The following is a 53,631-nucleotide window of genomic DNA, read 5'->3' as shown; positions in this document are numbered from 1 at the left end:
TGGGTAAGATGTGTGTATGTCATTTCGGGCAACTTTGACTTGGAGGTCTGGAAGGCCGGATGCTACTGCATCTTCCCACCTTTAACCATTTATCTTCAGTTGCACTTCATAGTTGAACTCGCGAATCTCTAAGAAAACATTTTTGACAAAAATGGTGGAACGTCTTGTAAGAAGAACGGCATAATCGCACTCAAGTTATTTCTTTTTGGAAATTAAATGAATCATATTTTTGTAAATTTGTTGCCATGGGAAAATAAAGAAAGCTGACTTTATGAAGTACAGCTACACTTTGCTTTATCGATTGATGCCACATCTGTTGATCTATTTTGGGACGGAAGAAACGCGTGTTTTCTATTCAATTCCTGGGACGAGTCTTTACTTGCCTGATACTGGTCCTCGTATTGCAGTCCAATAAGGATGCAAATGCAGCCCCGTTACCTGAATCGACGAAGACCATCCTGGTTTTAAGTCCTGATATGGGGAATACCTCCTATCTTCAAGATTTCTACTCAACGCTGAATACATCATTGGCAAGTAGTTTTAATCAGAATACACATCTCGTGATGTTTCATGAGAATTTGGATTTGTCGCGCTTTCCGCAGGAGTCTTACCGCGCATCGGTGGCCAGATGGCTTAAAGAAAAGTACAGAGGTAAAAAAATTGATGTGATCGTCGTTGTTGGAAATGGCGCCTTAAAATTTTTGCTTACCTATAACAGAGGCCTGTGGCCTACTGTCCCAGTGCTATTTACATTAGCGAATGACATTGAGGTTGTGCATATGCCCTTGCCGCCGTTGGTGAACGGTAAAGTGATACGTGCCAATTTTTCAAATATCGTCAATGCCGCAAAGACTTTATTGCCAGCGAGTCGACAAATCGTTTTAGTCGGGAATATACCGTTTGGTGAAATGAATAAAACATTTTTGCCATCTCAATTGGGGCGTATGGCTGATGGTCTCAGCGTATTGGATTTACGCGGGCGCCCCATTGAGCAAGTGAAACGAGAAGTCGAAAATTTATCACCAGATAGCGTGATCTACTTTGGGATGTTGACCGAAGATTTGGCGACAGGTAAATCATATGGAGAAGACTTACTGGAGCAAATAAGCAAATATGCCGTTTGTCCGATTCTGGTAGATGATCCGAGAATGCTTGGGACAGGCGCTTTGGCCACCTTGAGTTTTAATTTTCGTGAGTTGGGAAAAGAAACCGCGGAACTCGCTGAAAAACTACTCAATGGTGAAAAAATAGAAGGGCAAGAATTTCCAAGTACCGGCTTTGCACCACTATTGGATCATTATCAGGTAGTGCGATGGAAAGTCGCTGCCTCAGACTTTCCTAGCGGTAGTGAACAGCGTTTTTTTACACCGACCACATGGCAGATGTATCGATGGCAAATTACCTTCGCACTATCACTGATAATTCTTTTGAGCATAGGTCTCACCTATTTAATCTTTGAGCGCAAGATGCGTGGATTAGCACTGAACGCCTCACGTCAGGTGTTAGGGCAGATCACGCAAATGAATCGAAAAATGACCGCATCGATCTACAACGAAGCAATAGGCCATGAACTTGTACAACCATTGGCAGCGATTTTGAGTAATGTGGAAGCTGCACAGATTTTTCTTAAGCGAGAACCACCTCCTTTAGATTTGGTTCACGAAACGCTAGCAAATATCAGGCGAGATAATTTGAGAGCCGATGCCTTAATAAAAAATATGCAGGGCTTGCTGACGAAATCGGATGCAGAATTAGGGCCTGTTGATATCAATTGGTTAGTGCGCAAAGTCATCAATTTTTTATCTATTGAAGCAAAAGTACGCCGTATTCAGATCAAACTTGAACTCGCTCCAGACGGCATGATCGTCTCGATGAATATCGTACAAATGCAACAAGTCATGGTGAATCTTTTACTCAATAGCATGGATGCGATTGACAGACGTGCTGGCAAGGACCGGAGAATCACGATCGCGACGATGTTATATGGAAACGATAACGTACGGGTCTCAATCGCGGACACAGGAACTGGCTTTGATGAAGGAGTGGAACGCGTTTTTGACTCATTTTTTACAACTAAACCCGAAGGTGTTGGCTTGGGGTTATGGATCACTGCATCGATAGTACAAGCCCATGGTGGGCATATCTGGGCAGAAAATCGGCTAGGTGGAGGCATTATGCTGTTCAAATTACCTTTGTCTCGGAGCGAATGAAAATGCGTGAGGAACTAACACCCATTGTCTACGTGATCGATGATGATTCTTCAGTACGCTCAGGCTTAGGTTTGTTGTTGATGGCCTGTGGCTACCGCGTCCATACGTTTGAGTCTGGTTCGCATTTTTTTCAAACAGAATTTCAAGATCAACCCAGCTGTATTCTGTTGGATGTCAATATGCCCGGTCTAAGTGGACTCGAAGTGCAGGAACATCTCAATAAACGTGATTGCAAAATTCCGATTATTTTTTTGACGGCTTACGGTGATATTTCGATGAGCGTACGAGCGATGAAAGCTGGCGCTGACGACTTTTTAAGTAAGCCAGTGCAAAAAGAAGATTTGCTACGCGCGATCACTAGTGCACATCAGCGTGATAGTGATGCACGTAAATCGCGAACCTTGATTGATGAGCTACGCTTCCGCTATGCATCGCTGTCTGAACGCGAGCTAGAAGTATTTCACCTGGTGGTTCGAGGCAAACTTAACAAACAGATTGCCTTTGAATTAGGAAATTCCGAACGAACGATTAAAGCGCAACGCAGTAATGTCATGGAAAAAATGCAGGTTAACACTTTGGCGGAACTCGTTTTGCGCGCGACACAACTTGGTGTGTTTGATCAGGATAATCGGCCAGACTAATTTTTTGTAGAGACAAAAAAATCATCGATGTTTGCGGCTATGGTCTGTACTTTTGTCCCGACACGCAGTGACGGCACCCGCAGGGCACAGTCTCAGCGTCGCCTTTCTTTTGCTTACTTTACTTTGGCGTAGCAAAGAAAAGTAAGTGGTCGCCGGGCCACACCCGGCTTGGCTCTACGAAGTGCGATCGTTTCAGTAATGAAGTTGACGCAAAAATGACGCAAAAATGACGCAACAACGAAAACATTAGGATATCTTTGGATAACCGTCTCTACATTGGCAGACTAAAGATCTCAATCAAACGACCCAGTGCCCATCGCGATAAACTTCTTCGTCACCAAATATGACTGACTTCGTGACGGCAAAAACATCCACATGGTGGCGGCCTTCGCCTCGTTTAATGTGTGGTTTAGCGTAGCTGCCATGCTTGGAGCCTAAGGATAAATGGATGCCACACATGCGTTCGTAGGTGCCAATATCGCGTACCGTACGATCTTTACTGAATGCGCGATTCATTCCTAAGCCTAATTCACGGACCCAGACAACCCCATCGTCGGCGCGGATATTGGTTAATACTTGATCAAATTCTGGTGTGGAATCTTCCGTGCCGATAACCTGACCTTTTTCAACAATGAGGGTAATCGGTTTCTCAGGTTGATTAATACTGAAGGTTGTGTCGCCAAAAATGAAGACGCGCACCTTTCCGTGCACGTCTTCAAGATTGACGGATTCAGTAAATACTTCACCGATAGGAAACTGGCCACCAACGTTTTTCATTTCACTGTAGTCACCGACATTCAGTTTGGCGGATTCAAATTTTCCGCTAAAAATGAGTTGTGCACCGTCACTGTCAACGACACCGTGGCTCGCCTGATCAATTTTTTCTTTGAGTTTTCGCCCGACCACACGATAGTAATTAGGGTCATAGGCAAGCGCATCGATGTAGTAGTCGATCTCTGCACCTTCCATCCGACCCAGATGCGGGTGTTCAATCACCTTCAAACCTTGTTTGAATAATTCAACACGTAACCGGTAAGCCTCTAAACGAAAATTCGTCGATTGCACCAGTACCGCCAGATCGCTACTTTGCAAGGTAGCGAGGGTTTGCAAAATATCGTATGGTGACGTGAGATCAAAGTCGATGCAAAGTGCATTTGGCAAGCACAAACGGTAGGCGGCGCTCAATACTCTGGACAATTCACATTGCTGGTCATACACCAACACCGCCTTGTGTCCCTCTGTATGCTGGAACGCGTGTTCCAGAATGCATTGCAGATGGCTGTGGCTAATATTAACGCGGGATTCAAACTCAGAACTGGCGAGTGACATGACTTGTTTCATAAATAATAAGAGGTATTCGCAAATATCTGTCAACGTGCTAACGGCGATTTGTAGTCGCTGATTGACGACGAGACGTCATTTTGCTAAGTCGTCATTTTAACAGACGTCCGCAAGTTGACTGGCGGCTTGCATTTTACGATTTGCGCGGTATTGATGTAACATTGAATCGGAGCAACGAACATTTTCTTGATTTTAGTCATAGCAATGTCATATTTTTTCGATATGATTCTCCCTACCTGCTGTACATACAACTGATATGTATGACGGCAGCGAGGTGTGCTTTGTCTGCGTATAGCGGACAAGCCGCCGATCTAATACAAATGCGGAACTGGGCAACCAGCTTCCGCATTTATCTTTTTTGCGCCTGATCCCGAAAGGATTTTGGTGTCATGCCTGTCCACTCTTTAAACGCATGCTGAAACGCGCTTTGCTCTTGAAAGCCAAGCAAAAATGCAATATCCGCCAGACTAAAATGGGCTTGCTGTAAATATTCTTTAGCAATTGAACGCCGCGTTTCGTCGAGTAACTGCTGGAAGCTCATGCCCGCTTCGGAAAGCTTTCGTTGCAAAGTCCTTTGACTCACGCCTAACTCGGTTGCAATGGCAGGCAATCTTGCCAGATCCTGTGATAAATTTTTACGAATTGCAGCACGAACCAAGGCCACTACACTACCGTCATTTTCGGCAACTTGTTTTTGCTTTAAAAGTTGTTCCGCGTGTTGTTGTAGTAGTGGATACATGCTGACGTCAGCGTTTGGTACCCTCCAGTCCAGCAATGCAGTCGGGAATTTTGCACAATTAATAGCAGCGTCAAAAACTACCTCTGGACCAAAAATGCGCTGATATTCTCTGAGATCTGCTGGCGCGCTATGTTGAAAAAAAACCGGTGTAAAGGGTAACGTCGAGCCTGCAAACCAATTGCCAAAAACGCGAATTCCGGCGAACACGCTGTCGGCAAGATGGCAGCTTGCGTGTGGAAAGTGGCTGTGCCATTGATATTCGGTAATAGTGGCTGATTCGAGCAGCGCGGAGCGCCCCAGATCGTGCGCCAGTCCTTCATAACGCATTGTTTGTTGAAATGCTTGTCGAAAATCCTTGCAACTCATCAAAATCATGCCATACACATTGTAGGTCCCGAGCTTGACACGTTCACCTACATGAAGACCAAAATGCTCGTCGCTACTGAGCAATGCGCCTGCATCGAGTAAGCGCACATAACTACTGGCGCTCATGCTATCGACAATCGGCGTCAAGCCATTTTCTGGAAGCCCCGCCTTTGCTGCCAGGCTGGATAAAGACAAGCCACGTTCAATCACTAATTCGAGCAAAGGTTGCACATAGGCAGCAGCGACCCTTGCCTCAGCAGGATGATGTTGTGATGGACTGCCGTAGGGGTTTGGCATATTTCAGCAAATTCCTTGTCATAAAAGCGCAATACAGGTATTGCCAGGCTCGATAAGCTAGCGGTCAAGTATATCAAGGGAATTTACTGTGAGTTGAGTAAATTCTCACCACAACAGAGAGAGAGACATGTATGCGACGTTGGAATGGCTGGGGTGACGATAGTGTCGAATTCGCGGTGAATCCTGAAGCACTGGCATTTTTGCAAGAGCGTTTGGGTGAAGGTGTTCTGCAACAAGATGCCAGTAAAAGTAGTGTGATCGCTACGGTAGCCGCATCTCGTTTGCCGCCACATCCATTGATTGATATTGATCCGGAAACGCGTCTCCTGCATAGCCTGGGGCAGAGTTTGCCCGACTGGCTGAAGTTGCGGTTTGGCCACATCGAACACTTTCCAGATGGTGTCGCGTTCCCGCAAAGCAGTACCGATGTGCGCGAATTATTGGACTACGTTAATCTGCATCAGATCGTGTTAATCCCTTACGGCGGTGGTACGAGTGTCGTTGGTCACCTGACGATGACTGATCATACAAGGCCAGTGCTTGTTGTCAGTATGCGGCGTATGTCACAACTCTTAAACTTGGATAAGGACGCACAATTAGCGACCTTTGGTGCCGGGGTGTTTGGCCCTGATCTGGAAGCACAGTTGCGGGCGCATGGCTTTACTTTGGGACATTTTCCGCAATCATTCGAGTATTCAACCTTAGGTGGTTGGGTGGTAACGCGATCATCCGGTCAGCAATCTTTGCGTTATGGACGCATAGAACAATTGTTTGCGGGTGGACGGATAGAAACACCGGCCGGACGCTTGGATATTCCGACCTTTCCTGCGTCCGCAGCAGGCACCGATTTACGTGAAATTGTCATGGGGTCGGAAGGGCGGATTGGTATTTTAACCGAGGTCACGGTGCGCATCAGCCGCTTGCCTGCCAGTGAAGAATTTCATGCGGTTTTTTTCCCGGATTGGGACAGTGCGCAAGATGCCGTGCGGACGCTGGCGCAATCAAAATTGCCTTTGTCGATGTTGCGCTTATCTAATGCTACAGAAACCTTGACGAGCCTGAAGTTGGCAGGGCATAAAAAACTGATTGCATTGCTAGAAGCATACCTGCGCATTCGTCATTGTGACGATCAGAAATGTCTGTTATTACTTGGTGCCAGCGGCGATAAAAAAAATGTGCGACACGCTATTCGCCAGGCGTTAAAGATAAGCAGACTACATGGCGGCGTTGCCGTCGGTCAAATGATGGGAAAAAAGTGGAAGCAGAGCCGATTTAAAAACGTTTATCTACGAAATACCTTATGGCAACAAGGTTACGCCATTGATACCGTAGAAACCGCCTGCGATTGGCCGAAAGTGAAGGGCATGATGCGAGCGATCGAGTATGTTGCCACCAATGCGCTGGCTAGCGACGGCGAGAAATTGCATACCTATACGCATTTGTCACATCTTTATGCGCAAGGTGCCAGCGTCTACACCACATTTGTTTACCGCTTGACGGGTGATTATGACCAAGACCTCATGCGCTGGAAGAAACTCAAAGCGTCTGCTTCACAAGCCATTGTCGATAATGGCGGCACGATCAGCCATCAACATGGCGTGGGGCGTGATCATGCACCCTATTTGTTGGCTGAAAAAGGTGATTTAGGCATCTCAGTATTGCGTCATTTGTACCAAAAATTTGATCCGCAAGGCTTGATGAATCCGGGTGTCTTACTACCAACACATCTGCCAACACATCTGCCAACAACATCTGCCAATCTGGAGCAATGAAATGAGCTCATCGTTGTGGGATACGGCTTTCAGGGATAATCTCGATCAGGTATTGTCGAACCATGATCAAGCATGGGATATTGTTGTCATTGGCGGTGGCATTACCGGCGCAGGCATTTTGTTGGAAGCGGCGCGGCGCAGTTTGAAAGTACTATTGATCGAACAACGTGATTTTGCCTGGGGGACATCCAGCCGATCTTCCAAACTGGTTCACGGCGGTCTGCGTTATTTAAAAGAAGGCAAGTTCAATTTAACGCGCGATGCGGTCCAAGAGCGCCAGGCATTGATGAAGGATGCTGGTGGATTAGTTGATACCCAGAGTTTTGCATTCGCCGATTATCAAGGCCGTAAGCCAGGTCGATGGATGTTTTCTCTGGGACTGGCAATCTATGACAAGATGGCCGGACAAACTGCGCGGCATTACTTTGCAAAAGATGAATTTTTGATGATGGCACCGCACATTGATCATCATGATTTAAAAGGCGGTCTCAGCTATCACGATGCGAAAACCGACGATGCGCGTCTGGTGTTGAGAGTCCTGCAAGAGGCACAGTCTTTTGGTGCAACAGCGATTAATTATCTCGCTGCTACACGGATTAATTATGCCAACGATGTGGCGCGGGGTCTGCAAGTTACCGATGCAATCAGCGGGCGTCAGTATCAGATTCAAGCGCGCACTATCATCAATGCTACGGGTGCCTGGGTTGATCGCTTACGGCAATTCCAGGGCACGAATGGCAAAATTCGGCCATTGCGAGGAAGTCATCTTTTGTTACCTTTGTGGCGTTTGCCTGTCGCGCAAGCCGTGAGCCTGATGCATCCGCGTGACGGACGTCCAGTATTTGTCTATCCGTGGGAAGGCGTGGCGCTGGTCGGCACGACGGATGTTGATCACGATACCGATTTGCAATCGGAGGCAGCAATTACGCCGGATGAAGTAAGCTATTTGATGGAGGCGTTGGCTTTTCAGTTTCCGTCGTTGGCATTAAATTTGGATGACATTATCGCCACCTATGCGGGGGTGCGGCCAGTGATCGATACAGGCAAAGCTGATCCTTCAAAGGAAGGCCGTGACCATGCGGTCTGGTTAGAAAAAGGTCTGTTGACAGTCACGGGTGGCAAGTTGACTACATTTCGGTTGATTGCACTGGATGCGTTAAAGCATATTGCCTCCCATTTGCCTGAATGGCAGCCAAATTGGCGCGTTACGCCGCTTTTTGAGCGAGATGACACAAGCACCATGCAAGTTCAGATACCGAATTCACAACGCGTTCGTTTGTCAGGACATTACGGCAAACTGGCGACGGCCGTGGTTGCTTGCGCGCAAGCGGGTGAGTTGGAATTGATTCCTGGTACTGAAACCATGTGGGTGGAGCTACGTTGGGCGGCGCGCAAGGAAGCGGTATTGCACCTTGAAGACTTGCTTTTACGCCGTACGCGGTTAGGATTGTTGTTGCGTCACGGTGGCGAAGCACATTTTCCGCGCTTTCGCGCCATCTGTCAGGCAGAATTGGCGTGGGATGAACCTCGTTGGAACCAGGAACAAACAGCCTATCTGGCGTTATGGAAAAAAAATTATGCATTACCTGATAAAAACTTGATCGCCAACTGGCGAATTAGCTGACCGTCTGACGTCGCCATCGAGCAATGTTTCTTTGTCAAAAATACGAGACGAAACAAAAAAATAATATGGATAAGAAATATATTTTAGCGATCGATAATGGCACTCAAAGTGTCCGTGCGATTCTGTTTGATCTTAACGGCAACATCGTCGCGAAATCACAGGTACATCTGGAGGCTTATTTTTCAGTTCAACCTGGATGGGCGGAACATCATCCTGAAGATTATTGGCAAGCCGTCTGCACCGCATGCCAACGCTTATGGGGCGAAAGTGGCATTTCACCAGACACTTTGCATGGCGTGGCAGTGACTACGCAACGTGGCACGATGATTAATCTCGATCAACACGGTCAGCCGCTACGTCCGGCGATAACCTGGTTGGATCAGCGACGAACGGACGTGGTTCCGCCAGTGAATCCATTATGGTTGACTGCCTTCAAAATTGCTGGTGTCAGCGATACGATTAATTTCTTTCGTGGTGAAGCAGAGACCAACTGGATTAAACAACATCAACCGGAGATTTGGGATAAAACGGCGCATTACCTGATGCTGTCCGGTTATCTGAACTATCGTTTGTGCGGCAAATTTATTGATTCCATTGGTTCACAAGTCGGCTATTTGCCTTTTGATTATAAACGTCTGAAATGGGCCAGTAAGTTTGATTGGAAATGGCAAGCACTGGCAATAAAAGCGGAAACCCTGTCTGAACTTGTTCGTCCCGGTACGATCATGGGCAGCATTTCACCGGAGGCCGCTGCACAAACCGGCATCTTAGCTGGCACGCCACTTGTGGCCGCCGCTGCGGATAAGGCCTGCGAAGTCATTGGCGCTGGCTGCCAGCAGCCGCATATCGGCTGCCTTAGTTATGGCACGACCGCGACGATCAATATGACCAGCAAAAAATATCTGGAGGTGACGCCCTTTATCCCGCCTTATCCAGCCGCTATTCCCGGTTCGTATAGTACGGAAGTGCAAATTTTCCGCGGCTATTGGATGGTAAATTGGTTTAAAGAGCAATTTGGTCATCACGAACAATCGCAAGCGGTAGCGCAGGGTGTGGTTGCTGAGGCGTTGTTTGACGAGCTGGTAAATGAAGTGCCGCCAGGCTCTATGGGATTGATGTTGCAACCGTATTGGACGCCCGGCATTAAGGTACCTGGACCAGAGGCTAAAGGCGCCATGATAGGTTTTGGCGACGTGCATACGCGTGCTCATATGTATCGCGCGATCCTTGAGGGCCTGGCCTATGCGCTGCGTGAAGGTAAAGAACGAATCGAAAAGAGAAGCGGTGTCGCGATCACTGAATTGCGAATTTCTGGTGGTGGCTCACAAAGTGATGCTGCAATGCAATTGACAGCAGATATTTTTGGTTTGCCCACGTCTCGTCCGCATATTTATGAGACATCAGGCCTGGGAGCGTCGATAGATGCTGCAGTCGGGTTAGGTTTGCATCCTGATTTTGATACAGCAGTGCGTGCGATGACACGGATAGGAAAAACGTTCGAGCCGATTGCGCATCATCACCAGATTTACAACGAGCTTTACCATCGCGTCTATCAAAAGATGTATGCGCGCTTACAACCTTTGTATAAAGAAATTCAGCAGATTACCGGTTATCCGAAAATGCACTAACGTTTAATATGATCGGCCAGAATTATTTAATGGCGTAGTGTTCACTTCAACATCTTGCATGCTACCGACGGTACCGTTGTTATTTAAATATAGGCCGGATGATTCTAATTCTCCTGAAGTTGCGCTATTGCCGCCAATCGCTGTTTGCGTGCTGGCGTTGCCGAGATAGAGGGCACCTATGCCGGCTTGCTGCAGACTGATAAATTGTGGTTTGCCATTGCTACCTTCAATTAAAACACCCAACTGGCTATAGGCTGGATTGCTTTCATCCAGCCAACCATTATTCATATTATGATTTTCAAAGTGGTTTGCCAGTGACTGAAGTTGGGCAAAACCGTTGCCTGTAGCAGGACCGAATAATTGTGTTTTGTCGGTGATTTTTCCGCTGCTGTCAGGATTAAATACCAGATAGCCACCGCCCTGAATGAATGGCATAGAAACTTGCTTGCCGTCGTTATTCAGATCGAACGAAAAATTCTGTTGACTCAACTGAACCGAGTTGCTTGAAAAATTGATCACCAAAGGATCTTTCAAAGCACTGCCAGATTTGATCGTGACGGAGTTGGTTTCTTGTCGTGTCGTTTGTAACGACTGGTTCATATCAAAGTGAATTATTTTATGGTCACTGGTTTCAATCTCACCCTCGGCACTAAAATTGGTGCTGGTCGTTTGTAGTGAGGTGGTTTGCGCATTGTAGATAGCGCCGGCCTCCTGTGACGTCGATGCTTGCATTGAGGCGGTATTCGTTGGCTGATCAGCGTGCGAAAAATTGGCTGGATTGATGAGGTGTATGGTCAGCCTAAAAATTTCTTGCAATATCTCGATCAGCGATTGCATTTTGGGATCCAGGCTGGCGTAGGCATCATTATTGTTTGTTGCATTGGCTGCAGAGGGTGAGGCTTGTCGGGCATTTGATGCCGAATTGGCGTTCGCTAAATCAAAAGTCGCCAGTGCGGCCTTCCCGACATCGGATATCTGCACCAACGTTGAATTATCCGGCATACTGCTTAATTTGTCCGGCGTATCATCAGCCGCCCCCGCAAATAGTCTTAGTTCTTGTTTAGAACTGAACTGAGTACTGACACTTTGCCACGATTGCATTGCAACCTGAGATGAACTGATGATCATTTCAGTCTCCAAGATGTTGGGTAACTCTGCTAATTATCGACAGACCTTGGCAAAGCTTGAGCTCATTTTTTATTCGCCACGATCTCCGCACGGTGATTCATCGTACGTTCCTTAAAGTAAGTTTTTTTTGGGGTAACTTTGGTGCGTTTTTTTTTGATCTTTGTAAATAGTTGCAAACAAATAAGGTGGATGCACCGTAAAGGTCATTTGCGCTCACCGAATTTGTGCGATGTACGAGATTGTTTGATTTGAGTGCAATTTTGATGCGAGACGTTGAACGATAAAATGCCACGGAATTATCTTGATATCGACAATAAATCGTATTTTAAATTCGGTATCAAATCTGTGATTTTCATAGGGAGAGAGCGGCAAGAAAATATATTGCATTGCGCAAGCTGGCACACTTAATGCTAACTGGATGATGAAGCTCGTAGTCTTTTTGTATTTAACCATCACTAGGAGAAATCATGACACGTCGCACCGTTTTAAAAGCAACTGCTTTGGCTGTAATGACTTTAGCAAGCGCAGGCTGGATGTCGCAAGCCGTCGCCGCAGATACGATTAAGGTAGGGATTTTGCATTCCTTGTCCGGCACAATGGCAATCTCAGAAACCTCATTAAAAGATGTCGCCTTGATGACGATTGATGAGATTAACGCACACGGTGGCGTGTTGGGTAAAAAACTGGAACCCGTGGTCGTCGATCCGGCATCGAACTGGCCTTTGTTTGCTGAAAAGGCGCGTCAGTTAGTGGCGCAGGATAAAGTTTCTGTGGTCTTTGGCTGCTGGACATCCGTATCACGTAAATCCGTGTTACCAGTATTCAAAGAATTGAATAGCTTATTGTTTTACCCAGTGCAATACGAGGGTGAAGAGCTCGAAAAAAATGTGTTCTACACGGGCGCTGCACCAAATCAGCAAGCAATTCCGGCAACGGAATACTTGATGTCCAAAGAGGGTGGCGGAGCCAAGCGCTTCGTCTTGTTGGGAACCGATTATGTCTACCCACGTACGACAAACAAAATTTTACGTGCTTTCCTGCACAGCAAGGGTGTGAAAGACACGGATATAGATGAAGTCTACACACCGTTTGGACATTCCGATTATCAGACGATTGTGGCCAACATTAAAAAGTTTGCAGCGGGTGGAAAAACTGCCGTTATTTCGACAATTAATGGCGATTCGAATGTCCCATTTTATAAAGAATTGGGTAATGCTGGCTTAAAAGCGACCGATGTGCCCGTCGTTGCTTTCTCGGTGGGTGAAGAAGAATTGCGTGGCGTCGATACGAAGCCATTGGTTGGTCATCTGGCCGCATGGAATTATTTTGAATCGGTTAAAAATCCGGTCAATACAGAATTCATTAAAAAATGGAAAGCTTACGCTGCCGCCAAAAATCTACCGAATGCAGCAACTGTCGTGACCAATGATCCGATGGAAGCAACCTATGTCGGTATTTACATGTGGAAGCAAGCAGTAGAAAAAGCAAAATCTACCGACACCGACAAAGTGATTGCCGCAATGGGTGGTCAGAAATTCAAAGCACCATCAGGTTTTGAATTGATGATGGACGCAACGAATCATCATCTGCATAAGCCAGTGATGATCGGTGAAATTAAAGCCGATGGCCAGTTCAGTGTTGTCTACAAAACCAAAGAAACAATTCGCGCACAACCATGGAGCCCATACATCCAGGGTAATGAAGGTAAGCAAAAACTGTAATTTTCCGCGACTGATTTTTCATTCAGCATGGCCGTCAGAGTTCAGGTTGATCACTGGCGGCCGTTACTGGTCTTCGTTATTGGCGTTTGTTACTGACATTCATTACTGACTCTATCGTCGTTCGTTTTCGCTTTTAATGAAAGCACATTGCAAGCCTTCTTCTATGAACATAAAAAAAATCCTTAGCATGGTGCTGGGCATGGTCTTTTGCTGTAGTGCACAGGCAATGATCGATCAGCACTTGTTGCTTGATTTGGCGGGTGATGACCCAGATGCCCGGATTGTCGCCGTCAATGCAATCGCTGCGCTGGCGAATGACGAGGCAGCACGAGTTTTAAGTGCCTTGAAAAATGAAAATATTTATCTCAAAGATAATGTCGTCTACGAGGTAGATGGAGAAGCTACGACTAATTTGACTACTGGTAAAGCGAGTGCGTTACCAGAGGGTGCCGATGTGCTGGTCATTAATAATCGTCTGCGTGGTGCGTTGGAGAGTGCTTTGTCTGGGATGAAGTTATTTTCTAAGGATAAATCAACTCGGTTAACCGCCGTCCATGATTTGCAACAGCAAGCCACTGCTGAACAGTTACCGTTATTGCAGAAAGCCTATTTGCAGGAAAATGACACTGAAATTAAGGCGCAACTTCAGTTACTCATTGCCACAGCAAACTTACAATCCTCCGATCCGGTTGCCCGCAAGGCCGCAGTGAAAAGCTTGGCGGAAACGAGCAACGCCAATTTAAAGCCAATCTTAGAGGCAATGTTAAAGCGCAATCCTGATGGTAGTTATGCGGAGCCCGATGAAAGTATCCGGGTTGAAGTCGTCGCGACGTTGCATGCTTTGGACACTAAACTCGCACGGACAGAAATCATCGGCAATCTCTTTTATGGTGTTTCCTTAGGCAGCGTTCTATTGTTGGCGGCACTTGGTCTGGCAATTACGTTCGGCCTGATGGGAATCATCAATATGGCCCATGGCGAACTATTAATGATCGGTGCTTATACCACCTATGCTTGCCAACTATTTTTTCGACATTTCTTCCCGCAAGCCATCGATGCTTATTTATTGTTAGCGGTACCGGCAGCATTTTTAGTATCGGGTCTCGTTGGTATTTTTTTGGAGCGCACAGTGATTCGTTGGCTCTACGGTCGCCCACTCGAAACCCTGCTCTGTACGTGGGGTATCAGCCTGATTCTGATGCAAACAGTGCGGACTATTTTTGGTGCTCAAAACGTCGAAGTCGCGAATCCAGCCTGGATGTCAGGCGGTGTGACGGTACTCGGATCTTTGGTACTGTCCTATAACCGCATCGTGATTATTTTCTTTGCCCTTGCTGTGGTCGCTGCGGTATGGCTGATCCTCAATAAAACGCGGCTCGGATTGTTTGTACGTGCCGCGATGCAAAACCGTCGGATGGCTGATTGTGTTGGCGTTGCTACCGGTAAGATCGATATGCTGACCTTTGGGCTCGGTTCGGGTATTGCAGGTTTGGGCGGTGTCGCACTTTCGCAGTTAGGTAATGTGGGCCCTGATCTTGGTCAAAACTATATCGTTGATTCTTTTATGGTCGTGGTACTTGGTGGCGTAGGTCAATTAGCCGGTACTTTATTGGCCGCATTTGGTTTAGGTGAAGTGAACAAATTTTTAGAACCTGTTGCTGGCGCAGTCATGGCAAAAATAGTGATCCTAGTCATGATCATTATTTTCATTCAGCGACGCCCGCAAGGTTTGTTCGCACTCAAAGGCAGGAGTGTTGAATGATGCATCAATTATTTCCGCGAACCACCTGGTTATTTATTCTCGGTCTGACGGCGATTGCTGTTTTATTGCCGATCTTAAATTTGAGCTTTCCAGACGGACATCCGCTGCATATCTCTGCTTACGTGATGGGCATTGTCGCCAAATTTATGTGCTATGCGCTGGCAGCGTTGGCGTTGGATTTGGTGTGGGGATATACCGGCATTTTATCGCTCGGGCATGGCGTATTTTTTGCCTTAGGGGCGTATGCGCACGGTATGTATTTGATGCGTGCCATCGGACACGATGGTGTATATCAAAGTGATTTACCTGATTTTATGGTGTTCCTCGATTGGAAAACCTATCCGTGGTATTGGTCGATGACCGATAGCTTTTTATACTGTATGGCATTGGTGATCTTTGTGCCCGGCATATTAGCCTTTATTTTTGGTTTCTTTGCATTCAGATCACGTATCAAAGGCGTTTATTTCTCCATTATCACGCAGGCGATGACCTATGCGTTCATGTTGCTGTTCTTCCGCAACGATACTGGTTTTGGTGGCAATAATGGTTTCACCGATTTTAAACGCTTGCTTGGGTTTAGTCTTACTGCACCGTCGACCAAAGCAGTCTTGTTTTTGGTGACTTTGTTATGCTTGTTCGGCGCATTGATACTTTGTCGTTGGATCGTGACGTCAAAGCTAGGGCGTGTATTGCAAGGTGTCCGCGATTCTGAATCACGCTTGATGTTTATCGGTTACAACCCACTCTGGTTTAAGTTGTTCGTCTGGACCTTGTCGGCAGTTCTGTGCAGTATTGCGGGAGCCCTTTATGTGCCGCAGGTGGGGATCATTAATCCATCAGAAATGTCGCCAGCCAATTCCATAGAAATGGTAATCTGGGCTGCTGTAGGTGGCCGTGGTACTTTACTTGGCCCTATTCTTGGTGCCTTCACTGTCAATGGCTTGAAGAGTTGGTTCACGGCGGCTTTTCCGGATTTGTGGCTCTATGCTTTGGGGTTGCTATTCATCCTGGTAACACTCTTTATGCAGCAAGGCATCCTCGGCGTTTTTGCAAAATTTAAAACATCGAAGGAGGTCGCATGAACCATGTAATTAGCGGCATCCTGCGTCCGGGCAAGCAATATGACAGTGCTACGGGCGATCAAGGTGTCTCGTACCAGCGCATCAAACAACCTGGCGTGGACACCACGCATGGCGCCATTCTTTATCTCGAAGATATCGTGGTCTCGTTTGATGGTTTTAAAGCGATTAACCAGCTGAATCTGGATATTTCGGTGGGTGAGTTACGCTGTATCATCGGGCCTAATGGTGCCGGTAAAACAACCATGATGGATGTGATTACTGGCAAAACTAAACCAACGTCCGGCAGTGCATTTTTTGGTCAGACGATGGATTTGACAAAAATGAACGAGGTCGAGATTGCGCATGCCGGTATCGGTCGGAAATTTCAACGTCCAACCGTCTTTGAGCAGCATAGCGTGTTTGAAAATCTTGAGCTGGCCATGAAAATGGACAAACGCGTTGTAACCACTTTGTTTGCCCGACTCAATAGCGAACAGCGTGACAAAATTGCCGCTGTCCTTGATCTTATCCGTTTGCATGAGCACGCTTCTCGTCAGGCTGGATTGCTGTCACATGGTCAAAAGCAGTGGTTAGAAATCGGTATGTTATTGATCCAAGAGCCACAATTGATTTTGCTCGATGAGCCCGTGGCAGGCATGTCTGATTCAGAAACGGCCCGCACCGCTGAATTACTCAATGAGCTGCGGGGTAAGCATTCGATTATGGTGGTCGAGCATGACATGGGCTTCGTGACCGAAATTGCGCAGCAGGGCAAGGTGACAGTCTTGCATGAAGGTGCCGTGTTAGCCGAGGGCAGTATGCAGCAAGTCCAGGCCGATGAGCGTGTCATTGAGGTATATCTCGGCCGCTGATGAATGAAGATGATAATTTCACTGACAGGGAATTTATGTTAGAAGTAACACAACTCCATCAACATTATGGATCCAGCCATACATTGCGCGGTATCTCTTTGCGTGTAAAGCAGGGCGAGTGTCTGGCTTTGCTTGGTCGCAACGGCGTGGGCAAAACCACGTTGCTTAAATGTTTGATGGGTGTCTTGCCGTTGTCACAAGGCGACGTGGTGTTTGGAGGGCAATCAATCAATAAAATGGCGCCGCATCAACGTGCCAAAGCGGGAATGGCTTATGTACCCCAAGGTCGGGAGATCTTTGCACGACTGACTGTGGAGGAAAATTTATTAATGGGGATGGCGACCTTGCCGGCTAAACGAGCGAACGTCATTAAGAGCGATATCTATGAATTATTTCCAGTATTGAAAGACATGTTACATCGCCGAGGCGGTGATTTGTCCGGTGGCCAACAACAACAGTTGGCGATTGCACGGGCTTTGTTGGCGGAACCCAAACTCATCATTTTTGATGAGCCTACCGAAGGTATCCAACCGTCTATCATCAAAGACATTGCCCGCGTAATTAAGCTGTTACGTGAACGTGGTGACATGGGGATTATATTGTGTGAACAGTATTTTGATTTTGCCAAAGAGTTGGCAGATCAGTTTATTGTTCTGTCTCGTGGTGAAGTAGTGGCAAGCGGTGCACAAAGCGCCATGGACAGCGATGAGGTGAAGCGCCATCTGGCTGTGTAGCGCGAGTAGTAGTTCGATTATTGAATGATTAATGAATGATTAATGAATGATTAATGAATGGTAGAATCGTACGCTACTCATTTGCAATTAAGACGAAGCGACTTGCCTTACCCTATCACTATGAATGCCCCTGTCAAAGAATCTGAGCTCTCTCACCAGGCGAAAACGCATTGGCATGCCAGCCTGCAATTGGGATTTGCGGATGATGCGGGTACGACGCGTTTGACAGAACGCCAGCATAGCGGCCCCTTGCGAGTTCAAAAACCTTTGTATCCAGAAGGTAACCGTATTTGTCATGCGATTGTGATTCACCCTCCAGGTGGCGTCGTTGGCGGTGATCAATTGCAAATCACTGCACGTGTTGGCGAAAATGGCCACGCCTTGATTACAACACCCGGTGCGGCGAAATGGTATCGGAGCAACGGTCATATTTCTGGTCAGACAGTCGATTTGCATGTCGACAATAATGCCCATTTGGAATGGTTGCCGCAAGAGACGATTTTCTTTAATGATGCCACTGTCCGCTTGCATCAAACGGTACATTTGAGTGGTAATGCCAGTTTTATTGCCGCTGATATTTTGTGTTTTGGCCGTACTGCTTCAAATGAAATTTACACTAGCGGTGAAATTACGCAATATAGTCGTATTTTTCGCGATGGCAAAATAATCTGGCACGAGCAGGGGAGCGTTAATGGTGCCAGTTCAGCAATGCATAGTCCATTGGGGCTTAACGGTAAATCGGTATGCGCTATGGTTTTGGGCTGCGGCGAATTATTGAACACTGACCAATTGAACCAATTACGTGAACAATCCAGCGGCTTGATTCGATCCCGTGAGCCTGATGCCGTCTGTGGTGTCACCCAAATGAAATCAGTGATCGTCGCACGTTACCTGGGCAATTCAAGTGAACTTGCAAGGCAATGGATGCAATTAGTCTGGCAGCATGTGCGTCCAGTCATCAATCACAATGCAGCGGCGATACCGCGTATCTGGAATACTTGAGTATTGGTGCAATTAGGAATTAGAAATTAGAATTTAGAATTTAGAATTTAGAATTTAGAATTTAGAATTTCTAATTTGAGCGTTATTTTCTGCTTGCACAATCCACGTTGTGCCGCTCAGAACGTCAAAACCACCTTTGAGGGGGCGTACATCCTTAAATCCCATTTGTTTGAGCGTATGCGCTGCATGAACGGCACTGGCGTCTCCCGGGCAGGCGCAGAAGGTGATAATTAATTGTGCCTCTGGAATATGTTCCAGATTTTCGCCAACCTTATTGACATTCCGTACTAATGCTTGCGGGAAGATGCCAGTTTCATCGATCAGCGTCTGGCTACGAAGATCAATCACGTGAAAAGGGATTTTTGTTGAACTGAGATAGGCTAATTCCTCAATGCTGATATGCGGGATATTGGCCAGTTGGTCGAAGCGCCGCTTTTGCCAGATTTTCCAGACCAACCACCCTGAAAATAGGAGAACAAACACGCTGGCGATTTGAATGCCGTGTTGTTCAAGCACACCCATGGTCGCACTGATTTGCGCTTGTAAAGCAAAACCAGCCAACAATGCAATTCCTGCCCACAAGGACGCACCGATTGCCGATGCGAATAAAAATTTTGCGCGTGACATACCCAAGGCACCAGCAACGGGTGGTGCAACAGTTGAAAAGCCTGGTATAAATTTTCCAAAAACCAGCGACCACATACCCCATTTGATAAAGCGCGCCTCAGTTTGATTCACACATGATCCGGGATTGATCGACATCTTGCATAGCAACTTAAGCACCCTATAGCCAAATATTTTTCCTGCCTGATACCAGATTAAATCTGCGATCAACGAGGCTGCGACTGCTGCCGCCAGCATGACTCCCAAAGCAAGTAATGACGATACGTGGCTCGCATTCAGCATCATGGTTGGAACCGCGGGCACGGGCAATCCTAACTGTTGCAGCAAGACATTCGTAAAAATGAGCATGCTGCTATTGTTGGTGAGAAATTCATTGAGCCAGAGTGTGGGCATAAGAGGAGTTTATTGAAGGGCTGATTTAAGAGTCTGATTTAAAAGCCGTATTTAAGAGTCGTATTTAAGAGTCTGAATTAAGAATCTTATTTAAAAATCGTATTTAAGGGTCTTATTTGTAAAGATTGAAATGGTTAAAGATGGCTTACTTAGTCATGGTCTTCATCGCGATCATTCGATCGAACCTGATTGCCTGTCCCGTCATCGGCTTTGTCGCCGCCGGCGCCGAGTGCGATCATGTTGCAACTAGCCGCACCCGCTGCTGGCGCAACCTTGCTGCCAAATAACAATTGCGTCCCACATTGTGAGCCAAACATGAGCTCTTGATTATGTCCAACATCGACGACCTCATATCGTTGGTGCATTGGCAGACGTTGGTCGCCTGCCAGATAGGATTCATAGTGCCAGTATCCACGTGCGCGGCTAATGCGGGTTGGACCTTCTGCTTCTGCTCCACAGGATTTGTCTAATACCCGATGATTCGGGTCATTATCAGCGGTGCCGGCTAAATAAGTTACCTGACGTTGCAAGTGACGCTGAAACAGCGCAATACCATTCATTGTGCCAGCATAGGGTACCATGTGCTGCATGCCATAACGGTAATCATCGTAGGCTGGGCAGACCGCCAGATCGTATACTTTAAAGCCATTCCCTTGCGGACGTTCAGGCGTGAAGTAAAGGTATGACGAAGGATTGGCGATCACATAACGCAAATCCATGCCTGACTTACGTATTTGCTCATCAACATGATTAAGGACGGCATAACGGTGCACCAGTTGGCCGCCACCGGAATGTCCGGCTACTGTGATTTTTTGTAATGCTGGATAGCGTTTTTTATTTGTTAGCATCAACAAGATATCGTCCAAGACCGTCAGTGAGCTGAGCCCGTTCTCAGATCCTGCGCCATCGACCGCATTGTCGCCACCGCTCCAACCCTGAACCGACCAAATTGGCATATGATCAAAGCCTTTGTTTTTATCAGGCACGCCAGGGAAATTTGGCGCAATGATGAGAATTTCATCCGCATTACGTCCGGAATTTTTTAAAAGTTGCATCGCCGATGTAAAGTAGTCATCGCCATTCCTTTGAATACCATGCTGAACGATAATGACTTCTTGTACTTTCGACTGTTGCAGGCTTAAATTCTGACTCGCATACAAAGGAAAGTCATATTGGTGATGACCATCAGAACCAAGGTGAACACGCTGCCATTGCGGTGTATCGTCAGCCTTACTGGCGCTTCCACACAGCAGTCCAAGTGTAGCTAAGCAGGTCAGGGCATGTTGGCGGAGGTTCATATTGTTTCTTCCAGAATGTATTGCAGCATAAAGTTAAGAAGCATTATACAAATACCTTGAACGTCACGTATTTGTAGTGAAGATCTTTTTTGGTCAATGCCTTCTGATGGTCACTTCTGCGTTTTAGATCGAAGGCACAGAGCTGACGCACAAAAAATGTCAAAATTTGCACCAAAATGCAACATTTGTTACTTCGCACAACGATGATCGTAGCAGAATGGTGCATAAAAGCTGGTTTGATTTTTGCACAATAATGGATGACTGAAAAATTGCTGAAAGAGGTGGCATATGGATTTAACTCCACGAGAAAAAGATAAATTACTGATTTTTACCGCCGCCCTGCTTGCAGAGCGGAGAATGGCACGTGGTTTGAAATTGAACTATCCGGAGGCTGTCGCACTGATCAGTGCGGCGATCATGGAGGGCGCGCGCGATGGTAAAAGCGTCGCGCAATTAATGTCCGACGGCACCCGGATACTGAAGCGATCTGATGTCATGGAAGGCGTGCCCGAGATGATTCCGGATATTCAAATCGAGGCTACCTTTCCTGATGGAACAAAACTCGTGACTGTTCATCATCCCATCCCTTAGGAGTTGCCATGATACCTGGTGAAATGTTGATCGCCGATGGCGATATCGAACTGAATGTCGGCAGACCTACCGCAAGTATTGTCGTCGCTAACAGTGGTGACAGACCGATACAGGTGGGCTCACACTTCCATTTTTTTGAAACGAATCCAGCCTTAAAATTTGATCGCGACGCCGCCTATGGGATGCGCTTAAATATCGCAGCTGGCACTGCAGTGCGCTTTGAGCCCGGTCAGCAACGCACAATTGAACTCGTGGCATTGGCAGGCGAGCGCGTCGTGTATGGCTTTAACGGACTGGTAATGGGTAAATTGAAAGGTGCACCATGAAGATTTCTCGTCAGGCTTATGCAGAAATGTTTGGCCCAACTACGGGCGATCGCATACGTCTTGCTGATACAGACCTGTTTATTGAAATTGAAAAAGATTTTGCAATCTATGGCGAAGAGGTCAAGTTTGGCGGTGGAAAAGTCATCCGTGATGGTATGGGACAATCGCAAAGAGCCCATCGCGACGTCATGGATACCGTAATCACCAATGCTGTTATTCTTGATCATTGGGGAATCGTGAAAGCCGATATCGGCTTGAAAAATGGCCTGATTGCCTGCATCGGTAAAGCGGGTAATCCTGATATTCAGCCAGGCGTTGATATGGCGATTGGCGGTGCGACTGAAATTATTGCTGGCGAAGGCCTGATTGTTACCGCCGGCGGTATTGATTCACACATCCACTTTATCTGTCCGCAGCAAATCGAAGAAGCCTTAATGAGCGGTGTGACAACCATGCTGGGTGGCGGCACTGGCCCCGCAGTCGGGACGGCAGCAACGACCTGTACCCCGGGACCGTGGCATTTACATTCAATGTTGATGGCAGCCGACGCGTTTCCTATGAATTTGGGTTTTTTGGGTAAAGGCAATGTCAGCGTGCCGTTACCCTTAGAAGAACAAATTCGTGCCGGTGCAATTGGGCTCAAGCTGCACGAAGATTGGGGCAGCACGCCGCAAGCAATCGATAATTGCCTGACTGTGGCTGATCGTATGGATGTGCAGGTCGCCATCCACAGCGACACCTTAAATGAAGGCGGCTTTTTAGAGCATACCTTAGCCGCATTTAAAGACCGTACTATTCACACTTTTCATACTGAAGGTGCAGGCGGTGGGCATGCGCCAGATATTATTGCGGCAGTGGGGGAGGGGAATGTGTTGCCATCATCCACCAATCCAACGCGGCCATACACGGTCAATACGCTGGATGAACATTTGGACATGCTGATGGTTTGCCATCATCTTGATCCGGCAATTGCTGAAGATATTGCTTTTGCAGAGTCGCGTATCCGTCGTGAAACGATTGCGGCTGAAGATATTTTGCATGACATCGGTGCTATTTCTATGATGTCATCCGATTCGCAAGCGATGGGGCGGGTTGGTGAAGTAGTAATGCGAACCTGGCAAACTGCGCATAAGATGAAGCAGCAGCGAGGATCGTTAGCGGAAGATGGCGCTGGAAATGATAATTTCCGTGCCAAACGTTATGTCGCCAAATACACGATTAACCCCGCCATTACGCACGGTATTTCGCATGTCGTTGGCTCACTAGAAGTTGGAAAAATTGCCGACATCGTTTTATGGAAACCTGCCTTTTTTGGCGTTAAACCCTCGATGATTTTAAAAGGCGGGATGATCGCTGCCGCTCAGATGGGTGACCCAAATGCCTCCATTCCGACGCCGCAACCAGTGCATTACCGCATGATGTTTGGTGCCTTTGGTGGTGGTTTAAAAAAATCATTCACTTTCGTCTCACAAGCAGGATTTGATGCTGGCCTGGCTGAACAATTGAAGCTCAATAAAACATTGATACCAGTAAAAAATACACGCCACATTCGTAAGCAAGACATGATACACAACGGCTTAGCGCCAAAAATGGAAGTCGATCCTGAGACCTACGAAGTACGCGCCAACGGCGAGTTATTGGTCTGCGAACCGGCTAAGGTGTTGCCGATGGCACAGCGTTACTTTTTGTTTTAACCGAATCGATGTCGTAAGAATCAATTTCTCATCATAGGAAACTGTAACAACAATGCTGACACTTCATACAAAGACAGAAAAAGCAGAAAAAATTGATGGACAATTAATTTTGCCCTACGAACTACGCGAAAAATCGCGCTTGCGGGCAAATTTGGTGAGTGGCGAAGATGTCGCCGTATTTACGGTGCGTGGCACCGTGATGCGAGATGGCGATTTGATGCTCGGTAATGATGGTCGCGTTATTCAAGTACTCGCCGCGCCGGAGCCAACTTATAAGGTTGAATGTGATCATGCGTTTGCCTTATTGCGCTGCGCGTTTCATCTCGGAAATCGTCACACCCAGGCGCAACTTGGCGATGGTTTTTTGCGTATCCGAAAAGATACGGTGCTTAAAGAAATGTTGCAAGGACTCGGCGCTACTGTCAGCGAGGAGATGGCGAGTTTTGAGCCTGAAGCAGGCGCATATGGCGGTGGTCATCATCATGCAGGGGATGACATGCATCCACATAATCCTTTGGCGCCGATTCCTGTGCGGCAGCGTATTCATCGCCCTTCAGATAAAAGCTGAACCATGCAATCGGCAGCTTTACTCCACTTATTGCAATTAGCCAGTCCTTCGTTGCCAATTGGTGCTTATAGCTATTCGCAAGGCTTGGAGTCCGCGATTGAACAAGGCTTGGTTAAGAACGAAGCGACGGCCAAAAATTGGATTGTGCAGTATTTACATGAAGTGGTCGCGAAGTTTGAAGCGCCGATTTTATGGCGCCTGTTACAAGGGTTTGAACAGCGAGATAAGGACAAAGTCAGCCACTGGAATTCTCTTTTTATCGCTGCCCGCGATACCGCTGAGTTTCGTGCTGAGAGTATTCAAATGGGATACTCTCTGGGCAAGTTAGTTGGCGATTTGAAAATCGCTGACGCCGCGTTGCTGGACATTTTGTTGGCGCAATCAGAATTACCTTTGCCAACGTCGCTCGCTTGCGCGGCGGTTGCCCTCGAGGTACCACCCGAATCGGTGATTTTGGGTATGCTGTTTTCGTGGGCAGAAAATCAAGCCTTAGTTTGCGTGAAATCGATTCCTCTGGGACAGGTTGCCGGACAACGTTTACTCTTGTCGTTACGTCCAGAATTGGAAATTGCAGCAGCGTTAGCAACGCGATTACACGATCACGAATTATCTAACTGGTCACCAGGGTTATCGCTCTTATCAATGCAACATGAAGTGCAATATAGCCGTCTTTACCGATCATAAGTGCAAAAATTAAAACCAAGAAGTGAGAACAAATGAATACAACAAAGATAGAACCTAACCCGTTGCGTGTAGGGATAGGCGGGCCAGTCGGTTCTGGTAAGACAGCTTTATGCGAAATGCTGTGTAAGTGTATGCGCGATGACTATGAAATGGCAGTCATTACGAACGACATCTACACCAAAGAAGACATGGAGATTCTTTTACGTGCAGATGCTTTACCTGCAGAGCGATTGATGGGTGTTGAGACCGGTGGTTGCCCGCATACTGCGATCCGTGAAGACGCATCGATTAATCTCGAAGCCATCGCACGTATGAGCGCTGATTTTCCTGATCTGGATTTAATTTTGGTGGAGTCTGGTGGTGATAACCTTGCAGCTACTTTTAGCCCCGAATTATCCGATTTGACTATCTACGTCATTGACGTTGCAGGCGGTGAAAAAATTCCGCGAAAAGGTGGTCCTGGCATTACCCGTTCTGACTTATTGATTATCAATAAAACGGATCTGGCACCCCATGTCGGTGCTAATCTCGACATCATGGCGCAGGATGCCAAGCGGATGCGGGGAGAGCGTCCATTCGTATTCACAAATTTACGAACTGGCGATGGTCTTGAAACGGTCGTTAATTTTATACGCCAGCAAGGGATGCTGGATGTTGTTCAAGGCTAATTTATATCTTGTCTATTTTAACTAAGATTCAGACTGCAGTAGTTCAGGCTGCAGTAGTTCAGGCTTCAGTATTTTCTTAAAAGATGTGAAAGCGCGATTGCCTTACACTCAACAATGCCTGGCAATGCCTGGCAATGTCTGGCAATGTCTGGTAATGACTAGTGAATTCTAATAATGGCAATTGCGCATGCTAAACCCCGTCATTATTCGTCATCTTCTATGGCTTTAGGCATCACCCAGCTCGCATGTAAGGTGGGCAAAGTGGTTAATAGGCTGACGATATAAATCAGGATGCAAAGCAAACTCCAGAGTACCTGTTCTCGCTTTAAAGTACTCAAGGTTGCTGTTGCTGTCATCGCGATCATACAAATAATGGCCGCAAACGTCGTTGAGGTATAGGTAAAGAAATAAGCATTCTTTTTAATTCGCCATTTCTTTATCTCTCTCATCCAAAAAATCATTAGGATTAAATGCTTGCTTGATGGGACCAAACGGCTGCAGAAGACAGCCCGCCATAAAGCAAAAATCTAAGGCGAAAAATTTCCACATCGTAGTAGTAGGGTAAGCGAAAACACTGGCAATAACGATGGTGTTGATTGCCACCAATATAAGCGGAAGCACTTTTAGCGGGCGACGTCGGATGCGCTGTTCTGTCAGTTTTGGTATCCCAGTCCAGATCACCAATCTATCCAAAAAACGGATGACCACATGTTCCTGGGACGGCTCCGTCTCCTTCCCCATCTGGGTATTGAAATTAGTTTTCATGTTGGGTTTGTTGTTTAAGAGAATTGGCGATCAATGGAAATGGCTGAAACGAAAAAAGCATATCGATGCTGACGTCAAAGTGTTGGGCAATTTTCATTGCCAGTTCCAGACTCGGTTTGTAGTCACCACGCTCAAGATAGCCGATAGTCTGGTTATTCACACCAACTGCTTCAGCGAGCGCTTTGCGCGATATATTGCGCTCGGCACGAAATACAGAAATTCGATTGTATATTTCCACAATAAGTAATCTATGAATGATGATTTATTGTGATTACACAACAAAATGATGTGTAAAGTCAATCTACTTTCTTAAAGCGAATAAGCCAGAATTTTTATTTTCAATAAAATCAAAGTTGAATTTGTAAAATATGAGCCCGATGTACGGCTGTCCTGGCTTCCACAGTTTGTCGAAATTATGCCGATTTCGTCATTAGCGTCGATTGCAACTGTCAAGACTAAGTGCTTTTGGTCGATCTACAATGCTGTATCGATTTAGATTTGAACCCTCAACATGATCAACCGCCGGTAGCCCCGGGAAAACAAGGAGACGACGATGTGGCATGGTGTGATACCCGCAGTAACAACTAAATTTACCCAGGACGACGGGCTTGATTTTAACGAAATGGAGCGTTGCTTTCGCTATCTGATGGATGCAGGTTGTGATGGGTTGATTGCCTGCGGTTCCTTGGGTGAAGGACCATTGCTGTCACATGCCGAACGTATTGATGTATTGAAATTAACCAAGTCTGTCACTGCAAATAAGCCAGCCATTTTGACGGTAGCAGAAGCGGCAACCCGCGACGCCTGTGCATTGGCAGAGAAGGGCGCGCGCGCTGGCGCTGATGGCTTGATGGTCGTGCCAAGCACTATTTATCATAGCAATCATAAAGAGACGGTAGCAACTTTGCGTGCTATTGCAGCGGCGGCTGATTTGCCTATTATGATTTATTCCAATCGTCTCGCTTATCGAGTTGACGTTACCACCGATATGTTAGAAGAGTTAGCAGACGATCGCCGTTTTGCAGCGGTCAAAGAATCGTCGGATGATATTCGTCGCACGACAGAAATTATCAATCGTCTTGGTCAGCGCTATGCCTTGTTTACAGGCGTGGACAATCTGGCATTTGAAGCGTTGACTGCAGGTGCGGTTGGTTGGGTGGCAGGTCTGGTCGTTGCTTTCCCACATGAAACAGTGGCGATTTATCGGTTGATTCAGGTGGGTCGCTATGCTGAAGCCTTAGATATCTATCGTTGGTTCCGTCCTTTGCTCGATCTGGATGTTTCAACTTACCTGGTACAAAACATTAAATTGGTCGAAGCCCTGGTCATTCATTCCAACGACAGAGTTCGTGCACCACGATTGCCACTGGAAGGGGAATTGCGTCAGCGGGTAGAAAATGTCGTCCAGACCGCGCTAAAAAATCGTCCACTTTTACCTTCGTTCTCCTAAGAGGTTTGATGCGCCCTCATTCTGATGTCATTGTCATCGGTGCCGGCATCGTAGGCGCCGCTTGTGCTTTGAGTCTGCAAAAGGCAGGCAGACAGACACTGTTAATCGATGCCGCACAACCCGGCTGCGGTATTACTGCTGCTGGGATGGGGCATTTAGTGGCATTGGATGAGAGTGCGCAGGAACTGGATTTGTGCCTTTACTCATTAGGTCTGTGGCGTCAGTGGGTGGAACAACATCCGGGCATTGGTCAAGTCGTGCAATCAGGTACTCTTTGGGTCGCAGAGAATGAACAGCAGCGTATCGAAGCCGAGGCGCGTGCTGAACGACTCAATGCGCGTGCATGGCAAGCAGACCTATTGAATACAGATCAGCTACGACAACTTGAGCCTTCCTTGCGGCATGGTCTTGCCGGGGCGGTCAGAGTGGCGGGCGATAGTGTGGTTTATCCTCCCATCATCGCCCATCATTTAGCGCAAGAATTACAAATGTTTGGCGGTGAAATTCTGTGCGGGCAACGCGTGATGTCGCTGCATGATTCTTCAGGAAAAACGTCCACTGTCTTGTTAGAAAATGGTCAACATTTATCGGCACAATACGTGGTCGTTGCCGCTGGACTTGGCGTTGCAAATTTATTATCGGATATGCCTGTCTTTCCGCGCAAAGGACACTTAGCCATCACCGACCGTTATCCAGGTCGATTACAGCACCAGATAGTGAGCATGGATTATGGTCAACATGCGATGACGGCGGATGGTTTAAGCGTTGCAGCAAATATTCAACCGCGTGCTACTGGACAATGGTTGATCGGGTCAAGCCGACAAGACGGGAAAACCGATACCAAAGTTTCACCCATTGCCCTCGGTGCCGTTCTGCAGTCGGCAATCCGACTGCTGCCATGTCTGGCAAAGATGCAGATTATTCGCGCATGGGCGGGGCTACGCCCGGCATCGCCCGATGGGCAGCCAATCATTGGTGAACACCCACATCGCCCAGGAGTATGGTTGGCGGCAGGGCATGAAGGTTTGGGCGTGACGACAGCATTTGCAACGGCGGAAATAGTGAAGGATCAGATCACCGGACAGAAGCCAGCGATTGATCCGACACCTTATGCGCCATCGCGCTTATTGAAAGAGTCAATAAATGAGTCGGCATATGGCTGATCAAAAAACATTATCCGCAAAAATTCAAATTTGTCTGAATGGCGAATGGATCGCGACAAATAGCAATACGACTGTAGCGGCATGCATTTTATCTGCGCCATCTTCAAGAACGATGTCAGGTTCCGTATCAAAAGCAAACTTAAAAACGCGGACATCCGTGACAGGACAAGCGCGTTTTGCAGTGTGCGGCATGGGAATTTGTCAGGAATGTCGTGTCACCATTAATGGCCACCCGCATCAGTTAGCATGTCAGGTATGGTGCGAATCTGGGATGGTAGTTGAGACGGGAGGTGGCGTGTGAAAGTCGTCGACTCTCCCAACATAATGATCTCTGCTTCGCTCTTAATTGTGGGCACGGGTCCTGCAGGCTTAGCTGCGGCCGCCGCTGTAGCTCAACATGCAAAGAGCATATTAATCATTGACGAAAATAGCGAAGCAGGCGGCCAGATTTGGCGGCGTGATGTCAAGAAGCATCATCCGCAGGCATGGAACATCTATTCTGGATTGTTGAACCAATCGCACATCCAATTCCTTTTTGGCACACGCATTATCGCCGTCGTAGATAAAAATTCTTTGTTGGTTGAAACCCCAGATGGTGCAAAGCGAGTTGACTGGGAAAAATTAATTCTGTGTAGTGGCGCTCGTGAGTTGTTGTTACCTTTTCCGGGCTGGACTTTACCTGGCGTGACGGGGGCTGGTGGTTTGCAAGCATTGATTAAATCGGGTGCTGATTTGAAAGGTAAACGGGTCGTTATCGCTGGCACCGGGCCATTATTACTTTCAGTGGCTGCGAGCGTAAAGCAAGCCCGGGGCGAAGTCGTCGTGATCGCAGAATGTCGAAGCTTGATCGACTTACTGAAATTTACGTTGGCTCTTTTTGCAACGCATAGAAAGAAATTTTGGCAAGCTATTGGGCTGATGTGGAAAATCAAACCTTGGCACTATCGTCATTCTGCAAAAGTAACAGAAGCACACGGTGAGCAAGAATTGCAGTCAGTGACCTTGTCGCATTCGGGGCGGCATACTCAGATTGCATGTGATTTAGTCGCCTGTGGTTATGGCATACGCGCTAATCTTGAATTGGCTGAATTACTGCAATGTCAAATTCAAAATGGCGCAGTTGTTGTTGATCATGTGCAAAGTACAAGTCGTTCTGATGTGTGGGCCGCTGGTGAAATTACTGGTATCGGTGGCGTTGATAAAAGCTTGATCGAAGGGCGTATTGCCGGGCATTCTGCAGTTTCAATAACGATTGATGAAGCGGACAATATCGAGCGCAAACAGGCTGTGGCGTTTGCTGCGCTTTTGCAATTAGCATTTCCAATTGATGCCAGCTTGCGGACGCTGTGCAAACCCGATACGCTCGTTTGCCGCTGTGAAGACGTTACAGCGAAAGAATTAGAGAATTTTTCCGATTGCCGGACAGCAAAGTTAATGACGCGTGTTGGAATGGGGGCCTGTCAAGGCCGCATTTGTGGGGCCGTATGTCAATTTTTATATGGTTGGGAAACGCCGGATGCACGTCAACCTGTTTTTCCGGCGAAGGCCGCTAGTTTGGCTTTGTTGGCAGATACGCCCTTTGACCGCAAAAGCGAATGATAATGAATTTGGTGATATTGGGAAGACGCAGGAGCATTCCGCGCATAGAAATAAGCCAATTGCAAAATAAGCCAATTGCAAAATAGGGAGAAGATACAATGAAGCAATTATTTATTAACGGTGCCTGGCTCGATGGCGCCAATATCATCACGAGCAGAAGCCCATCAGATCGTACTGATGTGATCGATGAGTATGCAAGCGCAGGGGCGGAGCAAGTAGAGTTAGCCATTGCCGCTGCGCACCGTGCCGCTGAAAGTTGGCGTTATTCGGGAACACAACAACGCGCAGATGCGTTGGACAAGATCGGCACCGAAATCAATGATCGTAAAATAGAATTAGGTACGCTGTTAGCCCGAGAAGAAGGTAAAACTTTGCCGGAGGCTATTGGCGAAGTAGGACGCGCTGCCGCTATTTTTAAATTTTTTGCGCAAGAAGCATTGCGTATTCGTGGCGATAAATTGGCGTCGGTTCGTCCAGGTCTCGATGTGGATGTAACGCGTGAACCTGTAGGCGTCGTTGGTATCATCGCACCCTGGAATTTTCCAATTGCTATCCCTGCCTGGAAAGTGGCGCCTGCTATTGCATATGGGAATACGGTGATTTTAAAACCAGCGGAACTGGTGCCAGGCAGTGCGTGGGCATTGGCTGACATTATTAGTCGCTCGGGATTGCCAGAAGGCGTTTTTAATTTACTTTCAGGGCCAGGTCGTATTGTTGGCGAAGCATTGGCTAATGATCGGCGTGTCGATGCCATTAGCTTTACGGGCTCGGTCGGGACCGGTCAGCGTGTATTGAATGCGTGTGCAGCGCGTCGTGCCAAAGTACAGCTTGAAATGGGCGGTAAAAATCCGCTTGTCGTCTTAGCAGATGCCGATCTGGATCAAGCAGTGAATGCCGCGATTCAGGGCTCATTCTATTCTACCGGGCAACGTTGCACCGCATCCTCACGTCTGATTGTGGATGAACAGATCTACCCGGCGTTTGTTGCAGCAATGAAAAACAAACTGGCGACAATTAAAGTTGGTCATGCGTTAGAGGCTGGGATCGACATTGGTCCGGTCGTTGATCAATCGCAGCTTGATCAGGATTTACGTTACATCGATATGGCGAAAGCGGAAGGCGCACAATTAGCCTTTGGCGGCGATCGTTTACGTTGCGCTACGGACGGCTATTTTTTGAATCCAGCATTGTTTGTCGATTGTGACGCATCTATGCAGCATGTGCGTGAGGAAATTTTTGGGCCGGTCGCTTCAGTGATTCCGGCAAAAAATTATGAACATGCTTTGCAACTGGCCAATGACACAGAATTTGGTTTGACTGCGGGGATATGCACGACCTCATTAAAATACGCGACCCATTTCAAACGTCACGCGCGGGCGGGCATGGTGATGGTGAACGTACCGACCGCAGGTGTTGATTACCATGTTCCGTTTGGCGGCACTAAGGGCTCAAGTTATGGTGCGCGAGAGCAAGGCAGTGCGGCGATTGAGTTTTATACGACGGTCAAAACGAGTTATACATTAGGCTAAATCTCATCCTGACGTTTTTATTCTGATCTTATCGATGACATCGATATGGCAGTATTTAGGTTCCAAATAGCAGCCTGTTCTGTTCTGCACTGTTCTTTTCTGTGCCTGCGTGATCGTTATACAATGATCACGCATTTTTTTATGCCCGACGGTATATTGAAGTGCCTGCTTCTTTAATACTATCGCGAAAAAAATCAGAATATGTTTTCAATTTCTTTGCTTGTCGGCAAATTAGCACCTGCTTATGTCTACGTATTAGCCGGTTTTCTTGCTAAGCGTTTTACACCCATCAAAGAACGTTTTGTCGCCAACTGCCTGTTTTTTGTTTTTATTCCTATTACTGTCTTTAAGGGCGCTCTGGCTTCGGATGCCGGACATTTCATGACCTTAACTTTGTTGGCGTTGGTTACCAGCTGTATCTTGGCGGCCTTGGGATATTGTTTCAGAAATCAATTTTCTGAACGCCTGACGGCCGGTATGGTTTCCTGTTTGTTTAGCTATTTAAATATAGGTTGGTTCGGCATTCCGATTGTCCAGGCTGTCTATGGGGCGGAAGGCGCAGCGATAATGACAGCGTTTTATGTCGGTGGAATGTTATTTGGCAATACCATTGGTTATTCATTAGCAACAGCGGATGGCGCTAGTCTGACAAAAGGCGTTCGTAAGTTGATGAAGATACCGTCGATTTACGCCGTTGGTTTTGGATTATGCCTACGTTTGTCCTTTGTCGATTCGGCGCATTCGATCCTTGAAAGCGCCGGTCCTTTGTTAAAGCTTGGAAGTATGTTGACTTCTATTTGCGGTATGGGATTGGTAGGAATGAGTATAGCGCACACACGTTTCCGGAGTGTTCCTTGGGCATTGCTTTCTAAGTTGTTGGGTCTGCGTTTTATTTGTATTTTGGTTTTGACATTTGGTTTGCAAACCTTTTTGCTGGCGATCCATTTATTAACATCGTTGGATGCGAAGATCTATATATTATTTGCCGCGCTTCCCATTGCTGCCAATATTTTAGTTTTTTCTGCAAAAGATGCGCAGGCAAAAACTGAGTACGAATTGGTTGGTATCGCTTTGTTTGCGTCGACCGTACTGTCTTTTGTGCTATTGCTCGCAGCGATTGTTATTTCTCATTGGTCGATGGGCTGAACGCTTTTACTTTTTATAGTTATTGCTGAAAAGAATTAAAATTATCGATGCGCAAACAGGGTGAACCCTGTTCGCGTTGACTCTCAATCAACGTATTTCTTAAAGTTGGCAGTCTCCTGACAATTTTCGTTGTTATACGTATTGATCTTACTCAAATGCGCTTGCCATTTTTCTCTCAATTAAGGCAAACTTAAAGGACTTTTACTAATTTCAACTGCCTACCGCGCTCCAAAAATAAGAAAAATAAAAGTACACTCCCATTCAATCTTAATAAGTATGGAGTTTTTTTGCCTTGTCCAAGTTGCGATTTAAAATCTGATGTATCATGTTAATGACTTTTGAGTCAGTTGTTTAAGGCTCAATTTATCATTCCCAACTTATTTGTGTATTTCAGGAGTGTGAAAATTGAATAAAACAAGGATATGCAAGAAAAGTCCTTTGTCTGTGCTGGCGCGAGGAACAAGTGGGGCGCTGGCTGCAGGACTATTAATGAGTGGATGTGCAGTGGGTCCGAATTTCAGTTCCCCATCAGCGCCCGTCAGCTCTGACCAGTATTCTTATACTGGTGGCGCAGCCGTAAAAGAAACAGCAAGTGCTGAGACGTTTGCAGGTCAATCGCAAAAATTATCGAGCGGACAAGATATCTCTGCCGCATGGTGGGAAGTTTTCCATTCTGATGCACTCGATAAATTGATCCGTGAATCGCTAAAACATAATCCTAATCTGGCGTCCGCCCAGGCCGCATTACGTCAGGCACAAGAAAGTTATAACTCGCAGTCAGATGCCGTGCTTTACCCAAGCGTAACAGGTAACCTGCAGGCACAGCGTGAACATGCTTCTGCTGTATCGACCAATATTCCCGGCGGTAAAACCTTGAATTTATACAATGCGTCCGTCAACGTGTCTTACTCGGTGGATGTGTTCGGTGCAAATAAACGAGGGCTTGAGAGTTTACAGGCCGGTGTCGATTATCAACGGTTTCAAGTGGAAGCAACTTACTTAACATTGACCGCCAACGTTGTTACAACAGCGATTCGCGAAGCGTCGTTCCGTTCACAACTGCAAGCAACACAAGAAATCCTCGATGCCCAAAGTAGCCAATTAGAAGTGATTGAAAAACAATTCAAGGTTGGCGCCATTCCAAAGTCGAGCTTACTTTCTCAACGCAATCTCGTCGCACAAACTCGTGCGAGTATGCCGGCGATACAAAAAGCGCTCGATCAGACTCGTAATCAATTAGCCGTCCTTGCCGGTAAATTACCTGGCGATGCAGCGATGCCTGAGTTCCGACTTGAAAACCTTCAACTGCCACAAGAGCTGCCCGTCTCTGTGCCATCGGCGTTGGTACGTCAGCGTCCCGATATTCGCGCAGTAGAAAGCTTGTTGCATCAAGCGAGTGCGCAAGTCGGGGTGGCAACGGCAAATCAGTATCCACAGTTTGCTTTGTCCAGTAGTTACGGCTTTACCTCCCCTGAAACAAGTAATTTGTTTAAAAACTCAATGAGTTTCTGGAGCTTGGGCGGTGGACTAGTTGCGCCGATATTTAATGCCGGAGCCTTGTCTGCAAAGCGTCGGGCATCAGAGGCTGCTTACGATCAAGCTGCGGCTCAATACCGGTCGACTGTTTTAACTGCATTCCAAAACGTGGCGGATACTTTACGCGCGTTGGAGCTTGATGCACAAACATTGAAGCAGCAAGCCGCCGTCGAAGCGTTGGCGAAAGATACTTTGGACTTAACCTATAAGCAATACAAATTAGGTGGCGTCAGCTCTCTCGCTTTATTGGATGCGAAGCGGACTTATCAGTCTGCGCGAATCAATCTGGTTCAGGCACAAGCAAATCGCTATGCCGACACCGCTGCTTTATTTCAGGCAATGGGTGGCGGTTGGTGGAATAGGCCAGAACTAGCGGATATCTCTAAAACAGAAACCACCGCTGATAAAGTGTCACAGTAATCAAACCAGATCGAATTTCTATTTGAATTTTGAATTTTGAATTGTAAGGGGAAGTATTCATGACTAAGCGTATGTTCATTATGCTAGGCTGCGTGGTTTTGTTGATTGCTGCTTTGGCTTTCGGCAAGTTTCTGCAAATTAAACAGTTAATCGCCAATGCACCTAAACCCGGAGCGCAGACCGTCTCCGCGGCGAAAGCGGAAGTACTTGAGTGGCAACCACAAATCTCTGCCGTGGGAACAGTCACTGCATTTCGTGGTGTTGATATTAGCTCCGAGGTGACTGGTCTGGTGCGCGAAGTAGCGTTTAAATCCGGTCAGAACGTCAAACGTGGCGATCTCTTAATTCAATTAAATGCCGATTCCGACATTGCCCAATTACATGCTCTTGAAGCCGCAGCTGAATTATCCGCTACGGTACTCAAGCGTGATCAGGCGCAATTGGCAGCGGAAGGTGTCAGTCAGGCACAAGTCGATGCAGATGCAGCTGACTTGAAAAACAAACGTGCGCAGGTTGCGCAACAAACAGCGACGGTCGAGAAAAAATCTATTCGTGCTCCTTTCAATGGTCGATTGGGCATTACTACTGTTAATCCGGGTCAGTTTATTAATACTGGTGATAAGTTAGTGACTTTGCAGACCATTGATCCGGTGTATATCGATTTCTTTGTACCACAAAAGCAAATCAGTTCGCTGAAAGTTGGTCAGAATCTGAAAATCTCTAGCGATGCTTTTGCTGGACAGGATTTCGCTGGTCAGGTCAGTTCGATTAACCCAAAAATTGACACCGCTAGCCGCAATGTGCAAGTGCAAGCGACATTAAGTAATCAAAAACAATTATTGTTGCCAGGCATGTTTGCAAATGTCGCGCTGGATGTCGGTGATAAAAATAAATTCATCACCTTACCGCAAACAGCCATTACCTATAACCCATATGGATCTACAGTGTTCGTGATCAAAGATGGCGATAAAAAAGACGACAAGGGTGAAGCGATTAAAGTTGCACAACAGGTGTTTGTAACGACTGGCGGGACCCGTGGTGATCAGGTTGCCGTGCTGACAGGTATTCAGGCTGGACAGCTTGTTGTTACCAGCGGTCAACTTAAGTTAAAAAATGGTACGCCAGTGCTGATCGATAATTCTGTGCAACCAAAAAATAGCCCGAATCCAACTCCGCAAGAACACTAACAGGAGCTACGATGAAATTTACCGATATTTTTATCCGGCGTCCGGTGCTCGCCATGGTGGTGAGCATGCTGATTGTCGTTCTCGGTTTGCGATCTTTATTTAGTTTGCCTATCAATCAATACCCACGTACGCAAAATGCGGTGGTGACGGTTTCTACGGCTTACTATGGTGCTGATGCACAGACGGTCGCCGGCTTTATTACGCAACCTCTGGAATCGGCGATTGCGCAAGCGCAGGGGATTGATTATTTGTCGTCGTCAAGCACTAGTGGTGTATCAACGATCACTGCGACTTTGCGTTTAAACTATGACGCCAACCGTGCTTTGACTGAAATTAATACGCAAGTAAATTCAGTTAAAAACCAATTGCCGGCGCAGGCTCAAGCACCAGTAATGACAGTGCAAACCGGTCAGACTACCGATGCGATGTACATGGGTTTTTACAGCGATACATTGCCAACTAACAACGTTACCGACTTTTTGATTCGGGTGGTTAAGCCTAAGCTGGATTCGATTGATGGTGTCCAGACTGCGGAGTTGTTAGGCGCCCGTCAATTTGCGTTGCGCGCGTGGTTGGACAACAAAAAGATGACCGCGATGGGTGTGACAGCGGCCGATGTAAGTGCAGCTTTGACCAGCAATAACTACTTGACGGCGTTAGGCGCTTCAAAAGGGCAGATGGTCACAGTACCGTTAACGGCTGGTACGGATTTACACTCTGTCGAAGAGTTTAAAAAATTGGCCGTCAAACAAAACGGTGATGCGATTGTTCGCCTCGAAGACGTGGCGACGGTGACTTTAGGTTCTGAAAACTATGATTTTAACGTGGCGTTTAGCGGCGTTCGCTCGGTGTTTATTGGTATCAAAGTAGCACCAGAGGCAAATATTCTGGATGTAGCAAAGCGCGTTCGTAATGCATTTCCACCTATCCAGTCGCAATTGCCAAACGGCTTGACAGGGCAAATCGTCTATGACTCCACGGAGTTCATTAATACGTCGATTGAGGAAGTGGTTAAAACTTTGCTCGAAGCACTGCTGATTGTGACGGTGGTGATTTACCTGTTCCTGGGTAGTTTCAGAGCGGTGATGGTGCCAGTGATTGCAATGCCATTGTCACTGATTGGTACTTTCTTTGTGATGCTGATGTTTGGCTATTCGATCAACTTGCTGACTTTGCTTGCTTTGGTGTTGGCGATTGGTCTGGTGGTGGATGATGCGATTATTGTGGTAGAAAACGTCGATCGTCACATGAAAGAAGGTAAATCCATTCTCGATTCTTCGTTGATCGCAGCGCGTGAACTTGGCGGGCCAATTTTAGCGATGACCGTTGTATTGGTCGCGGTGTATGTGCCAATTGGTTTTCAGGGCGGCTTGACGGGGGCTTTGTTTACGGAATTTGCTTTTACATTGGCTGGTTCTGTGGCGGTCTCCGGCGTGGTGGCCTTAACCTTGTCACCGATGATGTGCTCGCGCTTTTTCTCAGCAGATCAGAATGAAGGGCGTTTCGTTAAGTTTATCGATCATACTTTTGAGCGCGTTCGCAGTACTTACTTGCGTATTTTGCATAGCTTGCTCAATACATGGCAAGTGCTGATCGTGATGAGTTTGATTCTGATTGCTTGCCTCGGTTTGATGTTTAAAATGTCGCAGTCTGAACTAGCGCCAGAAGAAGACCAAGGCATCGTATTGTCGCAGGTAGTTGGCGCACCAACTGCGACCTCGGATCAGATGCAGACCTACGCTGATCAAGTGTTTAAGGTCGGACATGATATGCCCGAATATAAGCAAATGTTTCAGATTACCGGCGTGCCAACCACGAACGCAGGTATCGGCGGTGTTTTGCTAAAAGACTGGGGTGAGCGTTCACGCAGCGCAAAGGAAATTCAAAAAGACTTGCAAGCGAAGTGGAATAAAATTGCTGGTGCGCGTATTGCGGCGTTCCAATTCCCGGCTCTACCAGGCTCGTCGGGTTTGCCAGTGCAATTTTTGATCACGACGACGGAACCGTTTGAAAATTTGAATACCATTGTTCAGCAGGTGATGGACAAAGCACGCGCTTCCGGCAAGTTCTATTTCATGGACGTTGATTTGAAATTGGATAAGCCGCAAGCGACACTGGAGCTTGATCGCGACAAGATTACTGCGTTAGGAATGACGCAGCAGGGTGTTGGACAAGCTTTGGGGGCGGCGCTGGGAGGAGGTTATGTCAATTACTTCTCGATCGCTGGCCGTTCATACAAAGTGATTCCGCAAGTGCAGCAAGTTGATCGTTTGAATCCTGATGATTTGCTGGATTTCAATATCCGTACACCTTCTGGCACGATGATACCTGCAAGTACCGTGGCACATTTCTCACAAAGCGTTGTGCCTGAAGCGATTAATCGCTTCCAGCAGCTCAATTCGGCAACGATTTCTGGTGTCGCTGGTGTTTCTCAGGATGAGGCACTAGGTTACTTGAAAGGGCTGGTTCAGGAGATCGCACCAACTGGTTATACCGTAGATTATTCTGGTCAATCACGTCAGTTTATGAGCGAATCTGGTGGCTTCCTGATCACAATGGCGTTTGCTGTGATTATCGTTTTCCTGGCATTAGCAGCACAGTTTGAAAGTTTCCGTGATCCTGTGATTATTCTGGTTTCTGTACCATTAGCATTGTTTGGTGCGATGATCTTTATTTTCTGGGGCTTCTCATCCGTCAATATTTATACCCAGGTTGGTTTGGTAACACTGATGGGCTTGATTAGTAAGCACGGTATTTTGATCGTTGAGTTTGCCAATCAGTTGCGTAAAAAAGGACTGAGCAAACGTGCTGCGATTGAAGAGGCTGCGGGTGAACGTTTGCGTCCGATTCTGATGACAACGGCAGCGATGGTGTTCGGCGTGGTGCCTTTAGTGATTGCTTCCGGCGCAGGTGCTGCAGGCCGTCATGCAATGGGATTGGTGATTTTCACTGGTTTGTCTATCGGTACACTGTTCACCTTATTTGTTGTTCCTGCGATGTATGTATTCATTTCAGGTAAACACGAGGCTGAAGCAACAACAGAAATTGTAGGAGCACCGGTAACGACTCCAACTTGATCTGGTTTATTGCATTCAAAACCCGCCAATCATCTGGCGGGTTTTTTTATGTTCAATTGGTCTTTTAAATTATTTCTCAAGCATATTCTGGGGAAATAGCATGAGTACACCAGGCCGATCGATGATGTGGAAAGTAGAAACTCAGAGTGATTAAAAGTTTGACTTTTACCGCTTTAGACAAATGGTGACGACACGCAGTGATGATGCCCGCATGGCAAAGTCTCAGCGTCGCCTTCTCTGGCTTAGCTTTCTTGGCGAAGCAAGAAAGCTAAGCGGCTGCCGGGCCGCACGCGTCTTGGTTCTGCAAGGAGCGATCGATTTATATATTAAATGGGGCGCAACAAACGGTAAGCAATAAACGGGACGTAATTAACAGGAAGTAATTAACAGGACGTAATTAACAGGACGTAATTAACAGGACGTAATTAACAGGATACAAAAATGGCACAATAAGGAGGCTATTTCAGGAGGCTATTAGGATCGTTTTGGACAATCTTATCTTTAAAAGAATGAAAATCAAGCGACGCTCGCTAATCCGATAATAGATTTCTTTAATGCGGCATGCACTGCAAGCATTTCATTTTTTTGCGTTTGGCGATGGTAGCGAAACAGCATCAAACCTTCTACCTGGGCAACGACCAAGGTCGCTCTTAACTTATATTCTTCATCCGAAATGGCAGGGTTCAAACCCTGTATCAATTTAAAGATTGCTTTGCGCTCGCGAGCAATCATTTTGTCCATTAATTTAGAGGCAAAATCATTACGTGCGGCGAGTGCCCAAATTTCAAAAAACATGCCGTATGTAACGGGATTGCTGAGTTCTTCCAAAAACATACTAATCGCCGAATTGAGTTGTTCGATGCGCGGTTGTTGCTCCATTGTAATGGTGATCGTGTCGAGCTTTTCTTGGAATTGATTCATTGTCATCAGTAATACCGCTTCCATCAGCAAGTCTTTACTTTGGAAATAATGTTGGACGTTGCTTAGACTGATACCCACTTCAACGGCGACTTTACGCATGGATAGCCCAGCATACCCTTCAGAAGCAAGAATATTTCGCGCGGCGTCGACGATCTCGCTGACCCGCTCCAGGCCTTTTTCTGTTGTGCTTGAGGCTTTGTTTTTGAGTGAGGTTTTAAGGGCGTTAGGCATATCGAAGTAATTCTGTTTGAAGTAATTCTGTTTGAAGTAAGTCTGTTTTGAATTTAGATTATTGCATACGCCTTTGGCCAGCAATGAATATCGATTGACAAATAGTACGCATGACCTATAATTTTCACTTTATTGGTCAGTTGACCTATTATTTTATAATTAAATGATGAAATAGTCACATTCAACTATGTGGTTGGAAAAATAATTCCACTCTGATAGTGATGTGGAGTCATCGAATAAACACAAAACATGAATAAAAATCGGAGACGCTTATGAGTCAGCAAGTCTATGTATCAGGAGTTGGAATGATTCCTTTTGCCAAACCTGGTAACAGTGCTAAATATGACCAGATGGGGGCAGCGGCAGCTAAATTGGCTTTGACGGATGCAGGATTAACTTACGACGATATCGAACAAGCCTACGTTGGTTACGTCTATGGTGATTCGACTGCAGGGCAAAAAGCCTTATACCAGGTGGGCATGTCCGGTATCCCGATTGTCAATGTGAACAATAATTGCTCGACTGGCTCTACAGCGTTGTTTTTAGGAAGACAAGCCATCGCGAGTGGCGCTGTTGACTGTGTCCTGGTACTTGGTTTTGAGCAAATGAGTCCCGGTGCGTTAGGTTCAATTTTTCAGGACAGGCCTAGTCCCTTTGATGATTTCGATGCGGTCACTGAAAAGTTGGTTGGCATGTCGCAATTGCCCTTGGCACTGCGCTATTTTGGTGGCGCAGGCTTAAGTCACATGCAGAAATATGGTACCCCGATGGAGTCCTTTGCAAAAATTCGCGCGAAAGCCAGTCGTCATGCAGCGAATAATCCCTTGGCTCTCTTTAAGCAAGTTGTGACTGCGGACGACGTGATGAACGCGACGACGATCTGGCCGGGTGTGATGACGAAACTCATGGCGTGTCCCCCAACTTGTGGCGCAGCGGCAGCGGTACTGGTTTCCGAAAAATTCGCACAACAGCATAGACTTAATATGCAGGTCTACATTGCAGGGCAGGCAATGACGACAGACAAGCCGGGTACTTTTAATACTGACGACATGATGCAAGTTGTTGGCTATGATATGAGCAAAGAAGCTGCTGCCAAGGTCTATGCCCAAACTGGGATTGGCCCTGCTGATCTTGATGTGGTCGAATTACATGATTGCTTTGCTCATAACGAATTGATTACTTATGAAGCTTTGGGCTTGTGTCCTGAAGGTGGCGCTGAGAAGTTTATTGACGATGGTGATAATACTTACGGCGGTAACGTTGTCACAAATCCTTCAGGTGGCTTGCTATCCAAAGGACATCCTCTTGGTGCAACTGGACTGGCACAATGTTTTGAGCTCACTCAACAACTCCGGGGCAATGCTGGCGACCGTCAAGTGCAGGGTGCGCGAATCGCGTTGCAACATAATCTGGGACTGGGTGGCGCGTGCGTGGTCACAATGTACCGTCAATCCTAAGTATTGAGAGAAAATGACATGAATTACACTTCACCATGGATGAGCCCTGAGCTGGACAGTTTTCGTGACGCGATTCGTCGCTTTGTTGACGCAGAAGTGACGCCCCATCAAGAACGTTGGCGAAAGCAGCAGCACGTTGATCGCGAGCTTTGGCTTAAGGGTGGCGAGATGGGGATGTTGCTGGCGGATATTCCGGAAGAATATGGTGGTTCAGGTGGCAATTTTTCTCATCAGGCGATCGTCTTTGAAGAGTTAAGTTACGCGGGTGATATGGCATTCGGAATTCATGTACATGCGATCGTTGCTCATTACATTTTGAATCAAGGTACAGAGGCCCAGAAGAAAAAATACCTTCCCTTATTGGCCAGTGGCGAGATGGTCGCTGCGATTGCAATGTCTGAACCTGGCGCTGGTTCAGATCTAAAAGGGATACGAACTAGTGCAGTACTCGATGGTGATACGTATCGCATCAATGGTTCTAAGATTTTTATTTCGAATGGGTATCTTGCCGATCTGGTCGTTGTTGTGACAAAGACTGATCCGGATGCTGGTAGTAAAGGCGTTTCGTTGATCTTGGTCGAGACCAAAAATTGTCCAGGCTATAGAGTTGGCCGTATTCTGGAAAAAATTGGTCAAAAAGGTCAGGATACATGCGAATTATTTTTTGACGACGTGCGGGTGCCTGCAGATGCAGTGTTAGGTGGCGTCGAAGGAAAAGGTTTCTATCAATTGATGACAGAGCTTCCTTATGAACGTACGATTCTTGGTGTCGCCGGTGTCGCCGCTATCGAGCGCGCTTTGCGTTTGACGATTGAGCATACACGCGAACGTAAGGCATTCGGACAGGCCTTGATTGAGATGCAGAATACGCGTTTTGTATTGGCTGAAATCAAAACCGAAGCAACCATTGCGCGTACTTTTATTGATCGTTGCATCGTCGATATGCTGGAAGGTCGCATGGATACTGAACTTGCCTCAATGGCGAAATATTGGATTTCGGATTTGCAATGTAAAGTGATTGATCAGTGCCTGCAATTGTTCGGTGGTTATGGCTATATGCTGGAATACCCAATCGCGCAAATGTACGTTGATGCGCGAGTACAACGGATTTATGGTGGTGCAAATGAGATCATGAAAGAGATTATTTCACGCTCACTTTGATCGTCTGAGAAGGGAGCAAGCAATGCAGGTGCCTTGGCTATGCGCAGGCGTGAAAGAGCAAAGTATGAATCCATTTTTCGTCGTTTTTTTGAAATGAGTCTATGCATGAGTGGTCCATTAACTGGTTTGCGTGTCGTTGAAATGGTCGGCTTGGGGCCAGGTCCTTTTGCTGCGATGATGTTGGCGGATATGGGGGCTGAAGTCATCCGGATTGATAGAAAGACGAAGCCTGGTGAGAAGACCGCTTTTCCTATTCTCGGTACAAAATACGATGTGTTGGCGCGTGGTCGGCGATCTTTGGCTTTAGATTTGAAGCAATCTGCTGATCAGGCCGTATTGCTGGAACTGATCGATAAAGCAGATATTTTGCTCGAAGGATTCAGGCCTGGTGTCATGGAGCGTTTAGGATTGGGGCCGGATATCTGTCTGACACGTAATGCAAAGTTGGTTTATGGTCGGATTACTGGATGGGGACAACATGGCCCGTTGGCGCACGCGGCTGGACACGACCTCAATTATTTGGCGTTGACTGGGATGTTGCATGCAATGGGGCGTGCAGACACGCCACCGCCGCCGCCATTAAATTTGGTGGCGGACTTTGGCGGCGGTGCAATGATGTTGGCATTTGGTGTTGTTTGTGCTGCGCTAGAAGCGCAAAAGTCTGGTCTTGGCCAAGTAGTGGATGCGGCCATGGTGGATGGTTCTGCGTTACTTGGGGCGATGATCTACGGCTTCAAACAATTTGGTGCCTGGGGATCAGAGCGAAGTGCTAATTTATTGGATGGTGGTGCACCGTTCTACGATAGTTATGCGTGTGCTGATGGTAAGTTCATCACAATTGGCGCGATAGAGCCACAGTTTTATGCCTTGTTATTGAAATTGACTGAAGTGCAGGACTCCTCGTTTCACGCGCAGATGGACGCGATATCCTGGCCTGTATTGAAGCAAAAGTTTGCCGCTTTATTCGCCTCAAAAACGCGCGACCAGTGGTGTGAAATATTGGAAGGAACCGATGTCTGCTTCGCTCCGGTATTGGATATGAATGAGGCACCGCAGCATCCCCATAATTTGGCACGTGGGAATTTTATGGAGATCGATGGCGTACAGCAACCGGCACCCGCTCCACGCTTTAGCCGGACAGCGGCAGAAGTCCCTCCACCACCTGCACGTCCGGGACAGCATAGTCGGGAGATTTTACAAGACTGGGGAGTGAGTGAAAATCTGGTTCGGCAATTTCAACACCTGTAGGTAATAAATTCTGGTAATGAATTCAGCTAATGAATTCAGGTAATAAATCCATGTAATAAATTCAGGCAATAAATTTAGACAAAGAATTTAATTTATTTCGCGTTTAAAGTACGCGATTTTCTTCCGTGCTAGCAATGATTGCACAAACATTCTCCGGAAATTGTTGTTGGAGGAACTTCTGGCATGGCGATGTATCAGAATACGCTAATCCGTCCATCAATTGTGCGGCAAAATAAAACAGGGGAGAGCGTATGCGTAGTTCAAATTTATTGCCCGGCTTATTGCCCGGCGTCATCGCCATCATGATGTGTTTTCCAGCCGCAGCTGGATTCGCTGCTGATACGTCCAAGCCGGACGCTAAGCCAGAAGCCGAAGCCAAAAAATGGGATGTTAATCATCCACCAGGTGAATCGAAGTCTGTGAATATTGATACGCATACCGGCACTTGGATGAGCGTTGATGTCAGTCCGGATGGCCAACAGGTAGTTTTTGATTTGTTAGGCGACTTATATTTATTGCCTATCAAAGGCGGCGAAGCAAAACCTTTGACGCATTCGATTGCCTGGGAAATGCAGGCTAAATTTTCTCCCGATGGCAAGCAGCTCGCCTACATGTCGGATGCGGGTGGTGGTGACAATATCTGGGTGATGAATATTGACGGCAGCAATCCGCATGCCGTTACCAAAGAAGATTACCGTATGTTGAATAACCCGGTCTGGAGTCCGGACGGGCAATACATCGCTGCTCGCAAGCACTACAGCGGTACGCGTTCCCTCGGTTCAGGTGAAATTTGGATGTACCACACGAGCGGCGGTTCAGGGGTGCAATTGAATGAAAAACCGAATTGGCAAAAAGATTTAGGTGAACCCGCTTTTTCACCTGATGGGCGTTACGTCTACTATTCACAAGATACGACCGAAGGCACTTCATTTGAATATAACAAAGACTCAAATGGTCAGATTTACCAAATTTTCCGTAAAGATTTACACGATGGCAAGGTCAAAGCAATTGTCAGCGGCCCAGGTGGCGCCGTACGTCCTGTGCCTTCGCCGGATGGTAAATATCTGGCATTTGTGCGTCGTATCCGCAATCAATCGACTCTGTTCTTAAAAAATCTCGATACCGGTGAAGAAGTTGCAGCATGGCCACAGTTAGAACGTGACATGCAAGAATCTTGGGCTGTGCAAGGTGTCTATCCATCGTTTGCATGGATGCCAGGCAGTAAAGAAATCGTTGTATGGGCGCAAGGTAAGATCTGGCGCCTTGACCCCTTTGCGCAAAAAGCAACAGAAATTCCTTTTCACGTTAAAGATACGCGAGAAATCCGCTCTGCGCTGCGTTTTCCACATGCGGTAGCGCCAGACCAGTTTGAAGTTCATCAATTACGTTCGGTGAATGTCGCACCGCAAGGTGATAAGGTCGTTTATTCTGCTTTAGGGCACCTTTATATCCGTGATTTGCCGAATGGTACCCCTCGTCGTTTATCCAAGCAGAACAGTTATTTTGAGTATTTTCCAAGTTTTTCTCGTGATGGAAAAAATGTGGTCTTCACGACCTGGGATGATCAAAAGACGGGTTCAGTGCGTAGTATCAATATTGGCAGTGGTAAAGAAACCATTTTGACCAGCCGGCCTGGAAAATATACACAAGCGCGTTACTCTCCTGATGGTAAGCAAGTCGTTTTTGTGAAGTCTAAAGGGGGCTACCTGACGACCCCATGGTACGGTTTGGAAACGGGTGTGTATGTGGTAGATGCTGATGGAAAATCTCCAGTGCGTTTACTGACCGAGGAAGGCAGTGCGCCGCAGTTCGGTAAAGATTCAAAAGAAGTTTTTGTCAGCCGTACCAAATACACGAGTGAAGTGGACTGGACTACTTCACTGGTGAAGATTTCTCTGGACGGCAAACCTGAGCAAGCAGTCGCAACGAGTGAATTCGCGGGTGAGTTCGCCATCTCGCCAGATGGACAGTGGCTCGCATTTGGTGAGCGTTTTCACGCTTACGTAACACCTTTGCCTGTGGCTGGTAAGGCAATTACGATAGGCGCAAAAATGGACTCGCTGCCTGTTAAGCAATTAGATATCAATGCCGGGCAGTATCTGCATTGGTCTGGCGATAGCAAACAAATTCATTTTTCATTGGGTGGCGAATTGTTCACGCGTGATCTGAAAGATGCTTTCGCTTTCATACCCGGCGCATCTGCCGAATTGCCTAAACCAACTGAACATGGCGTCAAGATTGGCTTTTCCGAGACCACTGACAAACCACATGGTACAACGGTGATTTCCGGTGCCCGTATCGCAACAATGCGCGGTGACGAAGTGATCGAAAACGGCCGCATTGTCATTGTCGATAATCGGATTACTCAAATTGGTAAGGCAAGTGATATTGCTGTTCCGGCAGGAGCAACACAAATTGATGCCACAGGCAAGACTGTTTTGCCTGGTCTGGTTGATGTCCATTGGCATGGCGGTATGGGTGAGGGCGGTATTATTCCTCAACAAAGTTGGATCGATTACGCCTCTCTAGCCTTTGGCGTGACGACGTTGCATGATCCATCGAACGACAGCAATGAAATTTTCTCGCACAGTGAAATGCAAAAAGCAGGCGTCGTTGTCGCGCCACGCATTTTTTCCACGGGTACGATTTTGTATGGTGCCAAGGCGAATTTTTCGGCAGTCGTGAATAATCTCGATGATGCGTTGACGCACTTGAAACGTCAGAAAGCTCTCGGCGCAATTTCGGTGAAGAGCTATAACCAACCTCGCCGCGATCAACGTCAACAAGTGCTGGAAGCGGCGCGTGAAACAGAGATGATGGTGGTACCAGAAGGCGGTTCCTTGTTCCAAGCCAATATGACGATGGTGATCGATGGTCATACCGGCGTTGAACATGCGCTCCCAGTGGTGAAGGTATACGACGATGTGACGCAATTGTGGTCACAAACCCAGGTGGGCTACACGCCAACGCTGGGGGTTGCGTATGGCGGTCTGGATGGAGAACATTATTGGTACGCACATACCGATGTCTGGAAACATCCTTTGCTATCTAAATATGTACCGCGCACCGTACTGGAGTCACGCGGCGTCCGTCGTGAAATCGCACCTGAAGAAGATTACAACGTCTTCCGCGCCGCTGAAGTTGCTACCAAACTGCAAAACGCTGGTGTACCTGTCAATCTGGGTGCGCATGGTCAACGTGAAGGCCTCGCTGCGCATTGGGAAATGTGGAGTCTGGTACGTGGTGGAATGACACCGCTGCAAGCCTTACGTAGCGCCACCATCAACGGTGCACGTTATCTGGGTCTGGATAAAGACGTCGGTTCTCTTGAAGTCGGTAAGCTGGCAGATCTGATGATTGTTGATGGAGATGTTTTACACGACATTCGTCAATCGGATCGCGTGACCCAGGTAGTCCTGAACGGTCGTTTGTATGACACGGCAACGATGAATGAAACTGGCACAACTAAGAAAGCACGCCAGCCATTTTTCTTTGAAGGAAAATCTGGCGTTAATGCACCAGTCAGTGCCGCGGAGTATACCCACGGCGGTGATTGATCGCTTTGCTTGGTTTTGTTTTTTGTTGTTCCAAAAACCTCACGAACAATGTTTGTGGGGTTTTTTTATAGGGTGACGATCAATGATAGATAGTGTTATCGAAGCTATCTAATGACCATTTTATTGAGTCACTTTTGCTGCACTTTTGCTTCACTTGTGCGTTATTTATGATCAATACTACCGCGTTACTTTATATTGAGACGGGCTAAAAGCTTTGGTCACTTTGTAATCGCGCAGACCACCATGTTTTGATGTTCTCCCGGTCACACGCTTGCGCCATAATGCGAACGAACCAGGTTTTAGTTCGCTGCGCATGAGTTTGATCACTTCTGATTCTGTTAATCCAAAATTAACTTTAATTGCCTCAAAAGTCGTTTTATCTTCCCAAGCCATTTCAATAATGCGGGAGATTTGTACTGGATTAAGATTCAATGGGACCATATTAAGCTTTGAGGGTAGTTGTCAGGTAAAACTGCTCGTAGGTTTCACGTTACTTGAGTGTAACATTTTTATATGTATCGCGATTTACGTGACAAGTCAGGCCAGGGCATCAACGCTATCTTAAAGTTAAGTGGAATCTTTTTCTGCATGGGCGATCTTTATTGGCGTCTTTGCAAAACGTGGTGTAAGGGGAGGTAGACTACGCCGTTATTTAAGATTCCCAAAGCAACTTCACGACAACATTACGTTTCAATGGCTGCACTAAGGCAAAGTGTCAACCGGACTATAATTACTTGACTACTTTTTTAAGGCACGCCGTCATGAAAAGCTTTGTACTGCATATAAATGGTGAGAAGCATAAGGTCGATGTCGATCCGGATACGCCTTTGCTTTGGGTCTTGCGCGATACCATCGGTCTGGTTGGTACTAAATACGGTTGTGGTGTTGGGCAATGTGGTGCCTGTACTGTGCATGTTGACGGTGTGCCTGGTCGCTCTTGCTTACTGCCAGTTTCAACAGTTGGTCAACGCAAAGTCACCACCATCGAAGGTTTGGATCGCCACACCCAACATCCGCTGCAACAAGCATGGCAGGAACTTGATGTTCCGCAGTGTGGCTACTGCCAGGCAGGTCAGATCATGAGTGCTGTTGCGCTACTCAAATCCAATCCACACCCCAACGACGCTGATATTGATACGGCGATGGCCGGTAACTTATGTCGCTGCGCAACGTATTTGCGAATTCGTGCCGGTATTCATCGTGCGGCGGAGATTAGTCTGACCACCCCGAAATCCGCCGGGAGTAAAAAATGAACAGAAAATCACCTCAAAGCTTGTCCCGTAGGGATTTTCTGCGCCATTCAGTTGTTGGTGGTTTGGTATTAGGTATTTACGGTTCTGGTGCACTAGCGCAGATTAGTAAGGCGCGAGGGGATTCATCAGACTTTACACCGAATGCGTTTATTCGCATTGCACTTGATGGGCGCGTGACGATTATTTCCAAGCAACCTGAAATTGGTCAAGGGATTAAAACCTCACTGCCAATGGTGATCGCCGAAGAACTTGAGGTTAACTGGAAAGATGTACAGATCATTCAAGGTGATTTGAATCCTATCTACGGAAGCCAAAGTGCCGGCGGTTCAACCTCTACGCCGACGAACTACAATGACTTTCATCGTCTCGGTGCGACGGTGCGTACCATGTTGATTGCGGCTGCGGCCCAAAAATGGGCGGTACCCGTTGCTGAATGCCGGGCGGCGGATAGCGCGGTGTTACACGATAAAACGAGTCGTCGTGTCAGCTATGCTGACTTGGTCGTGTCTGCATCGAAATTACCTGTGCCAGATCCAAAATCTGTCGTGCTGAAAAACCCGTCAGAGTATAAAATTTTAGGTACTCGTATCGGTGGCGTAGACAACGCAGCGATCGTCTCAGGTAAACCACTATTTGGCATCGATACAAAGCTTCCCGGCATGTTGTACGCTAGTTTTGCTAAATGCCCCGTATTAGGCGGCAAAGCACTCAGCGCCAATTTAGCTGAAATCAAAGCCTTACCGGGTGTGCACGATGCCTTCATTATTGATGGAGTTCCTAATAACCCGCGTGGCTTAATGTCGGGGGTTGCGATTGTTGCTAATTCGACGTGGTCGGCATTCAGTGCGCGCAAAAAATTGAACGTTGTTTGGGATGAAGGTAGGGGTGCGGCCGATAATTGGGAGAATTTTGTCTCGCAAGCACAATCCAAATCGCGTCAGCCAGGTGAGACGATCTTACGCAATGACGGTGACGTAAGTACTGCGTTTAATAAAGCCGTGAGTACCGTTGAAGCGGCTTACAGCTATCCGTTTATCTCGCACGCCAGCATGGAGCCGCAAAATTGCACAGCGTGGTTCAATGCCGAAGTTGGCACGATGGAGTTGTGGGTGCCAACGCAAAATCCCGCTGCCGGACAAGACCTCATCGCATCAACACTGCACATTCCTAAAGAAAAAATCACGCTCCACATTACACGGAGTGGTGGTGGATTTGGGCGCAGGCTCAGCGCTGATTACGTCATCGAAGCCGCCGCAATTGCACAGTGCGTCAAGGCGCCGGTTAAGTTGACTTGGTCGCGTGAAGATGACATGCAGCACGATCATTTCCGAGCAGGTGGATTTCATTTTCTGCGCGGTGCGCTGGATGAAAAAGGTCGTGTGTCAGCTTGGCATAATCACTTTGTCACCTTTGCCAACCGGATACAAAAAGAGGGGCAAAGTATCTTGCAGCCCGGTAGCGGTGGGTCCCTAAACACTGATGAATTTCCAGGTCGTTGGGTTAAAAATTGTCTGATGGAACAAACTGCATTGGAATGTAGCATACCGATGGGTCCGTGGCGTGCGCCAGGAAGTAATGTGTTCGCTTGGGTCTTCCAAAGCTTTATCGATGAGTTAGCGCACGCTGCTTCCCGAGATCCATTGGAATTTCGCTTAGAACTTCTCGGTGATAAAGAAATTATGCAAGCAACCGGTGATCGAGGCGTTTCCTACAACGTCGCTCGTATGAAGCACGTCTTGCAACACGCTGCCGAAAAATCGTCGTGGGGTCAACGCACGTTTCAGCGCGGGCAAGGCCAAGGTATGGCGTGCTATTTTAGTCATCGCGGCTATATCGCCGAAGTTGCCGAAGTTACTGTTTCAAAAAAAGGCGAGCTCACGGTTGATCGCGTGGTGGTCGTGTCTGACATCGGTTCACAGATCGTCAATCTTAGTGGTGCTGAAAATCAGGTACAAGGTTCCGTCATCGACGGACTTAGCACATTGATGTACCCGGAATTAAATATCGCCAGCGGCGCCATAGTACAAAGTAATTTTCATCAATACCCGTTACTTCGCATGCCGCAAACACCGACGCGTATTGACGTACATTTTTTGAAAACGGATTTTCCGGTGACCGGTCTAGGCGAACCCGCATTCCCGCCACTGGCCCCTGCCGTTTGTAACGCGATTTTTGCTGCAACGGGCAAGCGGGTGAGGCAGTTGCCATTGAGTCGAACCGATTTGAGTTGGTCATAACTTTAGCGGTATCTTCACCCAAAGGTATCGCTCATTTGCATTCCAAAAGTCCGTCAATTGAGAAAAATGATTTTTTAATTTTGAAGACCTGGCCGGTAAAAGCGGATTGCTGTGGTTGATGTTTTTGGGGGATGGTCTATGTGTGCGGCCTTAGGCAGCAGTCAGGAATTTACATTGCTGTCATCAAATTGATGCAAATTAATTCGCCGAGTGTTTCAATTGGATTTATAAATTCTTGTACTCGATATCAATTCCACGAAAAACCTTAATCCTCTTGCCTGGTTGACTTCTTTTGTTATGCCTCGAATCTTCATACGTGATAATCATATGTGTTGGGTCAATCCATGAAATTTTTGGAGGATCGCCTTTGTCCCCCGCAACATCGACGTAGAAAACAACCGACGTATCGTCGTCCCCATGGTCATGAAAATTTTCCGCCAAGCGATGAATATGAATTTCGTCAAACAGCATCCCTTGACCAAAACCTAAGCCGTTATCAATAACTTCCTCAGTTGCGATCCATTCATGATTCGGGGAAACGATATCAACTGAACTAACAACACTTGGCTTACCTTCGTCTTTGAAAATAGATAAGAGACACAACAAACCAACTAGCGCGACGGAAAATAAACCCAAAATTATGCAGCCGATTAATTTTAATATTTTCATTGTTAGTTAGGCGTTATAGCAGAGATTTCATTGATGGAATTATGCGTTGCCCCTGCTAACTTGTTCAACGTTTTGCCCCGATGAGTTCAAGTGCCGGTACAAGCAAAAACGCAGAAAACAGACTTATTGCGTCCGCTAGTCCACTTAGCCAATGATCAGCAACTTGCAAAATTAATGCGTAAAGTAATAGCGAGCAAATTAGACCGGTGAATACATAAACGCGCAGTGAATAAAATTTAAAAGCAGAAAGTAACATCGGAAGTAAAGCCAAGATCATCACTACCATTACACAATACATAGACATATTCATCAATATCAATATGATTCCATATTTTGCTTCTGCAGCGCCAAAGTTGGAAATGAAAATGCCGGGAATAATTGACAAGGCAGTTGCCAATACTATCGCTGGTTCTCGTCGCATCGATATTTCCAATTTAATCAAAACTAAAGAAAGTGTCTACCTCGGGCCGCGACTAGTCTATTACATCTCACTCTTCATACCACGAGGGTTTGCGTGTTTTACTGCAAAAAAGTTTCGCCTTAGCTTTATTTTTTGGTTCAATCTTTGGCTCCAACTCATTAAGTTTTTCTATAATTAATATGTTGTCACGGTATTTTTTCTTCAAAAGAGCAAGTTTTTTATCAGTACCTGTGCATGAGTTACAGATTGACCAATCTATATCCGCTCGTCGTTCTGCATCATAACCATCCTCTCCACGCCAATGATCGCAAGACTCACGATCGGCTAGAAATGTCGCCACGTCCTCGGGAAAATCTGACGCCCATACCGGATTGTTTAAAACAACTGTCGATAGCAAAACAACGATGAGTTTCATTTTTCTGTTAAAGGTGAATTCATTTTTCATTTTCAACGGATCCGTTTTGCTTATTGGTGTCAAGGGCAGAAATGTGTATTTTTCGAACGTTTCGTATACACGCTGTTGACTTCCAGAGTAAAAGCCTAGCTAGTAAATGCCAGCGTTAATTAACCAATTCACAGCAATGCCAACGACTAGCGCTTGTCGATTTGATCTGAATTTCCCTCCTATTTTTCATGCGAGAACAGGGCATGCGGGGACACGCGCCAAACTCCGGTTGCGCAGATTCGTTACCTCAAGTTCGATACCCAAATAATGATTTAGTTGGTTTTTAATGATTCGCGAGTTCAACTATGAAGTGCAACTGAAGATAAATGGTTAAAGGTGGGAAGATGCAGTAGCATCCGGCCTTCCAGACCTCCAAGTCAAAGTTGCCCGAAATGACATACACACATCTTACCCA

46 protein-coding genes are annotated in these 53,631 nt (G+C 46.9%); 33 read left to right on the top strand and 13 right to left on the bottom strand.

Features of this window, described 5'->3' with window-relative positions:
• The first annotated feature begins 344 nt into the window (after positions 1–344).
• Entirely contained in the window at positions 345–2,210 is a 1,866-nt protein-coding gene (locus ACO0K1_RS14315) for an ATP-binding protein (protein ID WP_423026868.1), read from the top strand.
• A complete protein-coding gene (locus ACO0K1_RS14310; protein WP_423026866.1) occupies positions 2,207–2,851 on the top strand; it encodes a response regulator transcription factor in 645 nt (214 codons plus the stop codon). The genes ACO0K1_RS14315 and ACO0K1_RS14310 overlap by 4 nt, the downstream gene beginning before the upstream one ends.
• 297 nt (positions 2,852–3,148) lie before the next feature.
• On the opposite strand, the gene ACO0K1_RS14305 is transcribed toward ACO0K1_RS14310, so the two are convergent.
• Positions 3,149–4,180, bottom strand: a complete 1,032-nt coding sequence (locus tag ACO0K1_RS14305; protein WP_423026864.1) for a hypothetical protein — start codon at positions 4,178–4,180, stop codon at positions 3,149–3,151.
• Positions 4,181–4,541: 361 nt separating this feature from the next.
• On the bottom strand, positions 4,542–5,594 hold the full coding sequence (locus ACO0K1_RS14300; protein WP_423026862.1) for an AraC family transcriptional regulator: 1,053 nt from the start codon (positions 5,592–5,594) through the stop codon (positions 4,542–4,544).
• A 131-nt stretch (positions 5,595–5,725) separates the two neighbouring features.
• Between ACO0K1_RS14300 and ACO0K1_RS14295 the strand changes: the two genes are divergently transcribed.
• The 3 genes from ACO0K1_RS14295 (at position 5,726) to ACO0K1_RS14285 (ending at position 10,618) form a co-directional block, all read left to right on the top strand.
• A complete protein-coding gene (locus tag ACO0K1_RS14295; protein ID WP_423026860.1) occupies positions 5,726–7,366 on the top strand; it encodes an FAD-binding oxidoreductase in 1,641 nt (546 codons plus the stop codon).
• A 1-nt stretch (position 7,367) separates the two neighbouring features.
• Positions 7,368–8,990, top strand: coding sequence for a glycerol-3-phosphate dehydrogenase/oxidase (locus ACO0K1_RS14290; RefSeq protein ID WP_423026858.1), 1,623 nt, complete (start codon positions 7,368–7,370; stop codon positions 8,988–8,990).
• Between the two features lie 65 nt (positions 8,991–9,055).
• Complete coding sequence (locus ACO0K1_RS14285; protein ID WP_423026856.1) at positions 9,056–10,618, top strand: FGGY-family carbohydrate kinase; 1,563 nt, start codon at positions 9,056–9,058, stop codon at positions 10,616–10,618.
• Between the two features lie 3 nt (positions 10,619–10,621).
• On the opposite strand, the gene ACO0K1_RS14280 is transcribed toward ACO0K1_RS14285, so the two are convergent.
• Positions 10,622–11,746: a hypothetical protein gene (locus ACO0K1_RS14280; RefSeq protein WP_423026854.1), complete on the bottom strand. Its 1,125-nt coding sequence runs from the start codon at positions 11,744–11,746 to the stop codon at positions 10,622–10,624.
• Positions 11,747–12,213: 467 nt separating this feature from the next.
• Here ACO0K1_RS14280 and urtA point away from each other — a divergent pair, with 467 nt between their 5' ends.
• The 6 genes from urtA (at position 12,214) to ACO0K1_RS14250 (ending at position 18,898) form a co-directional block, all read left to right on the top strand.
• The gene (urtA, locus tag ACO0K1_RS14275; protein WP_423026852.1) at positions 12,214–13,467 is read left to right on the top strand and encodes an urea ABC transporter substrate-binding protein; all 1,254 of its coding nucleotides are present in this window, start codon (positions 12,214–12,216) and stop codon (positions 13,465–13,467) included.
• 163 nt (positions 13,468–13,630) lie between these two features.
• Positions 13,631–15,229: an urea ABC transporter permease subunit UrtB gene (gene urtB, locus ACO0K1_RS14270; RefSeq protein WP_423026850.1), complete on the top strand. Its 1,599-nt coding sequence runs from the start codon at positions 13,631–13,633 to the stop codon at positions 15,227–15,229.
• A complete protein-coding gene (urtC, locus tag ACO0K1_RS14265; protein ID WP_423026848.1) occupies positions 15,226–16,311 on the top strand; it encodes an urea ABC transporter permease subunit UrtC in 1,086 nt (361 codons plus the stop codon). The genes urtB and urtC overlap by 4 nt, the downstream gene beginning before the upstream one ends.
• Positions 16,308–17,162: an urea ABC transporter ATP-binding protein UrtD gene (urtD, locus tag ACO0K1_RS14260; protein WP_423026846.1), complete on the top strand. Its 855-nt coding sequence runs from the start codon at positions 16,308–16,310 to the stop codon at positions 17,160–17,162. Before urtC ends, urtD begins: the two co-directional genes overlap by 4 nt.
• Before the next feature lie 35 nt (positions 17,163–17,197).
• Positions 17,198–17,896, top strand: a complete 699-nt coding sequence (gene urtE / locus ACO0K1_RS14255; protein WP_423026844.1) for an urea ABC transporter ATP-binding subunit UrtE — start codon at positions 17,198–17,200, stop codon at positions 17,894–17,896.
• Positions 17,897–17,953: 57 nt separating this feature from the next.
• Entirely contained in the window at positions 17,954–18,898 is a 945-nt protein-coding gene (locus ACO0K1_RS14250; protein ID WP_423026842.1) for an urease accessory protein UreD, read from the top strand.
• A gap of 54 nt (positions 18,899–18,952) precedes the next feature.
• On the opposite strand, the gene ACO0K1_RS14245 is transcribed toward ACO0K1_RS14250, so the two are convergent.
• A complete protein-coding gene (locus ACO0K1_RS14245; protein ID WP_423026840.1) occupies positions 18,953–19,915 on the bottom strand; it encodes a VTT domain-containing protein in 963 nt (320 codons plus the stop codon).
• A 149-nt stretch (positions 19,916–20,064) separates the two neighbouring features.
• Entirely contained in the window at positions 20,065–21,213 is a 1,149-nt protein-coding gene (locus ACO0K1_RS14240; protein ID WP_423026838.1) for a hypothetical protein, read from the bottom strand.
• A 288-nt stretch (positions 21,214–21,501) separates the two neighbouring features.
• On the opposite strand from ACO0K1_RS14240, the gene ACO0K1_RS14235 reads away from it, so the two are divergent.
• Genes ACO0K1_RS14235 through ureG form a run of 6 tightly spaced genes read left to right on the top strand, consistent with a single transcriptional unit; the run spans position 21,502 to position 25,744 of the window.
• Complete coding sequence (locus ACO0K1_RS14235) at positions 21,502–21,804, top strand: urease subunit gamma (RefSeq protein ID WP_423026836.1); 303 nt, start codon at positions 21,502–21,504, stop codon at positions 21,802–21,804.
• Positions 21,805–21,812: 8 nt separating this feature from the next.
• Entirely contained in the window at positions 21,813–22,130 is a 318-nt protein-coding gene (locus ACO0K1_RS14230) for an urease subunit beta (RefSeq protein WP_423026834.1), read from the top strand.
• Positions 22,127–23,824, top strand: a complete 1,698-nt coding sequence (ureC, locus tag ACO0K1_RS14225) for an urease subunit alpha (RefSeq protein ID WP_423026832.1) — start codon at positions 22,127–22,129, stop codon at positions 23,822–23,824. The genes ACO0K1_RS14230 and ureC overlap by 4 nt, the downstream gene beginning before the upstream one ends.
• 52 nt (positions 23,825–23,876) lie before the next feature.
• Positions 23,877–24,392, top strand: coding sequence for an urease accessory protein UreE (gene ureE / locus ACO0K1_RS14220; protein ID WP_423026830.1), 516 nt, complete (start codon positions 23,877–23,879; stop codon positions 24,390–24,392).
• A 3-nt stretch (positions 24,393–24,395) separates the two neighbouring features.
• Positions 24,396–25,076 carry an urease accessory protein UreF gene (locus tag ACO0K1_RS14215; protein ID WP_423026828.1) on the top strand — a complete coding sequence of 227 codons (681 nt, stop codon included), beginning with the start codon at positions 24,396–24,398 and terminating at the stop codon, positions 25,074–25,076.
• 32 nt (positions 25,077–25,108) lie between these two features.
• Positions 25,109–25,744, top strand: coding sequence for an urease accessory protein UreG (ureG, locus tag ACO0K1_RS14210; protein ID WP_423026826.1), 636 nt, complete (start codon positions 25,109–25,111; stop codon positions 25,742–25,744).
• Between the two features lie 203 nt (positions 25,745–25,947).
• Here ureG and ACO0K1_RS14205 read toward each other — a convergent pair whose 3' ends face one another.
• The 3 genes from ACO0K1_RS14205 to ACO0K1_RS14195 are packed head-to-tail and all read right to left on the bottom strand — an operon-like array spanning position 25,948 to position 26,747.
• A complete protein-coding gene (locus ACO0K1_RS14205; protein ID WP_423026824.1) occupies positions 25,948–26,193 on the bottom strand; it encodes a hypothetical protein in 246 nt (81 codons plus the stop codon).
• A complete protein-coding gene (locus ACO0K1_RS14200; protein WP_423026822.1) occupies positions 26,165–26,509 on the bottom strand; it encodes a hypothetical protein in 345 nt (114 codons plus the stop codon). The genes ACO0K1_RS14205 and ACO0K1_RS14200 overlap by 29 nt, the downstream gene beginning before the upstream one ends.
• Positions 26,499–26,747, bottom strand: a complete 249-nt coding sequence (locus ACO0K1_RS14195; protein WP_423026820.1) for a helix-turn-helix transcriptional regulator — start codon at positions 26,745–26,747, stop codon at positions 26,499–26,501. Before ACO0K1_RS14195 ends, ACO0K1_RS14200 begins: the two co-directional genes overlap by 11 nt.
• A gap of 315 nt (positions 26,748–27,062) precedes the next feature.
• Between ACO0K1_RS14195 and ACO0K1_RS14190 the strand changes: the two genes are divergently transcribed.
• The 10 genes from ACO0K1_RS14190 (at position 27,063) to ACO0K1_RS14145 (ending at position 39,974) form a co-directional block, all read left to right on the top strand.
• Positions 27,063–27,959, top strand: a complete 897-nt coding sequence (locus ACO0K1_RS14190) for a dihydrodipicolinate synthase family protein (RefSeq protein ID WP_423026818.1) — start codon at positions 27,063–27,065, stop codon at positions 27,957–27,959.
• 8 nt (positions 27,960–27,967) lie between these two features.
• Positions 27,968–29,122 carry an NAD(P)/FAD-dependent oxidoreductase gene (locus tag ACO0K1_RS14185; RefSeq protein WP_423026816.1) on the top strand — a complete coding sequence of 385 codons (1,155 nt, stop codon included), beginning with the start codon at positions 27,968–27,970 and terminating at the stop codon, positions 29,120–29,122.
• Positions 29,115–29,423: a 2Fe-2S iron-sulfur cluster-binding protein gene (locus ACO0K1_RS14180; RefSeq protein WP_423026814.1), complete on the top strand. Its 309-nt coding sequence runs from the start codon at positions 29,115–29,117 to the stop codon at positions 29,421–29,423. Before ACO0K1_RS14185 ends, ACO0K1_RS14180 begins: the two co-directional genes overlap by 8 nt.
• The gene (locus ACO0K1_RS14175) at positions 29,420–30,721 is read left to right on the top strand and encodes an FAD-dependent oxidoreductase (RefSeq protein WP_423026813.1); all 1,302 of its coding nucleotides are present in this window, start codon (positions 29,420–29,422) and stop codon (positions 30,719–30,721) included. Before ACO0K1_RS14180 ends, ACO0K1_RS14175 begins: the two co-directional genes overlap by 4 nt.
• A 98-nt stretch (positions 30,722–30,819) precedes the next feature.
• Positions 30,820–32,250, top strand: a complete 1,431-nt coding sequence (locus ACO0K1_RS14170; RefSeq protein ID WP_423026811.1) for an aldehyde dehydrogenase family protein — start codon at positions 30,820–30,822, stop codon at positions 32,248–32,250.
• A gap of 201 nt (positions 32,251–32,451) precedes the next feature.
• Positions 32,452–33,396, top strand: a complete 945-nt coding sequence (locus tag ACO0K1_RS14165) for an AEC family transporter (protein WP_423026809.1) — start codon at positions 32,452–32,454, stop codon at positions 33,394–33,396.
• Between the two features lie 405 nt (positions 33,397–33,801).
• Positions 33,802–35,352 (top strand): efflux transporter outer membrane subunit, encoded by a 1,551-nt coding sequence (locus ACO0K1_RS14160; protein WP_423026807.1) that lies wholly within the window; start codon positions 33,802–33,804, stop codon positions 35,350–35,352.
• A gap of 59 nt (positions 35,353–35,411) precedes the next feature.
• Positions 35,412–36,539, top strand: a complete 1,128-nt coding sequence (locus ACO0K1_RS14155) for an efflux RND transporter periplasmic adaptor subunit (RefSeq protein WP_423026805.1) — start codon at positions 35,412–35,414, stop codon at positions 36,537–36,539.
• 11 nt (positions 36,540–36,550) lie between these two features.
• Positions 36,551–39,616, top strand: a complete 3,066-nt coding sequence (locus ACO0K1_RS14150) for an efflux RND transporter permease subunit (RefSeq protein ID WP_423026803.1) — start codon at positions 36,551–36,553, stop codon at positions 39,614–39,616.
• 211 nt (positions 39,617–39,827) lie between these two features.
• On the top strand, positions 39,828–39,974 hold the full coding sequence (locus tag ACO0K1_RS14145; RefSeq protein ID WP_423026801.1) for a hypothetical protein: 147 nt from the start codon (positions 39,828–39,830) through the stop codon (positions 39,972–39,974).
• A gap of 158 nt (positions 39,975–40,132) precedes the next feature.
• On the opposite strand, the gene ACO0K1_RS14140 is transcribed toward ACO0K1_RS14145, so the two are convergent.
• Positions 40,133–40,768, bottom strand: a complete 636-nt coding sequence (locus ACO0K1_RS14140) for a TetR/AcrR family transcriptional regulator (protein WP_423026799.1) — start codon at positions 40,766–40,768, stop codon at positions 40,133–40,135.
• 272 nt (positions 40,769–41,040) lie between these two features.
• Here ACO0K1_RS14140 and ACO0K1_RS14135 point away from each other — a divergent pair, with 272 nt between their 5' ends.
• From ACO0K1_RS14135 to ACO0K1_RS14120, 4 genes are all read left to right on the top strand, one after another.
• Positions 41,041–42,225 carry a lipid-transfer protein gene (locus ACO0K1_RS14135; protein ID WP_423026797.1) on the top strand — a complete coding sequence of 395 codons (1,185 nt, stop codon included), beginning with the start codon at positions 41,041–41,043 and terminating at the stop codon, positions 42,223–42,225.
• An 18-nt stretch (positions 42,226–42,243) separates the two neighbouring features.
• Positions 42,244–43,386, top strand: coding sequence for an acyl-CoA dehydrogenase family protein (locus ACO0K1_RS14130; protein ID WP_423026795.1), 1,143 nt, complete (start codon positions 42,244–42,246; stop codon positions 43,384–43,386).
• 105 nt (positions 43,387–43,491) lie between these two features.
• Positions 43,492–44,634 carry a CaiB/BaiF CoA transferase family protein gene (locus ACO0K1_RS14125; RefSeq protein WP_423026793.1) on the top strand — a complete coding sequence of 381 codons (1,143 nt, stop codon included), beginning with the start codon at positions 43,492–43,494 and terminating at the stop codon, positions 44,632–44,634.
• A gap of 251 nt (positions 44,635–44,885) precedes the next feature.
• A complete protein-coding gene (locus tag ACO0K1_RS14120; RefSeq protein ID WP_423026791.1) occupies positions 44,886–48,191 on the top strand; it encodes an amidohydrolase family protein in 3,306 nt (1,101 codons plus the stop codon).
• Between the two features lie 177 nt (positions 48,192–48,368).
• Here ACO0K1_RS14120 and ACO0K1_RS14115 read toward each other — a convergent pair whose 3' ends face one another.
• Positions 48,369–48,632 (bottom strand): TIGR03643 family protein, encoded by a 264-nt coding sequence (locus ACO0K1_RS14115; protein WP_423026789.1) that lies wholly within the window; start codon positions 48,630–48,632, stop codon positions 48,369–48,371.
• Between the two features lie 320 nt (positions 48,633–48,952).
• Here ACO0K1_RS14115 and ACO0K1_RS14110 point away from each other — a divergent pair, with 320 nt between their 5' ends.
• Positions 48,953–49,444, top strand: coding sequence for a (2Fe-2S)-binding protein (locus ACO0K1_RS14110; RefSeq protein WP_423026787.1), 492 nt, complete (start codon positions 48,953–48,955; stop codon positions 49,442–49,444).
• Complete coding sequence (locus ACO0K1_RS14105; protein ID WP_423026785.1) at positions 49,441–51,681, top strand: molybdopterin cofactor-binding domain-containing protein; 2,241 nt, start codon at positions 49,441–49,443, stop codon at positions 51,679–51,681. Before ACO0K1_RS14110 ends, ACO0K1_RS14105 begins: the two co-directional genes overlap by 4 nt.
• Positions 51,682–51,906: 225 nt before the next feature.
• On the opposite strand, the gene ACO0K1_RS14100 is transcribed toward ACO0K1_RS14105, so the two are convergent.
• The 3 genes from ACO0K1_RS14100 to ACO0K1_RS14090 form a co-directional block, all read right to left on the bottom strand.
• On the bottom strand, positions 51,907–52,350 hold the full coding sequence (locus ACO0K1_RS14100) for a hypothetical protein (protein ID WP_423026783.1): 444 nt from the start codon (positions 52,348–52,350) through the stop codon (positions 51,907–51,909).
• A 64-nt stretch (positions 52,351–52,414) separates the two neighbouring features.
• A complete protein-coding gene (locus ACO0K1_RS14095; protein ID WP_423026782.1) occupies positions 52,415–52,771 on the bottom strand; it encodes a hypothetical protein in 357 nt (118 codons plus the stop codon).
• Between the two features lie 67 nt (positions 52,772–52,838).
• Positions 52,839–53,216: a hypothetical protein gene (locus ACO0K1_RS14090; RefSeq protein WP_423026780.1), complete on the bottom strand. Its 378-nt coding sequence runs from the start codon at positions 53,214–53,216 to the stop codon at positions 52,839–52,841.
• Between the last annotated feature and the right edge of the window lie 415 nt (positions 53,217–53,631).

The sequence above is a fragment of the Undibacterium sp. SXout20W genome (genome assembly GCF_049340285.1).
GTDB lineage: Bacteria > Pseudomonadota > Gammaproteobacteria > Burkholderiales > Burkholderiaceae_D > Undibacterium.
Note: the sequence above shows the minus strand (reverse complement) of the source record. Positions and strands in the feature narration are given on the sequence as shown.

Bases quoted from the DNA above. Each gene is read 5' to 3' on its own strand.
- ACO0K1_RS14310 (WP_423026866.1), top strand. From the start codon at position 2,207: ATGAAAATGCGTGAGGAACTAACACCCATTGTCTACGTGATCGATGAT.
- ACO0K1_RS14305 (WP_423026864.1), bottom strand. From the start codon at position 4,180: ATGTCACTCGCCAGTTCTGAGTTTGAATCCCGCGTTAATATTAGCCAC.
- ACO0K1_RS14300 (WP_423026862.1), bottom strand. From the start codon at position 5,594: ATGCCAAACCCCTACGGCAGTCCATCACAACATCATCCTGCTGAGGCA.
- ACO0K1_RS14295 (WP_423026860.1), top strand. From the start codon at position 5,726: ATGCGACGTTGGAATGGCTGGGGTGACGATAGTGTCGAATTCGCGGTG.
- ACO0K1_RS14290 (WP_423026858.1), top strand. From the start codon at position 7,368: ATGAGCTCATCGTTGTGGGATACGGCTTTCAGGGATAATCTCGATCAG.
- ACO0K1_RS14285 (WP_423026856.1), top strand. From the start codon at position 9,056: ATGGATAAGAAATATATTTTAGCGATCGATAATGGCACTCAAAGTGTC.
- ACO0K1_RS14280 (WP_423026854.1), bottom strand. From the start codon at position 11,746: ATGATCATCAGTTCATCTCAGGTTGCAATGCAATCGTGGCAAAGTGTC.
- urtA (WP_423026852.1), top strand. From the start codon at position 12,214: ATGACACGTCGCACCGTTTTAAAAGCAACTGCTTTGGCTGTAATGACT.
- urtB (WP_423026850.1), top strand. From the start codon at position 13,631: ATGAACATAAAAAAAATCCTTAGCATGGTGCTGGGCATGGTCTTTTGC.
- urtC (WP_423026848.1), top strand. From the start codon at position 15,226: ATGATGCATCAATTATTTCCGCGAACCACCTGGTTATTTATTCTCGGT.
- urtD (WP_423026846.1), top strand. From the start codon at position 16,308: ATGAACCATGTAATTAGCGGCATCCTGCGTCCGGGCAAGCAATATGAC.
- urtE (WP_423026844.1), top strand. From the start codon at position 17,198: ATGTTAGAAGTAACACAACTCCATCAACATTATGGATCCAGCCATACA.
- ACO0K1_RS14250 (WP_423026842.1), top strand. From the start codon at position 17,954: ATGGTAGAATCGTACGCTACTCATTTGCAATTAAGACGAAGCGACTTG.
- ACO0K1_RS14245 (WP_423026840.1), bottom strand. From the start codon at position 19,915: ATGCCCACACTCTGGCTCAATGAATTTCTCACCAACAATAGCAGCATG.
- ACO0K1_RS14240 (WP_423026838.1), bottom strand. From the start codon at position 21,213: ATGAACCTCCGCCAACATGCCCTGACCTGCTTAGCTACACTTGGACTG.
- ACO0K1_RS14235 (WP_423026836.1), top strand. From the start codon at position 21,502: ATGGATTTAACTCCACGAGAAAAAGATAAATTACTGATTTTTACCGCC.
- ACO0K1_RS14230 (WP_423026834.1), top strand. From the start codon at position 21,813: ATGATACCTGGTGAAATGTTGATCGCCGATGGCGATATCGAACTGAAT.
- ureC (WP_423026832.1), top strand. From the start codon at position 22,127: ATGAAGATTTCTCGTCAGGCTTATGCAGAAATGTTTGGCCCAACTACG.
- ureE (WP_423026830.1), top strand. From the start codon at position 23,877: ATGCTGACACTTCATACAAAGACAGAAAAAGCAGAAAAAATTGATGGA.
- ACO0K1_RS14215 (WP_423026828.1), top strand. From the start codon at position 24,396: ATGCAATCGGCAGCTTTACTCCACTTATTGCAATTAGCCAGTCCTTCG.
- ureG (WP_423026826.1), top strand. From the start codon at position 25,109: ATGAATACAACAAAGATAGAACCTAACCCGTTGCGTGTAGGGATAGGC.
- ACO0K1_RS14205 (WP_423026824.1), bottom strand. From the start codon at position 26,193: ATGAGAGAGATAAAGAAATGGCGAATTAAAAAGAATGCTTATTTCTTT.
- ACO0K1_RS14200 (WP_423026822.1), bottom strand. From the start codon at position 26,509: ATGAAAACTAATTTCAATACCCAGATGGGGAAGGAGACGGAGCCGTCC.
- ACO0K1_RS14190 (WP_423026818.1), top strand. From the start codon at position 27,063: ATGTGGCATGGTGTGATACCCGCAGTAACAACTAAATTTACCCAGGAC.
- ACO0K1_RS14185 (WP_423026816.1), top strand. From the start codon at position 27,968: ATGCGCCCTCATTCTGATGTCATTGTCATCGGTGCCGGCATCGTAGGC.
- ACO0K1_RS14180 (WP_423026814.1), top strand. From the start codon at position 29,115: ATGGCTGATCAAAAAACATTATCCGCAAAAATTCAAATTTGTCTGAAT.
- ACO0K1_RS14170 (WP_423026811.1), top strand. From the start codon at position 30,820: ATGAAGCAATTATTTATTAACGGTGCCTGGCTCGATGGCGCCAATATC.
- ACO0K1_RS14165 (WP_423026809.1), top strand. From the start codon at position 32,452: ATGTTTTCAATTTCTTTGCTTGTCGGCAAATTAGCACCTGCTTATGTC.
- ACO0K1_RS14155 (WP_423026805.1), top strand. From the start codon at position 35,412: ATGACTAAGCGTATGTTCATTATGCTAGGCTGCGTGGTTTTGTTGATT.
- ACO0K1_RS14150 (WP_423026803.1), top strand. From the start codon at position 36,551: ATGAAATTTACCGATATTTTTATCCGGCGTCCGGTGCTCGCCATGGTG.
- ACO0K1_RS14145 (WP_423026801.1), top strand. From the start codon at position 39,828: ATGGCAAAGTCTCAGCGTCGCCTTCTCTGGCTTAGCTTTCTTGGCGAA.
- ACO0K1_RS14140 (WP_423026799.1), bottom strand. From the start codon at position 40,768: ATGCCTAACGCCCTTAAAACCTCACTCAAAAACAAAGCCTCAAGCACA.
- ACO0K1_RS14135 (WP_423026797.1), top strand. From the start codon at position 41,041: ATGAGTCAGCAAGTCTATGTATCAGGAGTTGGAATGATTCCTTTTGCC.
- ACO0K1_RS14130 (WP_423026795.1), top strand. From the start codon at position 42,244: ATGAATTACACTTCACCATGGATGAGCCCTGAGCTGGACAGTTTTCGT.
- ACO0K1_RS14125 (WP_423026793.1), top strand. From the start codon at position 43,492: ATGAGTGGTCCATTAACTGGTTTGCGTGTCGTTGAAATGGTCGGCTTG.
- ACO0K1_RS14120 (WP_423026791.1), top strand. From the start codon at position 44,886: ATGCGTAGTTCAAATTTATTGCCCGGCTTATTGCCCGGCGTCATCGCC.
- ACO0K1_RS14115 (WP_423026789.1), bottom strand. From the start codon at position 48,632: ATGGTCCCATTGAATCTTAATCCAGTACAAATCTCCCGCATTATTGAA.
- ACO0K1_RS14110 (WP_423026787.1), top strand. From the start codon at position 48,953: ATGAAAAGCTTTGTACTGCATATAAATGGTGAGAAGCATAAGGTCGAT.
- ACO0K1_RS14105 (WP_423026785.1), top strand. From the start codon at position 49,441: ATGAACAGAAAATCACCTCAAAGCTTGTCCCGTAGGGATTTTCTGCGC.
- ACO0K1_RS14100 (WP_423026783.1), bottom strand. From the start codon at position 52,350: ATGAAAATATTAAAATTAATCGGCTGCATAATTTTGGGTTTATTTTCC.
- ACO0K1_RS14095 (WP_423026782.1), bottom strand. From the start codon at position 52,771: ATGCGACGAGAACCAGCGATAGTATTGGCAACTGCCTTGTCAATTATT.
- ACO0K1_RS14090 (WP_423026780.1), bottom strand. From the start codon at position 53,216: ATGAAAAATGAATTCACCTTTAACAGAAAAATGAAACTCATCGTTGTT.